Origin of the sequence: Paenibacillus rhizoplanae (assembly GCF_042684125.1) — a bacterium.
Classification (GTDB): Bacteria; Bacillota; Bacilli; order Paenibacillales; family Paenibacillaceae; genus Paenibacillus_AQ; species Paenibacillus_AQ rhizoplanae.
The window spans coordinates 57,672-115,342 of the sequence record NZ_JBHUKY010000007.1 but is presented as its reverse complement, the minus strand read 5'-3'; the positions used below and the strand labels follow the sequence as shown (position 1 = coordinate 115,342).

Below are 57,671 nucleotides of genomic sequence, written 5' to 3'. Positions count from 1 at the left end.
AGCTGAACTTTGAATTCTACGATGAGCGCTGTCACGCCCGCGTGGATTCCGTGATGGAGATTTATGTTCCAGTGCGGGGGCGCGGGTTTCATGAAATTGTCAAATAAGTTATAGTAATATGTGGAAAAATAGAGATGGAGGAGCTAACCATGGTCAAACAACGCAAGATTTTACTAACTGTAACTGTAGTCTATACCATTATTGTGCTTTATTTTATGTTCTTCGCTTTCGGCAGAGGAGAGGCTTCGGATCATACCATCTACACCTTTATCTTCATGCCCGATAACTTCCTTAAGCTGCCGTCTCCATCTGATCTTATGCCTCCAACCCTGATGGATTTGGTGGGGTTCGGGAACACGATTGCGTTTATTCCTTTCGGTATATTGATTCCATGGCTGTACCGGGTCGGCTTCGTCCGGTTCATCACCTTGTTCTTCATCGCGATTCTTGTGCTGGAAACGCTCCAGGCTCTTACCTTCCTGGGCAGCTTCGATATCAACGACGCTCTTCAGAATTCGATTGGCGCAGCTCTCGGTTTTGGGGCGTACAAGCTTGGTTTCCGTTACCGGAGCCTCGGGCGCAATCTGGTGGCAACGGCTTTATCGGGGTTGGTCCTTTTTATAGCTTTATGGGGACTAGGCGCGGCGGTAGACAAAATAATAACAAAAGTAGAGGGTCCGTTTACGGCGATCACTGAATGGAAGGACACCTCGGGCAATTCATCCACAGGAGACAAACCGGGCAGTATTCAAATCAACGGACAGAAGGTGACGCCCGGTTCAAACCTGTATGGAGCGGAAGGCGAGGATTCCAGAACGTTCACGTACAAGTCTGAAGGCCGGACCATTTTCTGCTTCACTTTCGGAAACCCTGAACCAACGGATTATTCCGGTGAGATCAGTATTACCCGGGATGGCCAGGAGATCTTTAATTATACTGGAGATTATCAGCGTACTAATCCTGAACAGTACCCTGTGGTATACGAGATGCCGGCTCTGCCGGGGGATGAGCTGAAGATCACGATTAAAGGCGAATTGAAAATATGGGATGTCGGGTATAAAAAGATGCAGTATATCTGGAACTGAGTTCTTAATATTTCCCGTATGAAGGGGAACAGTCAGATGGTCGCTGGAAATTTATAATAAAAGAAAAGGCAAGCCCGATAAAGGGGCTTGCCTTTCTTGCGATTGTTACTGCCCGGCTGCGGCATCCAATTGAACCGCTACGTAGCTTCCCAGCTCAACCATGCCTGCACTATCCAGCTTAGTGGCATCGTATTGCTTAATGACCTCGGCGGTTTTCTGCATCAGCTCCGAGCTGTCGGTATTGCCCAGAATGCGCAGAACTACCAGAGTCTCGCCTTTCTTCAACTGTTCGGCCAGCTTAGTCTTGTAGGCTTCCAGGGAATCTACCTCAAGTCCTTGCGTCACGTAATAATCGTTAGCATTGCTGGTGGCCTTGAACAGAGACAGCTCATGGTCCAGCCAGTAGGCCTTGTCCATCACATACTCTACATCGGAGGCTGTAGCGTCATTGGAGTTGTAGAGCAGATAAGGCAGTCCAGTATTGGTGGCATTGTTGGTCGGATCGACATTGACCCATTCGTCGCCGATCTTCACCTTGTTCCAGGCGTGATTCACGCCGCTCATGGTTCCTGTGACGACCATCGAAGGGACCTGGACGAGATCAGAGAGCAGCTGGAAGGTATGGGCATAGCTCATGCATACGCCGACTTTTTTAACCAGAATGCCATAGGTATTGAAGGAATCGTTATACTTCGCATCTACTGTCTTGAACTCCTGCTCCTTGGCATTCTCCAGTGCAGCATCGTCATAGGCGGTGTTATCATTCAGATAATCATAGATCGCCATCTGCTTCTCATCTGCGCTCATGCCTTCCTTGATCACAGCAGCGATTACTTTATCTGCCTCGGTAAGAATCTCCTTCTGCTTGGAGCGGATGGTCTCGGCAGAATCATCGTACTTCACATTCAGCGTCAGCTTCTCATAATCGTAGCCATAGCCGCGGAAGCCAAGAATGAGCGGGTTCTGGTAGACTACCTTCTCAATTACATCCACCAGGGTACGGGCATTCTGCGCCTCCGGGAAGGCTTGCAGCGAGATTTCGGTGTCGCCGTTAATCAGGGTCAACGCGAGATACTCCTCCAGCGCAGAGTCTGCATGAATCAGGTCTGCCCGTATCGTGGTGCCCGGAACCGCCTGTTTGTTGCCTTCCTCTACCTTGCTCTTGGTATTTTCTTTTTGCTGGTCGATAATATTATCTCCAGGTTCACTGGCGTTCCCGGTATCTTTGTTGTCAATGATGGTCGGTACATCCGGTGCAGGCACATAATCCGTGTCATTCTGCGGCTCCACATATCCCGGATTCGCCTTGTTGCTCTGGGCAGCTGCAAGACTCTTAAGGTCTGCTTCCGTCAGCTGTGAGACCTGGACATATCCCTTGAGCGCGGTGCCCTGAATCTTATACGGGACATCGGTTGGACCGGAAGACTTAAGGCTGATAGCTGCGGTGTCGTACATCACAGTTACTGAGGCTTTGGAGCCGTCAATGAACTGAACCGGTATGGTTTTGGGCAGCTCTTTGGCATTCTTGAATGATTTCAGGTTGATAGTATCTTCAGAAGCCACGGTTCGCGGCAGCCGTTTGGATAATGCCACGGTGTCCACCGAGCGGCTGAACCTGGATTCTTTGTCTCCCTGAACGGCAGTGACGTAATATTCCCCTTGGACATTGTTATTCTGTACGCTCGTAATCATCTCATCTACTACACCGAGCGCACCGCGTCCGTCTTTCATGAAATCGTTATACGAAGTGCCCTTCACTGTTGCAATCAGCAACGGGCGCTGATCCGCATAGCCCTGCTCCGCACCGCTGAGCGGCTCATTCGTGTTCTCCATCGTGATATGCGAAGCGCTGTATATATTGTAGCTCTCAGCGCCCGGCACCTCATTCCACACCAGAGTCAGTCTGCCGTCAGGGCTGATGTCGGCATCCAGAGTCGGTGTAGGCAGATCCGATTTCACCGTAAACGGAATTATAATCGGCTGCTTCAGCGGAGTAGGCGATTTGGCATCCAGATCATAGTTAAGCCGGATGTAGTACACGGGGGCATTCCCCCAGGAGCTGCCTCCGGCTTCGCGCAGGGAATCGGAAGGGAGTACGCCGAAGCCGAGCGGCTTGATGGAGTATACGCTTTTGCCGCCTACAAGCTGTGAGTCTTCAAGGGTTCCTACCTTGCTCTCCGGCAGTGCCTTGATATCGGTATGTACAGATAACGTCTTGCCAATGGCTTCTGAGCCAAGATCGGTATTGAATCTGAAGATGAATTCCATATCCTGCTCCACATTATACATAGGCATGATGCCTGGGCTGTGAGCTGCTTCGTCCGAATCATACTTCTGCTTCAGATCGTACACGGTCTGTGAAGCCTCCGGCGGAGGGTTCCCCGAATTGTTCTTCGTTTCGGCAGTTGCCGTGGCGGCCGGGCTGGATGAAGGCGCTGGACTTCCTTCTTTGCTGCCCCCCATGCAGCCTGTCAGAATCACACACATGATGAGCAGCAGTATTGCCATTTGTTTCACTTTCACTAACGTCCTCTCCCGTCTGGTTTCTGTATGAGGGTAATTTTAGACCATCCAGAATTACCCATTATAAATCACAGGAGATATTTAACCCATACGGATACTATTAAAACAAAATTGGGATAATTTATATTTAATTATTTTTTGCAGCACTGTTTGACCTCCAAATCTAATACAAATCCACAACAAGCCGCAGCGTAATTGCACATAGCAACTACACTGCGGCTTGTTGTGCGAACCCATACGTTTCTTTACATAAACCGCCGCTGTACCTTTTTGCCGTCATAGGTGAACAGGGCGTTTTTGTCTTCCACGACGGTTTGCAGATGCACGGTACGGCCCCAGAGGGCGTAGATATGCGGGAGCGTGCGCTCCAGGTATTTCAGATCCAGCTCGATACTCTCATAGCGGTGGGCAATCAAGAGTTCGCCGTTCCGCTCATAATCGGCATCCTGGATGACGAGGTACGGGGAGCCGCCGTTCACCCGGGCCAGCACCAGCTGGTCGCGCACATTCTCCCACGCTTTATCGGTAATTTTCCATTCCGGGCCCTTTTTCTCGAATACATAGAGGTCCAGGTCGTTCACCAGTTCCTTCGACAGATAGCTGCGGATGAAGGAGAGGTCGGAATCCAGCTCGCGCACCTCGAACATTTTGTCCCGGTCCCAGCGCTTCTCAATGTCCTCGAAGATCTTCAGCCCCAGGTAATACGGGTTCAGGCTCTGGCGGGAAGGCTGCACCACGGACGAATTCAGCTTTGCGTACTCGACCGTCTCCTCAGACGTCAGGTCCAGCTCGCGCATGATCCGCTGATGCCAGTAGGAGGCCCAGCCCTCATTCATGATCTTGGTCTCCATCTGCGGCCAGAAATAGAGCATTTCATCATGCAGCATAGTCATAATATCGCGCTGCCAGTCCTCCAGGGCAGTGGAATACTGCTGGATGAACCAGACGATATCCTTTTCCGGCTCCGGGGGGAAGGTGCGTTTGCCGGCGGTTTCCGGCACTGGCGGGACGTCAGTACTCTTCTCCAGATCCCACAGCTCACTGTAAGCATTAGCCGGTCCAGGCCCGCCGGGAGGGGAGTCCTTACGCTCCTTCATCTTGGCTTCGAGCAGATGGGTCTTGCCCAGCTTGCGCGGCTGAATCAGGCTGGGATCGATATGCTCCTGGATGGCGAGCACCGAATCTATGAAGCCCTCGACCGTATCGGTGCCGTAGGTGACTGAATAATCATTGATCCGGTCGGCAGTGGCTGCCATGCTCTCGACCATATCCCGGTTGGACATGGAGAAGCGCATATTGTTCTTGAAGAAGTCGCAGTGCGCCAGCACATGCGCGACGATCAGCTTATTCTGTACCAGGGAGTTGCCGTCGAGCAGAAAGGCGTAGCACGGGTTGGAGTTAATGACTAGCTCATAAATTTTGCTCAGGCCGAAATCGTATTGTGACTTCATCTTGTGAAACGTCTTGCCGAAGCTCCAGTGTCCGAACCGGGTGGGCATCCCGTAGGCACCAAAAGTATAAATGATATCCGCAGGACATATCTCATAACGCATCGGATAAAAATCGAGGCCGAAGCCGGTAGCAATCTCCGTAATCTCGGCAATCGACCTCTCCAGCGCTTTAATCTCGTCATCTCCGGGCATGCATCCATCTCTCCTTCCAGCTTGTAAACCGTTCTTCCTATGTATATGGGGGGAGGGGAGGGAGTATGATGGGGGGACATATCACAAGTAAGGGCAAGTTTTGAAGGAAAACTCGCAAGAGACTAATATTTGCTCAAATGATGTTATGGGCAGAGGAGGCCACACTCTAGTAAGCTCATCAGATTTAAGAGTTGGAATTATATTAACTAATAGCTTCCTGAGGGTTTATCGCGCCCGATTAGCAAGGGTAGGCTTAATTGATTAGGCAAAAGAAGGTAGCAAAAAAGTCGCTTCTTCGGTAATGTGTTTGTACCCTACAAACATCCGAAACGAGGCGACCTCATGAAAAAGTCTACTTCAATCTCGAACATTCTGCAATCGGTGATTTTCGAAGAGAAACTCTCTTTGGCGTTCAATATTTGTATGTGATTTTTGGCTTTACGGATAAAAATTTTAACCATAAACTGGTGAGGAAGAGGAGATTTAGGATGTATTATATAGTGTAAGGCTTGGAAGGGAAATGTAATCAATTTGGAATTACAATGCAAGAACTATTTCGTTTTTTAATGTTGTTTTAGTGGAGTAATAGTTGAAGGATTGATAGAATGTAATGAGTAGGCTTGGAAATACTTATAATATGAGGTGTATTGGGGGGATGGATTTGAATCTTGATATTTTTATTGAGCAAGCAGAATATATTGCATCAGAAGAATTTCAAAAATGGAGCGTTGAACATCCAGAGGAAGATAGCATAATTAGAAAATTATCTCATGGTGGAGCAAAACTTTTAGTAGGACCTAGAGGATCAGGAAAAACAACGTTAATGTTAAAGACTTATTATAAGTTATCTGCTAATGGAAGCTCGAAAAACCCTAAATCTTCCTTTCCTATTTATGTTAATTTCAAATCATCTTTAAAAATTGAACCTTTATATAAGTCAAATGCTAATGCTGTGTATTGGTTTAATCAGTGGATGTTATTTAAAGTTTATCTTGGGTTGTATCAATCTTTGGAACTGTTGAATATTGAAAGTTTTGGTTTGTTAAAGTACACAAAGAGTAATATTGAAAAGATTATTAGTAATATTGAGTTTAGGCATGTTGAGTTAGTTCAAGAGGAAGTGCTTATCACTGTTGAACAAATTGAAGAAGAAATTTCTAAAGTGTTAGGTAATTTAAATAAAACGCACTGTGTATTATTGTTAGATGATGCAGCTCATGCGTTTTCGGCTGATCAACAGAGAGACTTCTTTGAGTTTTTTAGAACAATTAAAAGTAGACTTATTTCTCCAAAAGCAGCTGTATACCCAGGAGTTACAGTTTATTCACCAACCTTCCATGTTGGTCATGATGCAGAGGAAATTGACGTTTGGATAAAACCGGATTCTGTTGGATACGTTGAATTTATGATCGGATTATTGGAACGAAGACTCCCTGCAAATGTGCTTAAGGAATTTATAAAAAGGAAGGATTTGCTAGAAATTGTATGCTATGCATCTTTTGGTATGCCAAGGGCTTTGCTTAATATGATTAGAAACTTTTATAAAGTCTCTGATGATGAAGATGATGAATTCAATTATTCATTTAATAGAAGTTCTGTAAATAGTGCTATTAGTAATAGCTTAAAACAAACTATGGCCGTCTACTCATCTTTAAAAGTCAAACTTCCAACATATGCTGAATTCATTTCTAAAGGTGAACAGTTATTTTCGAAAATCACTGAATTAATAAAAGAATATAATAAAGATAAAGAAGCTACGTCTCAAAGTGTCTCCATAGCTATAAGTAAGTCATATCCTGTGGAGTTTGGGAAAGTCTTAGATTTTTATCAGTACGCAGGATTAGTGATGCCTAAAGGGGAAGTTAGTAAAGGTCGTGAAGAAGGTGTATATGAACTTTTTACTATTCATTATGCTTCATTAATTGATAGAAACGCTTTTATAGGTAAAAAGAGTATAAAAAATCAAGACCTTGCTATTTCTTTGAGTAAGAGAAGTTCTCACTTGTTTAAAAAAGTTACGCCTCAAGTTTTACTAGGGACAGAGGATGTGGGCGCTATGTTTCCTCTCTCTCTTCCGCCATGCGATAAATGTAAAACCCCCAGGACAGATGAGAATGCAAAGTTTTGTCCGAATTGCGGGGCTATGTTAAAAAGCATTTCAATATTTGAGTCTTTAATTTCAAATGATATTGATAGATTACCCTTAACGAGCAGAAGGGTAGAGAGTATAAAACTTAACTCAAATATCAAAACAATAAAAGACATACTAATGGATACTGATAACAGTGAATTACGTAAAGTGCCACAGATTGGTCCTGAATGGGCTAAAAAGATATATTCATATGCCGAGGAGTTCATTGTATGAGCAATACGGAGTGGTATAATTCTATCAACCAAGTAACGGGTACACAGAAAGTTGAAGATATAGCTAACTACATGGCTGAAGGGATGAATTCATTAACCTCACCAATTGATAGTTACTATTTTACTCTAAGAGAGCTACTCAGAATTGGGTCAAGAGATTTACTAGACCAGAACAAAGCACTTGGTCCATTGCTTCTTGTAGGTATTATTTCTGCTACTGAGAATTATTTTAGGGATATGCTAGCTAATATCATTCGGATTTGCCCTTCTGCTCAAGAGTGTGCATCAAAGCAAAGTATAAACTTAGGTTCAGTAGTATGGCATGGGGCTATAAATGTTGAACGTGGAGCTTTTGAGAATACATCTTTTGCGGGTATTGACGGAATCACAGCTGCATGTAAAAATTTCATTAAATTTGAAGTGAAGAACAATAGCTTAATTTCGGGAATACTAGAAGAGTATGGGATTATTTGTGAAATGAGACACGGGATAGTACACTCTAATTCTTTTCTGGCAGGAAAAAATGCTATAAAATTAGGGATTCCACGAAATGATGGAATGGTGAAACTAAATGTTGGATATAGGGAGTTCCAAGAGTGTGCGTCTATTTGTACAATACTAGTAGTCAGTTTCAATATAGAGCTATTTAAAGAAATGTGTAAACGATGGGCAGTAGATTGGAGAAGGAAAATAAATGTAGACAGTACAAATGAAACAGAACTGTTCGAACCAATATGGAATTTGTTTCTGTCCCAGGTTGATACTGACGAGAATAATATCTCTGTGAAATTAACTATGAATGAATGCATTGAAGCAATAAAAATACAATTCCAATTACAATGACCGCAATTTAGCGGTCATTTCTTCTATAGACATGCCGCTTCTAAACAAAGAAGTCAACGTGAACTGTATCACAATTAGGGGCAATTTTTTTTAAAAAAAGTTTAATGAATTTATTAAAAGCCTTTGCATTTTCTGGTGAAAGAAAGAGGGGCAGCAATGGAACAGGTAAAAAAAGTTTTTATAAGTTATAGTCATGATTCGGATGAACATAAGAACAAAGTGCTCTTGTTATCAAATCAGTTGCGTGAGGAAGGAATAGATTCTGTAATAGACCAGTATGATGAAAATCCTGCTCAGGGTTGGGCCCAATGGATGATTGAGATGATTAAAGAATCTGATTATATTATTGCTGTTTGTTCAGATAATTATTGTACTCGTTTTGAGGGAAATGAGCAGGAGGGGAGAGGAAAGGGAGGTAAGTGGGAGGGGAAGTATATTCTACAGTTTCTATATGAAGCGGAGAAGAATGAACGAATTTTACCAGTGGTCTTTTGTGAGGAAGATATAAAATATATTCCCTTGGCTTTAAGGCCCTATACCTATTATAATCTCCAAAATGCATATGAAAAATTGTACCGCTTCGTAACTGGGCAACCTAGAGTTATAAAACCTCCACTAGGAAAAATAAAGTCTTTCCCTTTAGAAAAGTATGGTGATGCAATAGTATCTTTGGAAGATCCTAAAGAAATTGAGAACAAAGAGGTAGACAAACTTATTCGCAAGTCAAATGCACGAGTTTTAGTAAGAATGCAGGCAATAGGTATTCCTAGAGAAATAGCCATTAGTTTACTTGAAAATTCAATCATAAAGAGAGAACTCATTGAAATTAGTCCTACTAAGGAATGCCCTCTTATAGTTGCGAGTGGAGAGATGGGAATTGGTAAGTCATACATTACTGAAGAGATTTATCGTCAGGCGTTGATAGCAGTGAAGCAGGATATATCAGCCCCTTTTCCAATTTATTTGAATGCAAATGAGGCTCGAAGTGGAATAGAATCAAAGATTAATGATTTTTTAAGTGTCTTCAATCCTATTAATCGTAAAAAGATTTTCGTGATTATTGATGGTGCCGATGAAGTAGGTACGAGTTATGCCAAAGAACTATTAAATGAAGCAAGATATATAGTTAACTCTTGGGAAGATTCTAAGATCCTTATTACAAGTCGGCCTCAAATAAGTATTAATAATATCCCCGAAATAAGAAGCATAGAGCCTCTTTCAGAGGACGAAGCAATTAAATTGATTATCTTTATAGCTGGGGAGAAATTTCAGCCAAGTAATATTTATAATTGGTCCGAGGAGATAAAAGATGCAGTCAAACGGCCTTTATTCACCCTTTTGGCAGGTGTTTACTATAGAAATAGAACAGATTTTAGTTCGAGTTCTATTTCGAAAATTGAACTGTTGAACTTTTTAATTACTCAATCGATAGAGAAAACCGGAAAAAGAATAAACGAAGCTAGGTTTATGCTTCAAAAATTAGCCATACTAACCATTGAACGTGATAATAGTTTTATCCCTGTTAATGAAATCGGATTCACTAAGGATTTAGAACTCTTAATTGATACTGGGTTTGTGGTATATATAGATACCAAAAGCATAATTTCTTTTTCGCTACCAATAATTTCTCAGTGGTTTGCTGCTGAAGCAATTGCAAACGGACAGAGAAGTGTCTCTGATTTATTGATTAATTCATCTAGAATTGAGAATTGGAAGTATCCATTAGCGATTTTCCTAGCTAACTTTTCAAGCGAGACTGTATCAGGTGTTTTTGGAGAATTAGTACTTAAACATCCTGGCTTCGCTTCAATTATTATTAACGAAGGCTTGTCTACATGGGGTCTCTCTAATGAGGTATTTCCACCACCTGCATTAGAATGTGGTAATCAAATAAGATCCCGTATGGAAGTATGGATACAAGCTATTGGACCTTTGAAATACCTCATTGCTCCCTTGAAAGATGGGAAAGTGAAAAAGTTAGGCGTTAGAACGGAGGGGGCTCATCTTACTACATCATGGTATGAAGGAGAGAGGGATATTACAGATGTTGTAATTCTTCAGGAAGGTATATTCTCAGAAGGTAATATATATGAATGGCCGTCAATGAGAAGTGCGCGTCCAGGTTTTCAGTCAGCATGGGCTTGGAGATGGACACTTGAAGAATTGCAAAGCAAATTAAGTAAACTTCTCAAGGAATATTCTCTTCCAATTGATACTGGACCACTTATGGATGAATATATTTGGAGAAGTGCATTGACGGTACTTAATAAAGGTTCGCTTCATTCCTCGCCGATAGAAATTTCTGAGATAAAGCATCGAAAATCCAAGGTAGGAACTGTAGATAATTATTATATTAATGGAAAAAAACATAATTTAAATTATTTTTACGACTGTATATATAATCTAGAGAGACTAGGACAAAAAGTAATCGTTCCACCCTGGCCTGGTCCTGATATTATTTCAAGGGAAAATTGGGTATGGAGTGATTTTTCTGGTGGGCAGCTATTGTCCAGAACAATAGCTATATATTCAGCGGCGCTATATGCATATGCACAATTAGTAGAAAAGTGGTTTCCTAATTTTAAACTCGTAATGGATATGGGTTCAACTCTCCCGGCAATTTTTCATGGAGAACTGACACTACCTTTTGAGGGCAATGGACCAACACTTTTTTGGTATCTGGAGGCTCTACCATTAGAGGTGAAATCAAGGGTAGATATTCAAATAGCTGATGAGTCCACACATAGTAGGCGGGAGGAATTATGGAATGATGTATCAAACTTTGAAAAGCTTCAATACATGAGACCAAATTCTCGGGGTTTTAATAGATATACTCTTACTGAAGAAGTACTTGACATATTTGGACATTCTCCTGTAACGGAAATTGTGTATTCATGGATTTGGAGAGATTTAAAACATATTTCCTTAGTTAAAGGATCGCTAGGCAGAAGATTTTTTTGATAGGAGTAATTTAGAAAGAATGATAAAATTGACGAGTAAAATGAAATTCAATAAAAGTGATAAGGTCTCTAGATAAGATATCTTATCATTTTTAATGCCGTTCATGGTTTGATTTGTTTTCCCTTTCAGCTATCGCATGATGCAGGCTGCATGAAAGGCAAGAGAGTTATTGTACAAAAAATAGCCTAACCACAGCGAATATGCTGAGAGGTTAGGCTGTTATTCGTTTTGGGTCTTGTCCAGTAACTGGGCGAACTCCTCTTCGCTGTCACTGTAAGTAGAAATTCCATCTCTGTGATCTTTTTGAGCTTGTTGAAGTTGAGAGAGAACACCTTCATCTTTGAAGATAACCGAAGTCATTTGCTTCTTTTGTTCATCTGTAAGTATTCTGGTTATTCGAGCCACTCTCGGTCTACTAAAAACACGAATCTCAACCTTCAATTTTTCATTTCCGGTATGTGACACAATCACGCCGTCCTTAGATTGTAGAAGCTCCATAGTCGCTTCTTGGGGGTCTTGAATAGCACGGATCAGTGCGACTTCATCCACAAACTTAGTGTTGCCTTCGGTATGTGATGCAAGGATTTGCAGCTTGACGTATTGATTGGGATAAATTTTCCGAACCTCTTCCCATTGCATGGCTGGCACCTCGAATTTGGTTTGTCCTTATATTGTATCAGAATATTATCCATAAAAAAGCTCTCCAAAACGATGTACATCGTTCATGGAGAGCCTTTTTGCGTAAGCACCTTGGGAGATTCGAAGCCTATATAAGAAGCACTAAAGAAACTAACAAAAAGCAAAAGAAGCGGAGGGGAAATTTGGAACTGGAGGAGCGGCAGCGACCGCCTTTGTCACCGGATTTCCACCGCGAAGAGCGGAATAAATCAAGAAATCTGGGGACAACAGCGGCCGGAAGTCCAAATGTTCACCGCAGTGACGATGAAGCTTCAAGTTCAAGTCTATTCCGCTTCAGTGTAGAATATTTTAAGCAGCATATTCTGCGGATAATTTCCAAAGTGCTCCCCGAAAATAGTAAGTCCACCTTTGTTCTTAGAGTGATCATCAATACCAATCTTCAACCGGATGAAGGGGGAATCTTCGATCTTTAGTTGGGCAAGGGTAACTGATGATATTTTTTGACCGTCTATTCCTGTATCTTTCTTGGTGACTCTTAAATGCTTCAAAAGGCCGTACTGGCTTAGTTCATTATCCCACCAGGCTGGTGTTAATTTCCCGCGCACATCTGAAAAATTACCCGGAGCCGTCCAGGTGCCTAGAAAAACATCGTTGATATAAAAAGCGATATCACTGGGCCAATTATTGTTGGAACCAGGGAACTCTGAAGAGAGCTCTAAGGATAACTCTAATAATTCTGCAGTGAAATTGTGGTTGAAATCATTCGGAATCATATATTCAACGAAGCCCTCGGCAAACCAAAGTAAGGAAGCCTCAATCCGGTCATTGGAGACGAAGGTCCGTTGATCATCTAACTTTCCGATTACTTTGGCGGGGCTGGCTAATCCGCATGTAGGGGTGACCGAAAAATTAGAATAGTATCCGAGCTTAATTTCATTAGTGATTACATTAAAAGGAAGATGGAGCTTCTTCGGTAAGTTGAGGGCAATATGATCCACAGCAAGAATGAAATTCTTCTTACGGCTATCGGTAACCTCTAAATTGTCCTGGAGCTTGATGATCTTGGCGTCCTCCAGTAAACGGATATGGCGTGATACGATGGCTTTGCTTAAATTTAACTTTTTGGCGAGCTCACTGACCGTAAGCGGTGTATGTAACAATAGTTTGAGAATGGAAGCTCTGGTGTCAGAGGCCAGTGCTTTCAAAACAGAAATACCATTCTCATCGAGTTCTAAGAACATAAGTACCTCCAATTGTTAACTTTTTAGTTTACAATAAACGATCTGGTTAAGCGCTAATTTTATTTAGTATACCACGAAGTTGAAAATAAGGAATTACACTGATATAAGCTTGAAATAGCGCTTTCATCATGATAGTATTTGCTTGCTTGTAAAGATGGTTTACTGTAAAAAACGCAAAAAAGTTAACTATTATTGTTGCAGACTAATAGGGTAGGAGATGAAGCTGGATGACACACAGGATGGAATATCCGCGTCCACAGTTAGTTAGAGACGCATGGCTTAACTTAAATGGAGCATGGCAATTTGAATTTGATGATAAGAATGTTGGAGCTGCTCAGCGCTGGTTTGATCCAAGTGAAAATTTCAGTCAGACCATTCAAGTTCCCTTTGCTTTTCAAACCCCGGCGAGTGGAATACACGATACCTCTTTTCATGACTATGTCTGGTATAAGCGTAATTTCACACTTGAGCCAGGTTGGTATAAACAGCGTGTTGTCTTACATTTTGGAGCGGTAGATTATAGAGCCTGGGTGTATGTGAATGGTCATTATATCGGTATGCATGAGGGAGGACACACCCCATTTTCCTTTGATATTACACATGCCTTAACCGGGCAGGAGGAACAGGTGACTGTTCATGTGGAGGATCCTTCACAGGATGAGACAATACCCCGGGGCAAACAGTTCTGGGTAGAGAAGCCGGACAGCATCTGGTATACCCGCACGACAGGGATATGGCAGACCGTGTGGCTGGAGGCGGTGAACCCTGTTTATATTCATCAGGTGAAGTTTGAGCCCGATGTAGATCGGGGGAGCATTGGAATAGAAGTTGAATCTGAGGGATATGGATCAGAGGAATTAGATGTGGATATTCGGATTTCTTTTCAGGGAGTCCCTGTTATTCAGGATCGAGTACGATTGCTGCAGCCCATAACACGTAGGACGGTAGATCTGTTTGGCTTGAAAATCTTCCGGACAAACTTTCATAACGCCGGCTGGACCTGGACTCCGGAAACTCCTAATTTGTTCGATGTTGAAATGAAGCTGTACGATCATGGGGTTGAGGTGGATGGTATACAATCGTATTTTGGCATGCGGAAGGTTCATACAGAGAACGGTATGGTCTATCTGAATAACAAACCTTATTATCAAAAGCTTGTACTCGACCAAGGTTATTGGCAGGAAGGATTGCTTACTGCGCCCACGGATGAACACCTGAAGCAAGATATTGAATTAGCCAAAGAATTAGGGTTCAACGGTTGCCGTAAGCATCAGAAGGTAGAGGACCCGCGGTTTTTATACTGGGCAGATCGTATAGGGTTCCTTGTATGGGGAGAATGTGCGGCCAGCCCCTCCTACAATAGTGATGCTGTAGCCCGGTTAACCAAAGAATGGATTGAGATTATTGACCGTGACTTCAATCATCCCTCTATTGTTGCCTGGGTTCCGCTTAACGAGAGCTGGGGAATTCCGATGGTGAAATCGAATAAGCAGCAGCAGTATCACAGCTTAGCCATGTATAGTCTTATTCATTCCTTGGATGATACCCGGTTAGTGATCTCGAATGATGGCTGGGAAATGACACAAACTGACATTTGTGCGGTTCATAATTATCAGCATGGCAGAGCAGATGAGCCGGATAAGTATGAAGAATTCAAGCGGATTCTGTCCACGAAGGAAACGATGCTTGCTTCCAAGCCATCCGCCCGCAGTGTATATGCAGATGGTTATGAGCATCGGGGAGAGCCCATCCTGTTAACTGAATTCGGCGGGATAAGCTATAAGGCTGGCGCTGACGATGGCTGGGGATATACCAGCGCACAATCCTCAGAGGATCTTGTTCTGGAATATGCAAGAATCATGAAGGCCATATACGCTTCTAAGATTATTTATGGTTATTGTTATACGCAGTTGACCGATGTGGAGCAAGAAATTAACGGCCTATTGGCCTATGATCGGACACCCAAATGCGATACGGCGTTAATTAAAGAAATTAATAATCAATGGCATCTGCGGACCATTTAACTAGAACATATTGAATGACAAGGAGCTTAGGAATCCATGACAAATGAAATATTGCTTCAAAAAATTGGGCTGGTAGTAGATAAGCTGATGAATCTGGGCGGCAGCGACTATGAAAAGGATAAAACCGTGGTTCAGGCCGATACAAGAGTAGGGATTGTGCAACGGGATTTCGGAATTGAAGAATGGGACTGGCCGCAGGGCGTCGGTCTGTATGGTCTTTACAAGCTGCAGAAGGTTTACGGCGATACGCGTTATATGGAATTCTTTCAGAATTGGTATTTCCGTAATCTGGAGGCGGGACTGCCTTCCAAAAACATTAATACGACAGCTCCTTATTTGCCTTTGGTGCTGCTCCTGGATCAGCTGGAGCCTTCCAGCGAACTGGAAGAGCTATGCCGGGAGCATGCGGATTGGCTCATTCATGAGTTGCCCAAAACCAAAGAAGGCGGCTTTCAGCATACGGTCACTGCCATTGGCAACCGGGATGGAATTCACCTGCACAATGGACAGTTATGGATTGATACGCTCTTCATGGCGGTTCTGTTTCTTAACCAGGCGGGGCGCAAGTTTAACCGGCCGGAGTGGGGGCATGAAGCTGAACACCAGATTTTGCTCCATATCAAGTATTTGTTCGACAAGCATACCGGCCTGTTCTTCCACGGCTGGAGCTTCGAGCGTAATGATAATTTCGGCAGCATCTTCTGGTGCCGCGGCAATTCCTGGTTCACCTATGGGATCGTCGATTACCTGGAAGCCTGCCAGGATTCGATTAGCCCGGGTATCCGGAAGTTTCTGATTGATACGTATACAGCTCAGGTCAATGCCTTGGTATGCCTCCAGGCAGCTTCCGGTCTGTGGCATACAGTCCTGCAGGACCCGTCCAGCTATGAAGAGGTATCCGGGTCGGCCGCTATTGCCGCAGGTATTATCAAAGGCATCAAGGCCGGTATTCTGGATTCTTCCTATCAGGCTGCGGCAGACAAGGCCATTCAATCGGTATGTCAAAATATTAGCGGAGATGGAACCGTGCTGAATGTGTCGGCCGGAACCGGTATGGGAATGGATAAGGAGCATTACAAGAACATTACCCTCATGCCGATGGCATACGGACAGTCCCTGGCTCTTATTGCTTTATATGAAGCGTTAAAATAAACTGAGAAAAGCCTAATCCTTGAGCATGTACGCCAAAGGATTAGGCTTTTTTCCACTTGTCTCCTGGAGCCGGTTACCCGTACACCCGCCCCCCAATGATCTATGTTAAGATTACATTAATTCACACTTGAATATTTAACAATTATTCGACGAACGGGGAGAGATAAGTAATGACCGACTTTACAGCGATTCGAGAGCTGTTCCATATTACGGAACCGTGCGGATTCGATAATGAATCGTTAACACCGTGGCAGTGGACGGAGCAGTAATCCCCGCCCCCCGGCAAAAGTCCCGTATACGCCAAACAAGGGCCTGACCACAGTCAGGCCCTGCTTAACATACATCAAACCGTTTCCATTCTATTTGAACTGGAACCAAGTTAAATTGGCAACTGTGGTTGAATCTGATTTCACAAAAGTAACATATACCGTATGAGTTCCTACCGCTGTCCCGGCATTAAGCGGGATATTCTTGAGGGACCATGTCTGCCATCCGCCTGTGCTTTCTGCCGTCCAAGAACCCAGCATAGGGCCTGTAGGACTGTCCAAGTGGAATTCTATCTTTCCGCCGGAGTTAGCGGATGCAACCTTCATATCAATACTTGTTTTAGCTGTACTGCCAAAGTCTACATTTTTAAATGCTATATAGTCGCCATTACTGCCTCCACCCACATCCAGCCCTCCGTCCGTGCTTGACTCATAGGACATAACACCTGAACTAAGGTTATAGCCTTCCGCTTCAAATTTCAATGTGTTGAATTTTGGCTCTGCAGCATAGCTGTTCGTATCTGTTATTTTCAAATCTGTCAAATTATTTACCGCAACTCCACCGACGCGAACATTGTTTAATGTCACTCCGGAGACCGTAGATGTGTCATTCCAACCCTTCATTATTGAAACTTCACCCAAAGCGCGTAAATTGATATTATTATAGACCACATTTTTGATCGGACCGGTTTTTGCAGAAAGATCAAGCCATCTGGAGTGAACCCCGGATCTTGGCCAGAAGCCTTCTACATCTATATTGTCGAATACGATGTTCTGTGCTGCTGGAGTTCCATAGAGATGACCTACCGCTAAAGCGCGCCAGCACCGGTATACATAAGAGTTTTTAACAACGATGCCATCCTGAAGCTGTTTCACTCCATCTCCGACCTTGAATGCTCCACATCTGCTCCAGGCCAAAGCATCATCGACCACTACATTTGACTGGTTTTCAGGAGTTCCCGGCCAGTTTGCAGCGATATCCGTAGTGGCTACATCCCATGTCTTAAAGGAGTAAGTGTCATCTTCCGATACTGCTACAGTGTGTTTAATGAGTACATTCTGGCTCTCTTGAATGTCTATGGCATCATTCTCATAATCAAGTTCATTGTTGTTGAAGTGCTTGGTATTCTGGAAAGTCACGTTATTAGATCTTGTAACGATTGTAGCCCAGCCACCGCTGTCTCTGATGGTTATGCCGTCAACCGTGAAGTTGCTGCACTGCAAGGGTACAAGAATATTGTTCAAATAATTGTTTGTATTTCTCATATAATGGCCATTGCCGTCAATCGTTCCCCTGCCGTATATCTTAATATTGTTTGCATTGGTTTCGGTATAAATAAACCAGGTTCCATCCTTATTCAGAGAATTCTTATGGAAATGGGTAGTGTAATCGCTTGGATTTCCTGAACCCCTTATTACAGAACTACCCTCCAGATAAACCGAAACATTGCTTTTTAGAACAATGTTACCGCTCTTGTACACGCCGGCTGGAACGTATACTATACCGCCGCCTGCTGCGTTAGCCGCATTAATGGCGTTTTGTATGGCAGTTGTAGCCAAAGTGGCACCGGTACTGTCAGCACCGTACCCGGTTTTAACATTGTATATCCCTGTACCGGATGAAGCCGGAACATTGGTTTCAAGAGCATCTGCCGCAATCACCAGATCCTTCAGGTTATTGATTTTAACGATAAGATAGGTTGGTGATGAAAGTGTAAAGGTAAGTGTATTTCCGCTCTTGGCTGCAGTGATTCCCAAAGCTTTGGGGGAAATATTATAGGTATTGATTGGCTCACTTGCTGTTATTGTGATTGTAGTCGTACCTGAAAAAGAGAAATTACAATAATTATAGTTTACAAATACCTCCGAAGTGTCGATTACCGGTATATTGGTAGAGTCTGCTGTTACCGTGTATTGATTGGTCGTGGTATAGACCGACGGTAACGGATAACTTACAATTGTACCCGCTGCACTTGCTGTCAAAGGAACGACAGCTACAAGACTGGCGAGCATACAAACAATTAAACTTAATAACCTTAACCGTTTTAACATAAATGAACACCTCTTTCATATTTTTTAGAAAATACTATTTATCCCTTCTGTATTCGCTTACAACCTGATTATAGTTTGATAGGCGCATCCGGATAAGGCGGGTAATCCCACATTAAGGGCAGATTTCTGCAGCAGCTTTATGCAGAAAAGGGAGGCAATCTCCGCCCTGCGGAAATCCCTCCCCTAATGATTTTTATTCTTTTCCAAGATAATGCCCGAAAGCGATTTAACCGTACACCCGCACTTCAATAATCTCCGCGTACTCACTGCCGTTGGTCTCCAGGACCACGACCCGCAAGCGGCCGGTGGTCGCAGCTTCGTTCAGCGTGTGTACCCGCTTGCGCTTGTGGTTGGCCTGAGCTTCTGCAACCACCGTCCATTTCCCGCCGCTATGGGCTTCGATCCGGTAATCCTTGACCAATGTAGGCAGGATCTCGGCGTCTGTGATATGGTGATGCAGGTTGATCAGATCCTCGTTGACATCGTCATTGAAGGTGATGTGTACCTGACAGATGGTAACGGGTTCGTTCCAAGTCAGTTCCAGCCACTCCGGCTGGCCGGAGGACATCCGGTCAGAGGACCACTGATGCGGCCCGCCGTAAGGACGGAGGTAGCCATCAATCACTTTGTCTGCGGCGAAGGCGCTCGTAGGAGCAGACAGGCGTAGGCATGGGGCTTTGTGGTCATACTTCTTTTTGTCCCATTGCACTACGGGCTGTGCAGGCGGATTCTCGCCGAAGTCCCGCGAGGCTGCGGGGGTCTCGCTATGCCTGTAGGCGAGTATTCCCGAAGCGGGCTCATCTGCCATATGCAGCGACAGTGAAGGATTGGCCTTGACGATCAGGAATGCGTTGCGCGGTGACTCTGGCTGCCACTGAACCGGGAGCTTCACCCACTGGGCGGCTCCGGCCTGAACGGGAGCTGATACAGACTGGATTAACGAATAAGGAATATAATTCTCGGGCCGTCCGGTCTCCCATAGCTCTACCGTCAGCTCTGCGGCTTCGGCCGCATCGATCAGCAGTTCAATTCCGTCCAGCCCCGGATCGGCCGCAACGGTGATGCCGATGTTTGCTGTGAGCGGGACGCTGAACGCGGATTGCTCCACACAGAACCGGCTCCGCTCGCTGGAAGCGCTGAGCGCGGCCTTCAGCGCCAGATCGGCATCATCCTCGTTGCGTAGCCCGAGGACGGAAGCGTCCTGGCGCAGCATCGTCTGCTGCAGCTCGTTCAGGTGGGCCGCATGCAGTTCGCGCGGCGATATTCCCTTGGCGGCGCAGAGTGCCGCGCCGATACCGGCGGCCTCGCCGATGACCGCGCAGGTAGCCATGACGCGGGTCGTGCCGAACGCGACATGCGAGGCGCTGATGTCGCGGCCGGCCATCAGCAGATTGCTGACGTTCACCGAATACAGCGAACGGAACGGGATGTGATAGCTGCCGTCCGAATACATATGCTTCGAGCCTGACTCTGTAGCGTACACTCCCTGCGGCGGATGCAGGTCAATGGACCAGCCGCCGAACGCCACGCGGTCCGGGAATTCGCGCTGGGCTAGGATGTCGTTCTGATTCAGGACATAATCGCCAATGAACCGGCGGTACTCCCGCTTGCCTGGAGTTGAACCGACCCATTCCAGCGTCATGTTGTCAGCGTCGAATTTGCCGGAGTTCTTAATATAGTCCCAGATCCCGTAGATAACAGACCACAGCTCGTCGCGGATGGCCTCATTGTCATGAACGGTGTCCTGCTCGCCGCCGAATTCGATCCACCAGTAGGCACAGCCGTTGTCGCCGCTGCGGATGATGCGGCGCTCGGCAATAGCGGTTTGTGTAATATCCTTTGCCATGGCTGGAGCGATATATTTGACCGGATGGCCTGCGTCCTTGGTATAGAAGAGCAGTGTGCTGCCGAGCGTAATATCATCTGCGACCAGCGGCGCCCATTCCTCATTATATTCTTCGCGTGCTTCACGGCCCAGCCGGTATGCTGCACCTGCCAGGAAGCCTACCAGGCCATCCCCCGTACAGTCCAGAAAGACCGCGCTCTCAAAAGTAATTCTCCGCTCTGACCCCATCATCCACCCGGTCACGGACCGGATGCTCCGCTGGCCGCTGCCATCCTCGTAAGCATCGACCTCATGTACATCCGTGTTCAGAAACAGCTGAATGTTCGGCTCGGCCTTAACCGCTTCAAGCACAACCATATCCCAGAGATACGGATTGCCGTCTTTGTTGCGGTACTGGTTCTCCACAAATAGCTCCCCCATAATTCCCGTTTCACGGGCATATCGGTGAATGCCGTGCGAGGTTGCGCCGCATACCCATACCCGCACCTCGCTGCTGGAGTTACCGCCGAGTACCGGACGGTTATTAATCAGTGCCACACGCTGGCCCAGCCGGGCTGCTGCAATCGCCGCGCATACTCCTGCCAATCCGCCGCCTACCACTGTTACATCCGTGTTGACCGTTTCACTACGCATTGTTGAATCTCTCCTTTGGTGTATGTTAATATATCCGTAGTTTCATGATAAAATAATCGATAATCAAATGAAATGCATATAATTTCTTGATCTATATACTTTATTTCAAATGATAATGCAACCTAAGGAGAGTCAGACATGCGCATGAATTGGTCGGTTCGTCCGGCAGCCCACATCTATTGGGAGCAGAAAAAACAGTTCCTGCTGGAGCACGACACCTATCCCGTGTGGACCTTATTTGCGGTTGAGCAGGGACAATTCGCTTACCGCTTCGGAGACCACGAAGGGGAGGGCGGGTTCGGGGACATTATTGTATGTCCGCCGGGGGCAACCTTTTACCGGAGAACGCTTAGTCCGTTGACCTTTCATTTCATACAATTCGTATGGGAGGAAGAGGAGGGACCGGAGGACGCCGCAACGCTTGGAGGCCAATGGACTGTCCGGGATGTGGAGCGTTTGAAATCTACCTACCGCTATATGCGGAGTATCGGTAGAGGGATTCAGGAGGAGCCAGGCTATAGCCGGATGAAGCATATGGTGGAGGATCTCTGGAGGTTGCTTGAAATCGAGCGCAGCAGCGCGGCCGAAGAAGTACACTCCGGTGAGACAAATCCGGGTCCGCAGATGCAGCAGGCACGGCAATGGCTGCTGGAGCATGCTTGCACCCCCATGACTCTACAGGAGCTGGCAGGTGTCCTTAACATTACACCGGTACAATTAACGCGGCGTTTCAGAGCGGCCTATGGAACAGCCCCCTCAGACTTCGTAACCGGACTCCGGCTCAGACGGGCCTGCCAGCTCTTGGAGGATTCCAAACTGCCCATTGAACTGATCGCCCAGCAGTGCGGTTACGAGAACGGCTTCTATCTGAGCCGGGTGTTCTCGGCGAAGCTGGGATTAACGCCATCCCGGTACCGTAAGCTGCACCGCGTATAATTAATAACGATTGGCGGAGAAATTAAATTTTGCCGCTCCAGAGACCTATTCGCTCTATGTGAGGAAGTAAGGCAGAATCGTTGTAGTAATATATGGGTATGTAGATGGAATAGGGAGGGGGAATTGCATGCTTAAGCATTGGCATAGGCTGTTCTTGCTGGTTGCAGTATTCTTATTGATTGCTGGCTGCGGCCCTACGAAAGCAGATGTCATTGATCAGCTAGTGTCCAAGGAAGAGAATGTACTCCACTTGCATATGTTCTCCAATTCACGGGATTGGGATGATGAAGTAAATGAGGTGCTTAATTCCGAGCCTGCGCTTGTGGAGCATATCCCGCATGTGACTGTGCATACAGAGGAGAAGAAGCTGAAGTGGCTGGAATTACTGGGACTGGAAGCAAAACGGCCCGTAATTGTGATTTTTGATCATGAACAAATGGTGTATCACACAAGTGAGCCTGAACAGTTAAGAGAGTATGCTAAGACGCTTGATTAAAACAATCTGATTCATTCATTTCAGCGAACTACAACGAGAGTGAATTCTACTTCCATAGTGCAGCGACAGTAAGGGATGTTATCCGTCCCCTGCTGTCGCTGTTTCTGTTTGCAGGACAAGGAAGTATAAAAAACAGGAAAAAGAACATAGAAAGCGCAAGAAAATTAAACTTATACGAACTATAATTGGTTATGCTTACCTATCGGAATGTATGCCAGTGCAGGCGGGGCATCATCCTGCGCCATGCCGCAGGTTGAAGCTGGACCGGATCAGGCTGCAGACGCAGGAGGAGCCGCAGGTACAGATGCATAAGTGCAGTGATGTTGAGCTTCTCCGTTCAGGAGAGCTGGCCATCACAGAGCATTAAGCAGAGGTACGGGGCGGACCGGATACTACCCTCCGGACTCCGGTGCAGGCTGCGCCCCCGCTTCCTTACGGTACTGGAGCGGGGTCAGGCCGGTTGATTTTTTGAAAGTTTTATTGAAATGGGACAGATGCTCGAAGCCGACTGCTCCTGCAATCTCCTGGATTCTGGCGGGGGTTCCGGCCAGCAGACGCCGGGCCTCGCGGACCCGGATATGGACGATATATTCCCGGAAATGAAAGCCGGTCAGGCGATGAAATACCCGGCTCAAATAGGAGGGGCTGATGAAAAAGTCCTTAGCGGTCTCCTCCAGCGTAAGCGCTTCCCGATAATGGGCACGGATATAGGTGGCGACCTCGGTTACCAGATGGTGCAGCGGATGGCGGGTGCCGCCGGCCTGGGCCGTGCTCTCCGAACGCTGGAGCAGAATCATCAGCTCGGTCAATAGCGCGGTGACACAGGCTTCGTAGAAGGGCCGCCGGATGCGGGATTCCTCCTGCATGCGGTTCAGCAGGGACTCCGCTTCATTCTGCTCGCGCAGGGTCAGCCTGAACAAGCGGTAGCGGTGGTTCTGGAACCACTGCTGCTCATCCCTCAGTGCCGGAGGCAGCAGCAGCGGGTCATAGTTGATCAGAATCCGCTCGAACTCGGCCTTCTCGGAGCTTGCTGTGGAATGGAGCTCGCGGCTGGGAATCAGAATCAGTTCGCCTTTATGAACCGTAACCACCCGGTCGTCCACAAAATATACACGCTCCCCGTCCGTCAGATAATACAGCTCAGTCTGTTCATGGCTGTGGGGGCGCGGCATCGCAGTGATGCCTTTGCGCTTCATATGCTGGATGCTGAAGCGCCCGTCTTCAAGATAATATTTGGGATTAGGGCCAGATACGCTGTTCATACATCTCCTCTTCTCCTGCAAGCCGTTACGGTTATTATAGAATACATTCAGGTTGCCTTGAAAGGAGCCGTCCATGTTAATTATAGTCTCGAAGAATGCCGGAGAAGGATTCAGCAGTCTGCAGGGGGCGCTGGATTCCATTCCGCCGGGGGAGATGCAAGCCGTAACCATACAGATTAAGCCCGGGATCTATGAGGAAAAGGTTACGGTCGCCCGCGAAGCCCCGCCCATGTCGCCTTCATCCGCACGGTGATGGACGGCTCGGTGACCGGCGAAGGCTGGCATAACTGGGGGCAGCCGGACCGGGAGCAGACCAGCCGCTATGAAGAGTATGGCAGCAGCGGCCCGGGCGCTTGCCCGGAAGGCCGGGTGGTGTGGTCACGCCAGTTAACTGCGGAGGAAGCCGCACAGTACCGGATTCTGTCTGTGCTGGACGGCTGGCATCCTGAGGGCTATTAATCGCTTGGACCGCGGTTCACCCATACCCATTAACAGGATTGGAGGATTTCCCTGATGGAATCACTTGAACAATATATCAATCAACTGACGGCTGCTGCACCGCGAAGCTCTGCCTTCAGCGCAGAGCTTCCATTCGGACAATGGCGGGCTTCTCTTACCGCCGGGTTCATAGAGCGGCTGGGCAGATTTCCCGCTCAGAGGGCGGCGCTAGAACCGGTACAGCTGGAGCGGACAGTCTGCAGCGGATATATCCGCGAACGGGTCGAGATTACCACCTATGAAGGACTGCGAATGGCTATGTATCTTTTGCTCCCGGAGCAGCCGCTGTCAACGCCCTGCCCGGCTGTGCTGGCTATTCACGGGCATGGCTACGGCAGCCGCGAGATCACCGGCTTGAATTCAGACGGGTCGGAGCGGACGGGGGACCCGGGTCTGCATAAGGATTTTGCCGTCTCCCTGGTGAAGCAAGGCTTCGTTGTTGCGGCTCCCGAGGTACTCGGATTCGGAGACAGGCGTCTGGCTGAGGATCTTGCCAGCGGCGAGCCTGGACAGAATTCCTGCTTCCGCCTGTCCGCGGCGCTGCTGATGACAGGGCAGACGATGGCAGGCTATCGCATCTATGAGACGATGCGGGCGCTGGATTATCTTCAGGAGCGGGAAGAGGTTGACGGGGAGCGGATCGGTATTATGGGCATCTCCGGCGGCGGGCTGGTGGCGGGCTTCACGGCTGCACTGGATGAACGGATCAGCAGTGCGGTGGTCAGCGGCTACGCCAATACGTTCGCAGCCAGCATTCTCACCCGGCATCATTGTCTGGATAATTATATTCCGGGCATTCTGCTGGAAGCAGAGATGCCGGATCTGCTGGGCCTGATTGCTCCGCGCGGGCTGTTCCTGGAGGTAGGGGACGCTGATCCGCTGTTTGGTCCCGCCGCCGCGAGGCAGGCGCTGGACCGGCTGGAGCAAATCTATGCGGCAGAGGGCCATGGCGGGCGGCTTGCGGCGGATTTTTTCACAGGGGGTCATGAGATTCATGGGGAACCGGCGTATGCCTGGCTGCTTAAGCAGCTTGCCGGTCCGCAGGAGTAGGGTAACAGGTAGCGTAGACGACAGGAGGAATAGAGATGTCTATATCAGAAGCAGTAAGCACAGGCTTATCCCGCAGAATTGCGGATACCTTCATCGGTCAATGCAATGAACAAGGGGAGCACGAGTATGTAATGGAGCGCTGGGCGTATGTCCCCGGCATGCTGCTGATGTCAGTGGCCCGGGCCGGGGTGCAGCATAGCGAGCCTGAGTACCTCTCCTTCATGCAGCGGCATATGGACAGCTTCATCGGGGAGGACGGGGTCATCCGCTCCTATTCGCTGGAGGAATATAACCTGGATCAGATCAACCAGGGCAAGAATCTGTTCTGGCTGTACCGTCAGACGGGTGAGCAGCGCTACGCGGAAGCCGCCCATCTGCTGGCAGCGCAGCTCATCGGACAGCCGCGGACCTCCGAAGGCGGCTTCTGGCATAAGAAAATATATCCCTTCCAGATGTGGCTGGACGGATTATACATGGCTTCGCCGTTCCTGGCCGAATACGGGGCGGTCTTCGGGCGTCCGGAGCTGATCGATGAAGCCGCCCGTCAGCTGCTGCTGATTGAGCGCAGAACCCGTGATCCGCGTACCGGCCTGTTCTATCACGGCTGGGATGAATCCGGGGAGCAGGAGTGGGCGGATTCCTCCACCGGATTGTCCGCACATTTCTGGAGCCGGGCTATGGGGTGGTACGCGATGGCCGCTGTGGACTGTCTGGAGCACTTCCCGCTGACCCATCCGAAGCGGGGAACGGTGATGGGGATTTTTCAACGGATGTGCGGTGCGCTGGTTGAGGTGCAGGATCAGGAGAGCGGCCTCTGGTATCAGGTGCTGGATCAGGCGGGACGCAAAGGCAATTACCTCGAAGCGACAGGCTCCTGCATGTTCGTCTATGCGATGGCCAAAGCCCTGCGGCTGCGTTATCTGGAGCCTTCCTTCAAGGCGGCGATGCTTCGAGGCTACGAGGGAATCCTTAAGCATCTGGTTACCGAAGATGAACAAGGCGTTCATCTGCACAAGATCTGCCACGGGGCAGGGCTCAGCAAAGACCGCAACGGCTCCTACGATTACTACATTTCCGAAGCGGTTGTATCGGATGTACCTATGGGTGTAGCGCCGCTGCTGCTGGCTTCTCTTGAAGTGGAGAGGTATGCTGCCGGGCAATAGGCTGTATGACCTCAAAGTATACCTGCATACGGATGGGGAGACCAAGCTTAGGCGCAGGGGAATCAGGGATGTGGCTGAGCGGGGGACGGATATCCGGTACCTAATGAAGTCTCATGAGCAGCGTAGAATTCAGTATGAATTAAGCATCCTTTATATCCAAAAGAATGATAAAAAGCTGCGGCTCCATCTATCCTGATTTCAGTGGACAGACGGGGCCGCAGTTTTATGCTTTAGTGGCCGCAACCGCTGCTGCATACTTCTCTATCTGCTTCTTGTGATGCTTGTCGTGTGAGATGAAATCTCTCAGATACTTGCAGATGCTGAATTTTTTGCCGTCTCCATCCCGATGATTCTGTTCAAGAGCCGTATCGCTTAATGAGGCTGCAACTTCTATAATCTTGGTCCGGTACAGGACGAATAGGCGGATGGCTTCCTGCCGGGTCACTGTCCTGGCGTATAGAACCGCATTGGCATTGAATGCATTGAAGTCCATATGCGCGGCTGTCAGCGGCAGGCCCTCTTTGATTTTGACCAGAGCCTCCACATAAAAGTATTTGTCCCACAGCATGATGTGGCAGAGAACATCCTTCAGGGACCATTTTCCGGCCTCCAGCGGAGCCTCCCAGTCTGCATCTTCCATGCTGTCCAGCGATAGGAGGAACTGGACCACGGCCTGTCAGGTTCATAGAATCCATAGACTGTATGATATGACTAGAACCCGGCACGGACAGAGGGTATAATTTCAAATAGAAGGTAAACATAGATGATTACGGGAGGTTCATTATGCAACAGAGGGTGCTGCTGATCGAGGATGATGAAGCGATCAGCGAAATGGTCCATTCTTATCTGACCAAAGAGGGCTATGAGGTGGAGATCGCATATGACGGGGATGTGGCGGTGAGCAAGTTCATGGGCGGTCATGCTTACGATCTGGTGCTGCTGGATCTGATGCTTCCGAAGCGTAGCGGCACAGATGTGCTGCAGATTATCCGCAGCGGCAGCCTTGTGCCGGTGCTGATCATGTCGGCGAAGGACAGCGATGTGGATAAGGCGCTGGGGCTGGGCTTCGGCGCGGATGATTATATTACCAAGCCATTCTCGATGATTGAGCTGGCGGCCCGGGTGAAGGCAGCGATCCGCCGCGCGGGGTATGCTGCATCTGGAAGCCAGGCTGCTGCCGGGAGCGGAGCGCAGGGCAGCGGGGAGTCGCAGGCAGAGAAGCCGAAGGGTATAGAGCTACGCGGACTGAGTGTGGACCTGGATAATTTCTCCGTGCGGAAGAACGGACAAGAGCTGAAGCTGACCGCCAAGGAGTTCCACATTCTGAAGCTGTTCGTGAGCAGTCCGGGCCGGGTATACACCAAGGCGCAGATCTACAGCCATGTCTGGGATGAGGATTATTTTGGCGATGAGAATGTAATTAATGTACATATGCGCAGATTGCGCGAGAAAATCGAGGATGACCCCTCCCATCCAGAGTATATCAAGACGCTGTGGGGGATCGGCTACAAGCTGGGGGATGTGCTGCTGTGATCATCCTGTTGCTGGTTCTGCTTGTGCTGTTGCTTGTGGTCACTACGCTGCAGTTCCTGAAATCACGGCAGCATGCCCGCCAGTTGGACTACATTCACCATAAACTGGAGAGCATCATAGAAGGCGGATCGCATGAGCGGCTGCTGCTGATGAGCAGCAGTCCGCAGGTGCAGCAGCTCCTGACCGATCTGAACCGGCTGCTGGATGTCAATCATCAGGGAGCGGCCAAGCGGAGCAAGCTGGAGCAATCCATGCGCGGAATGCTGGCGAATGTGTCGCATGATCTGAAGACGCCGCTGACGGTGGTGCTGGGCTATATTGAGACGCTGCTGCATGATGAGATGGTATCCAAGGAAGAGCAGGAACGTATGCTGCGGACGATCCATACCAAGGCCGGTGAGGTCATTGCCCTGATGAACCGGTTCTTCGATCTGGCGAAGCTGGAGTCGGGGGACCGGGATATCCCGCTCTCGCGGGTGGAGCTGGGCGAAATCTGCCGCCGGAATATTCTGGCCTTCTATGATCTGCTTAGTGAGAGCGGCACGGATGTGCAGATCGAGATCCCGGAAGAGCTGCTTCATATCATGGGCAACGATGAGGCGCTGGACCGGATTCTGACGAATCTGCTCTCCAATGCTATTACCTACGGTAATGCAGGGGGAGTGCTGGGGCTGAAGCTCTACCCGGACGACGGACGGGTATGCATAGAAGTGTGGGACCGGGGCAAAGGCATTGCCGAAGGCCACGAGGACCAGGTGTTCGAGCGGCTGTACACCCTGGAGGATTCGCGCAACCGCGACTATCAGGGCAGCGGCCTGGGGCTGACGATTACGAAGCGGCTGACCGAGCAGATGAACGGCACCATTTCCCTGAGCAGCCAGCCGTATGTGCGTACGGCGTTTAGGCTCTCTTTTCCCAGACAGTCCTTCTGAAGCTTCTTAAGAATTAAGTAAGATTTCAGTAAGAAAAAAGCAAATTCCGCCCTGTAGAATAAATACCAGGAAGAACAAGAAGAGGCTAAAGGGGATAACGGAAAATGACAACGATACTCCGGACATGGGAATTGACCAAGGTCTATGAGGATAAGGAAATTGTGAGCAGTGTGAATATGGAGATTAAGCAGGGTGAAATTTACGGATTCCTGGGACCGAACGGCGCCGGCAAAACAACGGTGATGAAAATGATCACGAATCTGGTGAAGCCGACGACGGGCGAGATTGAATTTGCCGGGGAAAAGATGACCCACCGCTCTTACGACATGCTGAAGCGCATGGGCAGCATTATTGAATACCCGGTGTTTTACGACAAGCTGAGTGCCCGCGAGAATCTGGCGCTGCATGGGGAGTATATGGGCTTTTATGATACCAACGCGATAGAGGAAGCACTCGAATTGGTGAAGCTGAGAGGGGTGGACAGCAAGCCGGTGAAGAATTTCTCCCTGGGGATGAAGCAGCGGCTGGGCATTGCCAGAGCGGTCATGACCAAGCCGGAGCTGCTGATCCTCGATGAACCGATCAACGGGCTGGACCCGCTTGGAATCAAGGAGCTGCGCGAGGTATTCCGTATGCTGAGCCGTGATTATGGCATGACCCTGCTGATCTCCAGCCACATTCTGGGTGAAATCGAGCAGATTGCCGACACGATTGGCGTAATTCGTGAAGGGGTGCTGGTGGAGCAGGTGGCAATGGATACCATCCGGAGTCAGCAAACCCAGTATATAGAGCTGGTGACTAGCGAGTGCACGAAGGCTGTCTTCATTCTGGAGGGGAAGCTGGGCCTCCGCAATTACAAGGTGCTTGACCCGCGGACCATTCGTGTCTATGAGGACATCCCGCAGCTTGAGCTGAGCCGGGCCCTGTCCGCAGGAGAGGTGGAGCTGGAGAGTATGAGCAAGAAGCATCATTCGCTGGAGGATCATTTCATGGAACTGATGGGGGGCGTTAACCATGCTTAAGTTAATCCGGCTGGAGCTGCGCAAGAGTAAATTCACTTTTCTTAAGGGTGTGCTGATTGCAAATTTGGCCATTCTGGGCTTCATGATTCTCATTGCTTTTACGGGCATGGATGAAGGAGACTTCGGGACGTATGGCGATTTGTTTCAAGGGGTATCTGTTTTTGTAAAAGCGACCTATATTATCTTCGCCTCCGTTCTAATCAGCAAGCTGGTCATCGACGAGTATAAGAATAATACAATTACAGTGCTGTTCATGTATCCGGTACCGCGTAAAATGCTCATGGCGGCCAAGCTGATTATTGTCTTTCTGTTCACCTTCCTTACTATTTGGCTGTCTAATATAGTGATCAGCGGTATTCTCGCAGGTGTTGGTTATTTCCTGCCTGACCTCATTCAGGGAACGCTGACGATGGATCTGGTCATGACCTACTTTATGCAAGCCGGAATGGATGCGCTCTACGCGGCCGGTATCGGACTGATTCCGTTATACTTCGGGATGCGCCGCAAATCGGTGCCGGCTACAATTGTCTCCGCCGTCCTGATCGTGATGCTGATCTCCTCCGGCTTCGGGAACGGAAGCTTCCGCATGGGTGACCTGCTCGGGATCTCGGTTAGCCTGGCCCTGGCTGGGGCAGCGGTTGCTTACCTCTCCATCCGCAATATCGAGCATAAGGATGTAAGTTGAAGTCGCTGGAATCGAAGCTGATATTCTCTTAGAAATGCAGTGAACAGTGCGGTCCTTCTACAGGACTTGCACTGTTTCTGTCGTTGTGCAGGCAGCCCCATTGCTATGTTTTTCTGGCGACCGCTAACGTTTTTTTTGCTATAATAGTAACTAATTCAGAGAATTCTACATAATCAGAGCGTTTCTGCAGTCTTCGGACGCTAACTATAGCAGGGTTGAAGGAGCAGCGGAGGAGGTGGGCTATGCTTAAAGACTGGGCTTCTATTCTGGACAACGCGCTGTCAGGCGAAAGTGCTTATAGAGCGTTGTTCGATCATCATCCGGACTTCATCATTGTGCTGGACAGGCAGGGCCGGTACAGGGACAGTAACCGGATATTAACTGCTGAGGAGGCAGGCAGACTGAAAGAATGCCGGATGCATCCGCCCGGCGAGGCATATTTCGCATCTGCCCTGGCCGGGATTACATCGAGCTTCGAGCTGGACGCGGAAACAGCGGAAGGACATGAAGGGACGGGCGGCGGTGCTGGCGGGGTTGAGGGTGTGGTAAGTGCTGGTGTTACTGTACGTTATGTGCCGCTTCACACAGACGAAGGCATTGCTGGTTTATTCGCTATCCTCCATGATCCCGGGAACCGTCCGCTTTCTAGTCTGCTGCATAGCTGGGTCAGCATGAGCAGCAGCCATGCGGCAGGCGCTGAGCGGAAGGTGCAGGCAGGAGACGGGAATTCTGCTTATGCGGATGAAGTGGCCGCCACGAAGGATGACGATGAGCTACCGCAGGCTGAATTCGTCTTCGAGATGGCTGAGGACAAACGGCTTAGCCTGATTCTCAATTCGGTCTCTGCCGGAATCTTCGGTCTGGACACGCTGGGCCGGACCATCTTCATTAACCGAGAAGGGGCGGAAATGCTGGGCTATGAACCTTCAGAGCTGAGCGGGCTGCCAATGATGGAGATGATCCATTACATGCATGGAGGCGCGCCCCGCCATTCTCCGCTGGAGTGCCCTATCACGCTTACCCTGCAAGACGGAGTTACCCGCAGTAAGGCGGATGAAGTCTTCTGGCGCAAAGATGGAACCAGCTTCTTCGTGAATTACCGGATCGCGCCGCTGCTGGACAGAGGCATGATCTGCGGTGTGGTCATTTCCTTCAGCGATATTACGAACGAGCGGGAGATTCTCCGCGCCAAGGAATCGGCAGAGCGGGCCGCACAGGCGAAGTCGGATTTCCTGGCGATGATGAGCCATGAGATCCGCACGCCGATGAACGGAATGATTGGTATGGCCGACCTGCTGCTGGAGACCGAGCTTGCGGAGGAGCAGCGCAGTTACGCCGAGATTCTGCGCAGCAGCAGCTACAGCCTGCTGCAGATTCTCAATGACATCCTCGATTTCAGCAAGATGGAGGCCGGCAAGATGCCGCTGCAATCCGAACGCTTCGATCTGCGCGAGATGATTGAGGGCGTCATTGATCTGTTCACTCCGAAGGCGGAGGAGAAGAAGCTCTCCTTGCGTTGGTGGGCAGATACCAGTGTGCCGGACATCGTCACGACCGATCCGAGCAGGCTGCGCCAGATTATCGTCAATCTGGTCGGCAACGCGCTGAAATTCACCGATCGGGGCAGTGTCACCTTGTCCGTCAAAAACATTCCGCTGCCCGCCTCACCGGAATATCTGCTGGAGTTCTCGGTCCGCGATACCGGCGTAGGCATTGCCGACAGCAAGCTGAATCTGCTCTTCCAGTCCTTCTCCCAGCTGCATCCGTCCATTAACCGCAAATATGGCGGGACCGGACTGGGTCTTGCCATCTGCAAGCAGCTCGTAGAGCTGATGGGCGGAACGATCTTCGTGGAGAGCGAGGAGGACCGGGGATCGATCTTCCGGTTCATGCTGCCTTTTATGAAGGAAGAGGCGGAGCTGGAGCCGGAGTTACTCTCCTGAGGGTTAACCGGAGCCGGGGGCGGAAGCTTACTTGTGTTCTCAACTATCGAGCCAGACAACCCGTTCCCAAGATACAGTGGGAACGGGTTATTTCTGTTCGTTGTATCCACTTTATCGCATGGGCTTCGCAAATAATTGGATTTCTGCTTGTTGCATTATAAGCGGAGTATAGTAAATTCAGAAAGTGCCATTTCCAAATTCTTCTTATAAGGGGGAGTAACATGCAAGAGCAGATGTCACGTACGAATAAGGCGGCTTGGGAGACAAAAGCCTATCAGGCTTGGACACAGTACCATGGTTCACCTGAGGAACTTGCAGTACGACTGCAGCAGGACTCCGCACATACGCTGCGGTATTGGCTCAAGTACACGGGCGATCCGTCAGGCTTGAAGGTGCTGAATCTGCTTGGCTCTCACGGCAGGAAGGCTATTTGCTTCGCTTTGCTGGGGGCAGAGGTCACCGTCGTGGATATTTCGGAAGAGAACCGCTTATACGCCTGTGAAGTAGCGGAGGCAGCGGGGGTGAAGCTGAATTACCTCTGTGCAGACGTCATGAATATCCCCGAAGAAGAAGCCTTGGGAACGTTCGATGTGGTGCTGATGGAGTTTGGGATTTTGCATTATTTCACTGATTTGAATGCGGTGTTTGCCTTGGTCCGCAGACGGCTTAAGGCAGGCGGAAGGTTATTACTGACCGACTTCCACCCGTTCGCCAGGGCATGGCTGACCACTGAGACGCTTCAACATCCCACCGGCAATTATTTCGACGATTCGCTTAGAGAAAGTGAAGTTGCATTCGCCAAGCTGCTTCCTGAAGAGGAGCGCTCCGGCCTAGGACAAGTGGTGGTGCGGAGCTGGACGCTGGGGGATATCCTGACCTCTGTCGCTTCTCAAGGGTTATATATTCGTACCTTTGAAGAAATCAAGAGTGCCGAGGACCCGAGATTCCCTGAATTCTACACGCTAGTTGCAGATGCTGCTGAGGCGAAGCTTCGCCCGTTAAATCCCGATACAACAACTTAATACAAACCTATGCAAAAGAAAAACAGCAGGCCCCCGGCAGGAGACTTGCTGTTTCTTGTTGGCACAATGTAATCGAAAAACCGACCACAATGTGCGGCGCGGAGGCACGTGGGCCCACCCACTCTAACGCATATACATGAGACCCACCGTAGCAGGTCCGCAGTGACTCCCGATGACACAGCCGGCATGAATGACGGCGATTTCCTCAACGCCGGTCTGCGCGCGCAGCGCGGTCTCCAGAATCTTGGCATCCTCTTCTGCCAGCGTGTGAGCAATAATGAGCAACTCCTTGTCCATATCGGCAGCATTGGCCAGCGCATGGTGGAGCATCTGCTCTACCGCTTTCTCCTTCTTGCCGCGGATGCGGGCAACGGGGACAATGGCTCCGTCCACCAGACGGAGAACCGGACGGATCTTCAGCAGGCTGCCGATGAAGTTCTGCATCCCTGAGCAGCGGCCGCCCATGTATAAGTAGTCCAGCGTATCGACCACGAATTCCGATTCCACCCGGTTACGGGCTTCGGTAATCATTGCTGCGATGTTGGCAGCGCTCTCGCCTTTGGCTGCGGCACGGGCAGCCTTCATGACCAGCAGCGCGATTCCGCCGCATAAGGTCTCAGAATCTACGACATGCACCCGGCCCTCCGGGAATTCACCCGCTGCCAGCAGTGCATTCTGATATGTAGAAGATAAAGAAGAGGACAGACTGATATAGACAATATCATGGCCGCTGCTGATCGCGGGCTGGAACGCGGCGATGAAATCAGCAGGGGAAGGCGCAGCCGTCTTAGGCAGGGCACCGCCCGCAGCAACCCGGCGGTAGACCTCTTCAGGGGTGATTTCTACCCCGTCCTTGAAGGTACCGTTGTCAAAAACAACATATAATGGCACAATGCCGATATCATATGTGTCCTTCCAGCCTTGCGGCAAATCGGAAGTGCTGTCTGAAAAGATTTTTACGATAGACATGAATATCTCCTTCACCGATCTCGGATGAGAATATACTAGATTAAGAAAACTATAATCTGTTTATTATACCAAGCTTGGGAAGAATCTCAAAACAAAAAAAACAGCTCCACCGTCCATGCAGACAGTGAAGCCGTTCCTAAAGTTCAGCCCTGCTCTTATTTCTTCATCACCGGAATCCATACTTCACAGACATAATCCTCAGCTGACGTATCACCTGGCGGGTATAGCTCGATCTCAGGTCCGCCGGTATGCTCGTAGCCGGTTCCGGGGAACCATTCCTGATAGATCCGCTGCCAAACCCCTTGAATCGCATGCGGCAAAGCACCCTCTGACCGGAAGACCGCCCAGCTGGCGGCCGGCACGATTGCTGTCTCATACCCTTGTGCATCCGTCTCCGGCGTTCCTTCCACTCCGATCCAGTAGGTCAGCATTTCCTTCTCCATATCCATACACATACAGATACCAAGCCATTCGCGGGAAGACGCAAGCTCGATCAGCTTATCGGAAGTGCCGTCCTCATTACATTCGTCCCAGAACTGCGGGATTCTGCGGAAATTCTCCCCGTCACGGGTAGTTACCTCCATTGATTTGCCGATAACGGTAAAAGCTGGTTTATCCACGATTTTGTAGTCCATGTCCTGATCTCCCTTCAATGATAGATGGAACGAGATGCGGGGGAAGGCTTTGAGCTGGACGCCAGACTTACGCGCTGCTGAAGGGGTAATCCCATGGGCTTTGCGGAACGCCTTGGCGAAGGACTCTGGCGAGTCATATCCGTATTTCAGCGCCACATCCAGTACACGGACCTTGGATACGGCCAGTTCCTGGGCGGCCAGCGTCAATCTGCGTTTGCGGATATAGTCGGCCACGGTGAAGCCGGTCAGCATGCTGAACATGCGCTGGAAGTGGAACGGTGAGACAAAGGCCACCTCAGCCACTTCCTCGATGCGCAGCGTTTCAGTCATTTTCAGCTCCATATAGTCCAGTGCATTCTTCATTTGGATCAGCCATTCCAAGATCCCCATCTCCTTCTGAGTTCATCCTAACATGCCACCGCACAGATGTTCCTGTTATTCTCTGCTCATTAATGACAGGTTCCGCCTGCGTTCTATCCACCTATGATGTCACATTTGAAGGGGTTTGTCAGCCTTCGTAACGCTAACCGATCCGGCAGACTCTGGCCTCGTAAGGGCGGAGGGTACTGCGGTCCATGGCTGCAGGCTCCTCTGAATAATTGCCGATGATCGTTCCGGTGACCGCATTCAGCTCGTCCGGCAGATCAACGGTCTGCGGTGCATCACTGAAGTTCAGCAGGATCAGCCACTTCTCGCCTTCCAGGGTGCGGGTATAGGCATAGATATATTCATGCTCCGGCAGCAGCAGCTCATAATCGCCGTAGACCATAATCGGATGCTGCTTGCGCAGTCGAATCAATTCCTGATAATAGTAAAATACCGAGTCCGCATCAGCCAGCGCCTGCTCCACATTGATCTCCGTATAGCGTGGATTGAGCTTCAGCCACGGGGTTCCGGTGGTAAATCCGGCATTCGCTGAAGCGTCCCACTGCATCGGGGTACGGGCATTATCGCGGCCTTTGGTATGAATCGCCTGCAGAATGGTATCGTGATCCGCGCCGCCTTCGGTCACCTTTTCCCGGTACATATTGAGGATCTCGATGTCCTTGTAGTCTTCCAGCACAGGGAATTTCACGTTGGTCATGCCGATTTCCTCACCCTGATAGATGTAGGGCGTGCCTTTGAGCGTGTGCAGCAGGGTAGCCAGCATTTTGGCCGATTGTACGCGGTACTTGCCGTCATCCCCGAACCGGGATACCATCCGCGGCTGATCGTGATTGTTAAGATAGAGGCTGTTCCAGCCTTTGTCTGCCAGACCGACCTGCCATTTATGCAAAATATCGCGCAGACCCTTCAGCGTCCACGGAACCACATTCCACTTGCCGCCCTGGCCGGAATCTACGTCCATATGCTCGAACTGGAACACCATCTGCAGCTCATGGCGGTCTTCGTCTGTATAGAGAATGGCATCCTCTACCGTGGCTCCCGGCGTCTCTCCGACGGTCATTACGTCATATTTGGAGAGAACCTCACGGTTCATCTCCTGCAGATACTCATGGACCCGGGGGCCGTTCATATAGTATTCGCCACCGCCAGCAAGCTCACCCAGGGCCAGGTCCTCATGCTGGACGGAAGGCAGGCCTTCCACCTTGGAAATCAGGTTAATGACATCCATCCGCAGTCCGTCCACGCCTTTATCCAGCCAGAAGGCCATCATCTTGTAGAGCGCCTCCCGCAGCTGCGGGTTCTCCCAGTTCAGATCCGGCTGCTTGCGCGAGAACAGGTGCAGATAATATTCGCCGGTGGCCTCATCCTGCTCCCAGGCCGGGCCGCTGAAGATGGAGCTCCAGTTGTTCGGCAGCGCGCCCTCCGGTCCGCCCGGACGCCAGATGTAATAATCGCGGTAGGGATTATCCTTGGAGGAACGGGATTCTGCGAACCAGGCGTGCTCGTCCGAGGAATGGTTGATCACAAGGTCCATCATCAGCTTCATGCCGCGTTCATGCAGACCGGCGAGCAACTCCTCCCAGTCCTTCAGTGTGCCGAATTCGTCCATGATATCTTCATAGTCGCTGATGTCATACCCGTTGTCATCGTTCGGCGATTTGTAGACCGGCGACAGCCAGACGACATCGACGCCCAGCTTCTGCAGATAATCCAGCCGGGAGATGATCCCTTGCAGGTCTCCGACCCCGTCTCCGTTGCTGTCCTGGAAGCTGCGAGGGTAGATCTGGTAGACTACAGCTTCTTTCCAAAAGGTTCTTTTCATTGGGGGGGCTCCTTTGAGTGATATTTGAAATATTTGACCGGAAAATGGGATCAGCGGCAGTCTCAGCTCCGAGAAAATTTGGAGTTCCGGCCGCTGTTGTCCCCAGATTTCCTGATTAAACCGCTGATCGCGGTAGAAATCCGGCGACAAAGGCGGGCGCTATCGCTCCTACACTTCCGAATTTCCTCTCCGCTTTTTCCTGCTGATTCGATTTTCAATAATAAATTTCAAAAAAGCCCCGAAGAAGCCATATATCTTCGGGGCTGATAAGCTTAGACCGTGACGGAAGCGCCCCCGGCACTGACAGTGCCTAGTCCGTTCACCGTATACTCCTTGCCGTGAATGGTGAGGGAGGCTGGAACCTCGGTTTCGTTGCTGACGGTAACCTGTGCATCGGTTACGGTGACCTTCAGCCGCGAGCCGCGGAACATGATTTTGAAGGAATAAGAGGTCCAGTGTCCTGGGTTAGACGGGTTTAGAACCAGCCGGTCATTCAGCACGCGAAGTCCGCCGAAGCCATGAACAACGGACATCCATGTACCCGCCATGCTGGTTGTATGGCAGCCGTCCTCCGTATCGTTATTGTAATTGTCGAGATCCAGGCGTGAGGTCCGCAGGTACATCTCATACGCCTTCTCCGTGTAGCCCAGCTCACTGGCCAGAATGGAATGGATGCAAGGGGAGAGGGAGGACTCATGCACGGTGATCGGCTCGTAAAAGTCGAAGTTGCGCTTCTTGGTCTCCAGATCATAGCGGTCGCCGAGGAAGTAGAGTCCCTGAAGCACATCTGCCTGCTTGATGAAGCAGGAGCGCAGAATCCGGTCCCATGACCATTTCTGGTTCAGTGGCAGGTTCTCCGGCAGCACATCCTTGACCTGAATGATCTCCTTGTCGAGGAAGCCGTCCTGCTGGAGGAAGATCCCGCGTTCCTCGTCAGCCGGATAGTACATTTTGGCGATAATCTCACTCCACTTGGCCGTTTCGCTCTCCAGCAGCTCTAACTTGTCGGCCAGCTCAGCGTAACGCGAACCCTCATTCTCCTGCACATAGGCCAGAGCCTCAAGCGTGTATTCCATCGTCCAGGCGGCCATCCGGTTCGTGTACCAGTTGTTATTGACGTTATTCTCGTATTCATTCGGGCCGGTGACGCCCAGCATCACGTATTTGTCCTTATGCGCCACATAGTTCACACGCTCCTCCCAGAAGCGCGCAATCTCCACCAGCACCTCCAGGCCGTATTGGCCCAGATAAGCCTTGTCGCCGGTATAATTCACATAGTTATAGATGGCATAGGCAATCGCGCCGTTGCGGTGAATCTCCTCGAACGTAATCTCCCACTCGTTGTGACACTCCTCACCGTTCATCGTGACCATCGGGTAGAGCGCGCCTTTGCGGTAGCCGAGCTTGCGGGCGTTCTCCTTGGCCTTCTCCAGGTGCTTGTAGCGGTAGATCAGCAGATTGCGGGCAATCGCGGAGTCGGCGGTACTGAGATAGAACGGCACACAATAAGCTTCCGTATCCCAGTAGGTGCTGCCGCCGTATTTTTCCCCGGTGAAGCCCTTCGGTCCGATGTTGAGCCGGTCATCCTCGCCCGTATACGTCTGATTCAGCTGGAAAATATTGAACCGGATCGCCTGCTGCGCCGACACATCGCCCTCAATAATAATGTCGCTCTCTTTCCACTTGTCGCCCCAAGCCGCAGCCTGTTCGGTCAAAAGCGCCACAAACCCCGCCTCCCGCGCACTTTGCAGTGCCGACCCGGCGGCATCCACGAGCTGTCCCAGCCCGTAATTGCGGGAGGTAACATTCGCAGCATACTTATAAATAACCAGCTGATCGCCGGATTGTACCGGAACATTCACTGTACTGCCCACATATTTGTCCTGCTCCAGCACCTCTGGTTCGGCCGCAACCGGCTCCCCATTCAGCAGAATGTCGAAGACGAAGGCGGAGGTGACATGGAAATCAAGCTTTTTGGTCTTCAGGGTCAAATGTCCGCCTTCTGGTCCGGCCTTCTTCTCCACCTCGTTCCAGAACTTCTCGTCATAGTTGGAATCCTTGTTCTTGATATCGCCGTCCAGGTAGGGGGTTACGGTAATATTCCCTGCGAAATTGAGCGGAGTGAGCGAATAGCGGATCGCCCCGATCTCATGACGGACCATGCTGACGATCCGGATGCTCTCTACCTTGACTTCTTTGCCGTCCTGGGTGGTTGCGGTGAAGCTGCGGGAGAGGGTGCCTTCCTTCATATTGAGTACCCGGCGGAACTCTGTAACTGTGCAGGCAGCCAGATCCAGCGGGGTTCCGTCCAGCTCGATGTTAATTCCGATCCAGTTGGTGCTGTTGAGCACTTTGGCAAAATACTCCGGGTACCCGTTCTTCCACCAGCCGACCCGTGTCTTGTCAGGATAATAGACTCCGGCCATGTAGCTGCCTTGCAGGCTGGGTCCGCTGTATTGCTCCTCGAAGTTGGCTCTGCCGCCCATGTATCCGTTCCCGATACTAAATACGCTTTCGGAAATCTCCTGGGTCTGCGGATCAAAGGACTCTTCGATAATGGACCATTCATCAATTTTTAGGTATTGTTTCATTGTTTTGGCTCCTTTTAGGTGGGGGATGATGATATAAAATGAACTATCAGTTCAGGCGTTATGCTACGTGCAGGCCGCTGCGAATGCGAAAGGATGTTACGATCGCTGTTGTCCCCGGATGCCCGAAATTGAAGCTGCAAGGTAAGCATCCGGGGACAAAGGCGACCGCTGACGCTTCTTCACATTCCTTTCGCTTTCTCCGCTGATCACGTATCTTTCACTTTTCACATACAGTTCTTTTATAAAGAGTAGGGCAGAAGAGAAGGACTCCTATTACACAGCAGATGTTAATATTCGTTAAACAACGGAAAAAGATTCCCGGAGCGCCGCAACGCTGATCTGCTGCAACGAAGGGATGACGAGGGTTGCGGCACCCAGTGTCTCGGGTGAGCCGATGCCTACGCTGCGCATACCGGCACGGGAAGCGGCCAGGATACCGGCTGCGGCATCCTCGAAGACGACGCATTGTGCGGGATCGGTGTCCAGAGCCTTTGCACCCAGCAGGAAGACCTCCGGGTCCGGCTTGGCGGCGCTGGTATGCGTGCCGTCGATGATAGCATCGAAGTATGGGGTCAGGCCGGTATTGTTCAGGATGGTCATCGCGTTCTTACTGGCGGAGCCGAGAGCTACCTTGATACCGGCTGTCCGGCATTCCTGCAGGAATGCCAGGGCGCCGGGCAGAATCTCCGAGCTGTCCATCTTGGCGATATACTCGACATAGCGGTTATTCTTCTGCTCGGCGAGCCGGGCTTTCTCGGCTTCTCCAAGCTCAATGCCGCCGACCTCCAGCAGGATATTCAGGGACGCGGCCCGGCTGACACCTTTGAGCCGTTCATTATCCTGCTCGGTGAAGACGAATCCGAGTTCCTCGGCCAGCTCCCTCCAAGCAATATAATGGTACCGGGCCGTATCTACGAGAACGCCGTCCAGATCGAACAGGCAGGCTTTGATTTCTGACATGTTGAACCTCCTACAATGATTAGTGAACAATTAGATGTGGTTATCGCGCCATGTGGGCAAGAATCCTGCAAAATATGCAACATCTCTCTGTGAATCGTGCCCTGCAGGCGGAAATCCTGCACAAAATGCAACAATCGGTGAAAGCTGTGTGCCAAAGGGGCAAGAATCCTGCAAAATATGCAACATTTCTCTGCGAATCGTGCCCTGCTGGTGGAATTCCTGCAAAATGTGCAACATTTCCTATGCACCCGAGGGCCGAACAGTGAAAACTAAAAAAGTGTGTATCAGCCCCAGCCTCACCGCCAGCAGTCGCAGGCGGGAATCCCCCTACCAGCAACATTCTAAACTTTAGCGCAAACGTTTGTACAAAGCTCCAAAAAATAAATGAAGCGTAAGTCTGCTCCATTCATTTTCTTGTACATGCCTTAATTTCCCGGAGTATGCATAGAGGACTCCCGTACGATTAGACGGTGGGGAATAACAAAACGGTTCGTATACCCGTCCTGATTATCCGGCTTCTGGATGTTCTGGATCAGAACCTGTGAGGCCGTATAGCCAAGATGATAAATTCCGATATCAATACTGCTGATCGGAGGACTGGACAGCTCGGAGAGCGGGATATTGTTGAAGCTGACAATCGCCAGGTCCTCGGGGACCTTGTACTTCAGCTCGTTCAATCCGCGGAGTACGCCGAAAGAGACCATATCATCCACTGCGACAAGCGCTGTCGGACGGTTCGGAAGATTCATGAAGAAGGACATCGCCCTATAGCCGCTATCCTGCAGGAACTCGCCTTCGACGATCCATTCATCCTTCATCGCAAGACCCTTGCCCTGCATGGCTTTGCGGTAACCCTCCAGCCGGTCGCACGAGACGATGAGGTTCGGCGGGCCGCTGACGAAGCCGATGCGTTCATGTCCCATGGAGATGAGATGATTCGTCGCATCATAGGCGGCCATGATATTATCATTGTCCACTGACAGAATATCTTCGTAGCGGTCACTCCGTCCTACCAGGACAAAGGGATAACCGCCTGACTGCAGAAAATCGATCACCGCATCGTCTTTACGGGAATATAGCAGAATAACACCGTCCACGCGGCGTCCCTTGAGCAATCGGGAGACAGCTTCAAGCTCTTCCTTCTCATTCGCCCCGGAGCTGATTAGCACATCATAGCCGGAACGGCTGGACTGAGTGACGATCCCGCGGATTAATTCCATAAAAAACAAATTGGAGAACAGCTCTTCGGCCGGTTTAGGAAGAATGATGCAGATACTGTTAGTGGTCTTGGATACTAAGCTTTTGGCCATCATATTCGGGGTGTAGCCCATTTCTTCCATAATCACTTTGACCTTGCGGGAAGTTTCTAAGCTGATTCTGGGATGGCCTGACAACACCCGGGACACCGTGGAGGGAGAGACCCCCGCTTTCTTGGCAACGTCCTTAATGGTAACTGTCATAGAAACCTCCTAATGGAACCGTTTGCTTTACACTGTAATATTAATCGAAGTGGGGATGATTGTAAATAGTGAAACCTCGCATAGGGCGCAATCCCCGTGGGTTACACGTTCTGAGCATCACGCGGCGATACGGCTTAAGCTATTGTGCATCTGGAAGTGGAGCAGAGGTGTATGCAAATCTGTGCAATTAACAAGGGGATTTTGTGCGAATTTAGTGCAAATAGAGTAGAGTGTGGCTGATCAATCTTTAAAAAGTAAGCAGTTGAACATTACTCTTCCGGAAGATTAGCAAGTTCAAAAAAATCAACAGACCCTATAAATACTCATTATATTAAGGACACAACAGAATTGGTTCTATTGTGTCCAGTACTAAGTAGTAGCTCTGCTTCAAAATACAAACGTTTGCGCCAAAATTTTCTGAATCAGCTTATAAGAGAGCGGGCAGAGTTTAGGACATGCTGGCCTGAAGCACGGCGAAACCGTATGCCGGCAGCCGCAGTGACAGCTTGCCTCGTTCGGCGCGGAGCGCTTCGCCGGTCCACAGATTCTCCCAATTACGTTCCTGGACGTCCAGCCGGAAGGTCTGCACCGTCTCCTCCGTATTGATCAGCACGATGATCAGATCATCGCCCTGACTGCGCTCGTATGCCAGCTTACTGCCTCCGGCTCCGGCTTCTAGGAAGGTGAAGCGTCCGGTACGCAGCGCCGGGTGGCTGCCGCGGATCTCAATCAGCTTACGGTAAAAGTTGAACAAATCGCGGTCCTGCCGCTCCGGGTCCCACTCCATGCATTTCCGGCAGTCGGGGTCGCCTCCGCCATCCATTCCGATCTCGTCCCCGTAGTAAATGCAGGGCGTGCCCATGAAGGTGAACTGGAACAGCGCAGCCAGCTTCATGACATTCTTATCGCCCTCTGCCACTGTCAGCAGACGCGCCGTATCATGGCTGTCGAGCAGATTGAAGGCAACCTCGCTGGCCTGGAGCGGATACCGGGACAGCTGTCTGCCGATCGAATGGGCGAAGCCCTCGGCATCCAGTGTGCCGTAGACGAAGAAGTCGAGCACCGCGTCCGTGAACGGATAGTTCATGACGGCATCGAATTTGTCGCCTTCCAGCCAAGGGGCCGATTCATGCCAGATCTCGCCCAGAATGTAAGCCTCAGGATTGGCACGCTTCACTACTTTGCGGAAATCACGCCAGAATTCATGATCCACCTCGTTGGCCACATCCAGACGCCAGCCGTCAATGCCAACTTCCTTGATCCAGTATTCGGCGACCTTCAGCAGGTATTCCTTGACCTCAGGATGCTCCGTGTTCAGCTTCGGCATTAGCGGCTCGAAGGCGAAGGCGTCATAGGTCGGGATATTGTTCACGACCTGGAGCGGATATTCGCGGATATGGAACCAGTTCTTATATTCCGAATCCTCGCCCTTCTCCAGCACATCCACGAATGGGGCGAAGGTACGTCCCGCATGGTTGAAGACCGCGTCCAGCAGCACGCGGATGCCGCGCTCATGACAAGCATCGACCAATCTTTTCAGCGTGTCCACATCACCGAAATGCGGATCGACCTGCATATAGTCCTCTGTGTCATATTTGTGATTGGTGGTGGCAGTGAAGACCGGTGTGAAATAAATGCCCGTAATGCCCAGCTCCGTCAGATGGTCGAGATGATCTATGACACCCTGCAGATCTCCGCCGAAGAAATTATCCGGCCGGGGGGTTCCGCCCCAAGGCTCTACATTATCAGGACTTATGTCAGGATTGCCGTTAGCGAACCGTTCCGGGAAAATCTGATAAAACACCGCATCCTTGACCCAAGCCGGAGGCGTGAAGACATCACCGCGGCTTATGTAGGGGAATTCAAACAGCCGGTTAGGATTCGCGGGACGCTCCTTCTGGAAATCACTCTCTGTCATCCAGATCCGTTCTTGGCCCTGCTGCAGCAGGAAGCCGTATTTCAGCCTGCGGTAGAGCGGAACCGATTCGCATTCCCAGTAATCGAACATCGCATCGGAAGTGAACAGGGTCATCGGAATCAATTCCTTGGTGGTGTCCCAGGCATATTTATCGCCCGCCCAGGCGAAGACCTCAGTCAGATCCCCCTTCTTGGCCCGCAGACGCAGGTGGATGGTGTTGTGATCATAGGCGTACGACCAGTTCAGACGGGGACGATGATACACGGCTTCTAATAACATATTAATTCCTCCTAGATTTAGTTTGGCTATATAGATTGAACTTAGAAATTTAAATTAAGGGAAAAGTGGCGGAGGGGAATTTTGGAACTGGAGGAGCGGTAGCGACCGCCTTTGTCTGCGGATTTCGACCGCGAACAGCGGTATAAATTATGAAATCTGCAGACAACAGCGGCCGGAAGTCCAAAACTTCTCTGGAGTCACGGCTAATCCCAAAACATAAAACCAGTAGTTCAATTTATATAGATTACGCACCCGATTCAGCACATGGCAAAAAGGCACAACCCCCGGATAATTATGCCGAGGTTGTACCTGAGAAGGAACAGTGCCTTTAGATTGGTGAAGAATGAGGTGTTTCATGATGGTTTGGATTATAGCACGGAACAAAATGAGGTTCAAGAGTTTTGTACAAACAGTTGCACAAAGTTTTAGGAGCGGGAAACCGATTTCCAAAGTCTGTAAATTGATAATATTTAGCAATCATACAACATTATTCGTCTAAATACGACAAAATATGCAGAATTGAATTTTGAAATCGAAGTATATCAAAGTTATTTAAAGAAATCATGCGATAAAGAGAGTGAAGGTAACATTATCCATATATAATGGCGAAATATTAGCGAATATTCTATGTGCAAACGTTTTTACAACTGCAAGTCTGCTGATGTATTATGAATTCAGGAATGAAGCGCTTTCTGAACTGGGCATAACGTATTCGGAAGAGACAATGGGAGGAAATAGAATTATTTTTGAATCCTCTGAAATCGTTTGCGCAAAGAAGGGAGCATTATCGTCAAGTTAAAAGAAGCATCATCGTCAAATTAAGTGATATACACACACAGGAGGGGTTAAAGGAATGGATCTCAAAAAACTTATGGTTCTCACCGCAGCGTGCTCCATGGCAATCTCAATTACGGCGTGCGGCTCAAACAACAATGGGGGAAATGCAGCAGCGACGAATGCTCCTGCGGATAATGCAGCGGCTACAGACAACGCTGGTGCCGGCGGCGCAAACACACCGGCAACCGATGAGATCGTTCCTGAAGAGGGCGCTTCACTGGTCATTTGGGAGAGTAAAGAAGAAAGACAGTTCGCCGAAGAGATCGCCAAGCAGTTCACTGCCAAGTATAACGTCCCTATCAAAATCGAAGAGGTGGCCCCGCCCGATCAAGTCGGTAAGCTTACCCAAGATGGTCCTTCGGGTCTGGCCGCTGACGTTGTCGTCATTCCTCATGATAACCTAGGCAAGGCGGCAAGCGCGAGTCTGGTGCTCCCTAATGATCTTTTCGCGGAGCAGACCAAGGCTGAGAACACGGAGGCTTCCATCGTAGGCTCCTCTTATGATGGTGAATTGTACGGGTATCCGAGAGCGGCAGAGACCTATGCACTGTTCTACAATAAATCTCTGCTGAAGGAAGCTCCTAAATCCTTCGACGACGTCATTGCCTTCAGCAAAACGTTCACCGATAAAGCCAAGAACAGATACGGCATTATGTGGGAAGTCGGCAACATGTACTTCAACTATCCGTTCATCGCCACCACCGGCGGTTACCTGTTCGGCAAAGACGGTACCGACAAGGACGATATTGGTCTGAACAATGAAGGCGCGATCAAAGGCCTGACGGAATTTGCCAAGCTGAAGGAAGTATTGCCGATCAAGAGCGGTGATATTAATCCGGACATCAAGCGCAGCTTGTTCAACTCAGGCGATGTAGCAATGGACATTACAGGACCATGGGAGCTTGCCGGTTACAAAGAAGCGCTGGGCGACAACCTCGGCATCGAGCCGGTTCCTACCATTGACGGTAAAACCGCGATCACCTTCTCCGGAATCAAAATCTTTACAGTCAACGCGTATACGCAATATCCGAATGCCGCTAAACTGTATGCCCGCTTTGCTTCCGGCAAAGATTCGCAGCTTACGCTCAATAAGCTGATCGGTTCTGTGCCGACGAACAATGAAGCGCTGCAGGATGCGCAAATTACTGGTGATCCGTTCGTATCCGCTTTTGCTGAGCAAGCCAAGAATTCACAGCCGATGCCTTCGATTCCTGAAATGGGGAACGTCTGGAGCCCGGTGAACGCAGCACTTCCGGCAATCTGGGATAACAACACTGATCCTAAGACTGCGATGGACAAAGCTGTAGAACAAATCAAGGACCTGAACAACGGGGCTACTGCCCAGTAATTACACAACCATGAGCTTACAGTGGAATTCAAGCCGCCCGCCGCAAAGCCTTGCAGCGGGCAGTTTCCTTGAATTCGGCACGGAGAGGAGAACGGAAGGGAAATGCAGCGACACAAAGCGAAAGCTGGGATACTGTCGGCCATTTTTATGGGACTGGGACAAATATATAACCGCCAATTCATCAAAGGGCTAATGTTCATAGCTGTAGAAGCTGTAGCACTTATTTATTTCATTAGCAATTTGGGAAGAGCCTTCTGGGGAATGACCACACTCGGTGAATCTCCAAGCCGTCTGGAGAAGGTAAAAGGGATTGCCAAGATGGTTCCCGGAGACCATTCCATCGTCATTCTGATTGAAAGCCTGATTACCCTGCTGTTCTTTGTGTTATTCCTGATCGTCTGGTACATGAATATTAGGGATGCCTATAAAATCGGAGCAGAACGCGAAAACGGCCGTCCATCGCATACATTTAAGCAATCCGTACGTTATATACTCGATTACAAATTCGCCCAGAGCTTCTTGCTGCTCCCGGGTATGGGCATTCTGTTCTTCACTATTATGCCGATCTTCTTTATGATCATGCTGGCTTTTACCAACTATGCCGCACCGAATCACATTCCTCCGGCCAAGCTGGTGGATTGGGTGGGCTTTGAGACCTTCCGCAATCTGCTGGTGCTAAAAACCTGGAGCCATACCTTTTACGGTGTACTTACCTGGACCATTATCTGGGCGGTTCTGTCAACCATAACTACTTATTTCGGCGGGATGCTGGTCGCCCTGCTGATCAACCAAAAAGGTATCCGCTTCAAGGGTATGTGGAGAATGCTACTGATCATTCCTTATGCCATTCCGCAGATGATCTCCCTCCTCTTGATGCGCAACCTGTTCAACGGGCAATTCGGCCCGATCAACCAGTATCTTGGCTTTTTCGGACTGGATGGATTGCCTTGGCTGACCGATCCGTTCTGGGCCAAGGTTACAGTAATCGTCGTGAACATGTGGGTAGGTATTCCGGTGTCCATGCTGCTGATTATGGGGGTGCTGACCACGATTCCCCGCGATATGTATGAGGCGGCTGAAGTCGATGGGGCAACGAATTATCAGAAATTCCGGATTGTCACTCTGCCGATGATCCTGTTCTCTACCGCCCCTACGCTGATTATGCAGTTCGCCGGCAATATCAATAACTTCAATGCCATCTTCCTGCTGACGGGAGGGAACCCGGTGAACGGGAACTATCAATACGCCGGTTCGACGGACCTGCTTGTCACCTGGCTGTATAAGCTGACGCTGGATCAGAACAAGAATAATATGGCGTCTGCGATAGGGATCATCCTGTTCATTATTGTTGCCGGGTTCTCCCTGTACAACTACCGCCGGACCAAATCATTCCAAGAGGAGGACATGATTCAATGATCATCGGACGCAAAGCTGTCAACTTTATTCGTCTGGGCTTAAGCTACATTGTTCTGGTTGCACTGGCGATTGCTGCCATCTATCCGGCACTCTGGATTCTGCTTGCCTCCTTCCGGCCGGGTAAATCCTTGTACAGCAAGACGCTGATTCCTGAGCAGTTCACACTTGCACACTATAAGGAGCTATTCACCTCACCGGTGTATATGTTTGGAACCTGGTATGCCAATACGCTCAAAATAGCGGTATTCTCAATGCTGATCGGCGTGGTGCTGACGCTTTTGACCAGCTATGCCTTATCCCGGTTCCGGTTCAAAAGCCGCAAGACAACGATGTCCACGCTGCTGATTCTCGGGATGTTCCCGGGCTTCATGAGCATGATTGCCATCTATCTGCTGCTGAAGGAGTTCAACCTGCTGGATACCCATCTGGCCCTGATTATCGTGTATGCGGCCGGAGCGCCTCTCGGAGGGACACTGATCGCCAAAGGCTTCCTGGACACGATTCCGCGTTCGCTGGATGAAGCGGCACGGATTGACGGGGCGAGCAACTTCGGGATTTTCACCCGGATTATCCTGCCGTTGTCCCGTCCGATGATCACGTATATAGCGCTGACCCTGTTTGTCGGACCGTGGGTGGACTTTATCTTCGCCAAGCTGATCCTGCGGACCAAGGAGAACTGGACGGTCGCGGTGGGCATGTGGGATATGGTCAATACGATGCAGAATTCTAATTTTACGCTGTTTGCGGCGGGTGCAGTGCTGATCTCTGTACCGATTATGATTCTGTTCGGCTTCCTGCAGCGTCTGCTGGTTGACGGTTTGACGGCGGGAGCCAGCAAGGGATAGGAAATAGTATTAGACAATGTATGTACGAATAACGGGTGCGGCCTTGAAGCAGTTCTGAGGGGCTGCACCTTTCTTTTGTGGAGAAATCGTGATCTGGATGATAAGGGGAGAATGTAATGCAACGGCGGCGTTTTATTAATTTCAGCTCGGTTGGCGTCAAGTTATTCGTAATTCTGTTCTGTACTATTGTCCTGTTGTCCTCAGTTCTGGGCTTAACCTCCTATTATGCGGCAAAAGGGATCATTACCGATGAGGTGGCAGCTGCCTCCTCACAATCCATTGTCCAGGCGGCGGACAAGCTGGATTTCCTGTTCGCTGAATATGAAGCGCTCTCCAGGCAATTTGCTGTAGATCCGGCGCTAAAGGCTGACATGGAGACGGTTAATCTTCCAACCGCCGGTACGGTTGCGCGGGCAGCAGCAGAGGATCGGATACGCCGCAAGCTGGACTCCGTCAGAGGATCGGATGAGCGGCTGCTTGGTGTCCGGCTGGTCTCCAGAAGCATGGTAGACGCCGAATCCTATAAATCGACGGGGATTAGCGGCGTGCGGAGTGATGAAGGTATCCTTGCCCGGATGAAAGAGATTGATAACGGCAAAGGTGAGCCTGTCTGGTTCCCTGTACGTGCCAAGGGTTTTTTTGACGCGTACAGCCAGTCCTCTCTGACAATGGGCCGTCTGCTGCGGAATATTCAGAATCCGGCCGCCGAGTATTATATGCTGATTGAGATGAAGGGAAGCGCGCTGACGGGTGTGTTGTCTAATCTGCATATCGGGCTTGCCGGGGATATCCGCATCCTTGATCCTTCGGGCCGGGTGGCATACGGTGCTGACGATGCGCTGCTCGGGCAGCCTTCTTATATACATACCGCAGAGAGGAAGACCGGGGTACAGGAGCAAGAGCAGCCCGGGGCGTTAAAGGAAGGAGGAAGGAAGCATTCGTTCACTGCCGGGGATGAGCAGGGCAATCCTCAACTGGTGGTCTATCAGCCGCTGGCTACAGCGGACTGGACGCTGCTGGGATATGCGCCGGTGAGCGACTTCACCAAATCTGCCGACAGGCTGCTCTATATTACCTTCCTGGTAGTATTGGCAGCAGCGCTTATTGCTCTGGTCATCGGCTATGTTCTGGTGCGGCTCATCGGGCGTCCGCTCGGCAAGCTGGCCCGTCTGATGGAGGAGGGCGAGCAAGGCAACCTGCAGGTGCGGACGGACTTCAAGGGCCGGGATGAGATCGGGCGGCTGGGCCACAGCTTCAACCGGATGATGGAGCAGATCTCCCTGCTGGCGGGCCGGAGCAGCAGCTCGGCTGCTGAAGTGCTGACCACCTCGGAGCAGCTTGTCGCAGCTTCGGGAGCGATCAGCGGCCAGGCCAGCGAGGTAGCCGCTGCGACCGGTGAAATCGCAGGCGGAGCTGCCAGTCTGGCGGCTGAAGCGGAGAGCAGCAACGCCAAGGTGGAGCTAATGAGGGACAAGGCGAACGAAGTGGCCGGGACGAATGCGGTCATGGCCGCTTCGGCAGGGAAGGTCATGGAGGCCAGCGACCAGGGAGCGGAGCGGATGAAGAAGCTGGTTGCACAAAGTGAGAGCGTCCTGAAGATGATGGACTTGATTCAGGAGAATTCAGCCATGCTGCGGGACAGCACAGTGCTGATCCGCAGCATCCTCTCCCCGATGATTGCCATGAACAAGCAGACGAATATCCTGGCACTGAATGCATCCATTGAAGCTGCACGTGCAGGAGCCGCCGGCAGAGGGTTCATTGTCATTGCCGATGAGATCCGGGGGCTGGCCAATCAATCCAGCCAGTCGATTGCCTCCGTCTCCAGAATTACGGAGGAGATCAGCAGCCATATTGAGAACACCGTCCAGGTTGTCAGTGAAGCTGCACCGATGTTTGACAGCCAGCTGGCTTCGGTCCGGGAATCCTCTCTCATCTTCGGGAGTGTAAGGGCCGAGATGGAGGTGTTCAGCGGAGTTCTGAACCAGTCCTCGGCGGCTGTCTCCGAGCTGGCCGAATACCAGCAGCAGCTGGGACAATCCATGGCCAGTGTGATCTCGGTGGTGCAGCAGACCAGCGCCTCTACAGAAGAGGTAGCGTCCATGTCCTCACAGCAATTTACGGTCAGCAGAGAGCTGGTCGAACTGTCGGGCAAGCTGGAGACGCTGGCAGAGAATCTGAAGCAGTCGATGATTTCTTTTCAGGGCTAAAGGGATAACAGGATGAAGGGGGAGCCGGTGAGGAAGCGTATTGCGGGAACCTGCGCTTTTTTATAAGATGGATGAGGTTAGATTGCAGGATATCCTGAATATTGAAGGTGATGTCGTGGACAAGCATTTATTTCTGAACGGCGGAGGTCCGCCATTTACCCGTGGACTGGCACGGAGGTTCGTAAGCACGATGGCAGCAGCCACACAACCTGTCGCTGTGTTATTTGAAGAAGGAGAAGACTGGCCGGACTATATGGCTGCTTGCATGCAGCCGCTGGCTGACGCGGGGATAGCCGAATTCTGTTATTTGCCGCTGAAGTCTACTGAGGTGAATACGGCTATAGAGTGCCTCCGGGCCTGCGGCGGGATCATCATCGGGGGCGGGGATACGGATCTGTATGCCGACCTCATTGTGGATACCCCTATCGGTGAGGTAATCCGGCAGCGTTATGAGTCGGGAATACCGGTTGCGGGATTCTCGGCAGGAGCCTTGATTAGCCCGGAGCGTTGCGTAATTTCCGCCAAGGATAATGAGAGCAGACAATTCAAACACCGCAAGGGCCTCAATCTGATTCCTGACCTGCTGCTATCCGTCCATTTCACCCAGTGGGATGAGGAGGAGCATTTACGGACGGCGGTCCGTACCCTCGGCGAGCTGCCGAATTACGGAATTGACGAAGAGACCGGCATCTACCTGCTGAATGGCCAGCCCGAAGAGATAGAGGGCGGCGGGGTGTATAGTCTGGTGAATGGAATATTGACAACAATCCACCCAGGATGATGAACGGGAGCAGAGGGCGCGAGCCTTCTGCTCTTGTTTTCTGCGCCGGGAAGTCTGGGCCGAATGTATGCGAAAAACCGAACATATTTTGCTGGCGCGTAGGCTAGTGGACAGGGAGGGGGTTAACCCGCTGCTTGTCCTGCCTGCGCTCACGCGATACACTTGTGCTATCAATACTCAATACTGGCAGAGGGGAGGCGGGCGGAATGCCGGAGATGACCGGGAGTCTTTTTGAGCAGGGATTGCTGGAGCGGGATTATAGCCCGCACTTTCTGGCTTACTATTATAAGCAGTGGAGCAATTATACGATGGCCTATCATCACCATAACTCCACGGAAATTATGTATCTGATCTCAGGCAGCTGTGTGGTGGAGGTGCGGGATGAAGCGGGCGGCGACACGCCCTTCCAGCTGAAGCGGGGAGAGATGATTCTGCTGGATGCGGAGGTGCAGCACCGGCTGATCGTAGAAGAGGGCTCCTCGTGCCGGATGCTGAATGTGGAATTTGCTTTTACCGAATATGGGGGCGTAGTTCCTTCCATCGGCAGCTTGGCCCGGGAGGAGGAGGTGCTGGCAGAGCTGCTGCGGCATCCGTTCGACAGTCTGGTGTTGTCCGATCAGGAGGAGGTCTTCCATGTACTGAAGGCGCTGGTGCTGGAGCTGGATCAACGCGGGCGGAAGGGGAGCAGCATGGTACATCTGCTTTTCGCGGAGCTGCTGCTGCGTCTGGCCCGGCTGCGCATAGAGTCGCTCCCGTCCAGCCAGCAGCCCTCACAGCTCTATGTGCGGCGGGCCATCGAGTTCCTGCATCAGAATTATGACCGGAGCATTCAGGTTAAGGAGGTTGCGCTCTCCGTGAATGTCCATCCGGGTTATCTGCACCGCATCTTCAGGACGCACACAGGGCAGACCCTGACTGACTACTTGAACCAGCTGCGTATGGAGAAGGCCCGCATGCTCCTGGGACAGGGCGAAATTCCGGTAGCGGAGATTGCCGACTATGTGGGGATCAGCAGCAGGCAGTATTTTCATCTGCTATTCAAGAAATATTCCGGCTGTACTCCTATCGAATACCGCAACTCTGTTGATCGCCATTACTGGAGTGAAGAATAGCTTCATGTTCAATCCGGGATGGGGATGGTGTGCACAAAGTTAGGATTGTTGACACTATAGCGGCAAAATGGTCATGATATTGGTTACGCTTCCGGCAGCCTCCTTGTTACAATGGACAGGAATCAACAATTCATTGCCGGAGGATGATAACGATGTCTTTTAAAGTAACCTTTATCGGGGCGGGCAGTATCGGGTTCACCCGCGGACTGCTGCGCGACCTGCTGACTGTGCCGGAATTCCGTAATATCGAAGTTTCGTTCATGGATATAAACAGCCATAACCTGGACATGGTCACCGAGCTATGCCAGCGGGATATTAAGGAGAATGGTCTGAATATCACCATCTCTTCCACCACGGACCGCAGGGAAGCGCTCGAAGATGCCAAGTACGTATTTTGTACTATCCGTATGGGGGGCCTGGAGGCCTTCGCTACCGATGTGGATATTCCGCTGAAGTATGGCGTGGATCAGTGTGTGGGAGATACGCTGTGCGCAGGCGGGATTATGTACGGGCAGCGCGGGATCGCGGAGATGCTGGAGATCTGCCGTGATATCCGTGAGACAGCTGCACCGGATGTATTGCTGCTGAATTACTCGAATCCGATGGCTATGCTGACCTGGGCCTGCAATAAATACGGCGGTGTGCGGACGATCGGACTCTGTCATGGCGTACAGCATGGTCATCAGCAGATCGCCCAGGTGTACGGTCTGGAGAAGTCGCAGGTGGACATTATCTGTGCCGGGATCAATCACCAGACCTGGTACATTTCTGCGAAGCATGAAGGCAAGGATCTGACGGCGGGTCTGCTGGAGGCCTTCGAGCAGCATCCCGAATACAGCCGCACCGAGAAGGTACGGATCGATATGCTCCGCCGCTTCGGCTATTACAGCACGGAATCGAATGGTCACCTGAGCGAATATGTACCTTGGTACCGCAAGCGCCCGAGCGAGATCATGGATTGGATCGATCTGGGCGTGTGGATTAATGGGGAGACGGGCGGCTACCTGCGGGTCTGCACGGAAGGCCGCAACTGGTTCGAGACGGACTTCCCGAACTGGATGAAGGACCCGGCGCTGGAGTACATCCCGGAGAAGCGGGGCGAGGAGCATGGCTCGTTTATCATCGAAGGGCTGGAGACAGGACGCGTGTACAGAGGCCACTTCAACATGGTGAATAACGGCGTGATCTCCAATCTGCCGGATGATGCCATTATTGAAGCGCCGGGCTACGTAGACCGCAACGGCATCTCGATGCCGCTGGTCGGCGACCTGCCGCTCGGCCTGGCGGCAGTCTGCAACGTTAGCATCTCCGTGCAGCGCCTGGCGGTGGAAGCGGCTGTGCATGGCGACGACAAGCTGCTGCGCCAGGCATTCATGATGGACCCGCTGGTCGGCGCCGTCTGCAATCCGAAGGAGATCTGGCAGATGGTTGACGAGATGCTGGTGGCTGGGGAACAGTGGCTGCCGCAGTACAGCGCAGCGATTGCTGAAGCGAAGGAACGGCTCGCCTCCGGTGATCTGATCCCGACGAATGCCGGCAACGAAGGCGCCGCCCGTCTCAAGGTGAAGTCAGTAGACGAGATGATGCAGGACCGCGAGGCCGCGAACAAGAACGCCGGGGAGTCTGATAAGGGTAAGGATCGTGAGAAGGTGCAGTAAGCGGAGCCTAGCATAAGCCTAACGAAGCAAAATAATCATGCCATGAGCCTCTCCCGGAAGGGAGGGGCTTAATTTTTGTATAGTTTGTATAGGTGTAGGTTTGGCGTGAGTACACGTGGACCGGGTGTAAGCGAAAAACCGAATACAATATGCTGGGGAGCAGGCGTGTGGACCGGATGTACGCGAAAAACCGCTCTTCTTGCCATGATCGGGGAAATAGGTGGATTTTAGGCACTTGCTAACGAACGAATGGACGATATTCCGACAAGAGTTGGAAAAACAACACTTAAATGTTTACATATCTCCCGGTAGCAGCAAAATCGGCGATAGCAGATGCTGATTTTCCACTTAATTCCCTATAATCGTTAGATAGATATATAAAATCATCTGTCGAAGGGGAATAAGGAATTTGAAGAAGAAAATACATATGGCAAATGTGCTGTACCTCCTGCTGATTACTCTGCTGGGCGTTGCGATGACCGCTAATACAGTATCCGCAGCAACAGCAAGTGAGACTGCAAAGGGAATTCGTGTATATGTGCAAAATAAGGAAATCCATCCTCGTGCGGCTTCGGTGATTCAAGGAGGAAGTGTGTATGTTGAATTCCGCAGTGTGGTGCAGGCTTTGGGCTTTAAATTCAAGTATGATGCTGCGGGCAAGCAGATTACAGCTACCTCAGAGGATGCTTCCTTTAAAGTTGATCTCAAAACGGAAAAAACAATCGTAAATGGTTCTCTGTACACCTATGATTCGAACATTCCGATGGTTATTGGTTCGGGCGCGGATGCCCTGGTTGCGCTCTCGTTGTATAGTGAGACTGACTATATTAGTGCTGACTATGATAAGACGAACAAAATAGTTAAAGTATACAAGGATCTGCAAGGCAAGCCTAAAAAGGTGGACCTGAAAAAAATGCAGGCACTAATTAAAGCCCATTATCAGACTCTGGATGGCTTTAAGTCGATCGACATGCTTGAAATGAAATCGTGGGGAGAGTATACAGTAATGCTTGCTGATGTCTCCTTTCGTAAGACAGAAACTGAACTTCTGGACCGTGTTGAGCATGTAACATTGGAAATGGAGCATAAGCCCGATGCCAGTTGGATGATACATAATATAGAAATCAATAATACAGAATATCTAAACTATACTTCATTGATAAATAAAGAGGTAAGCGTTCCGGCCGCAGATAAAATGGCCATTCGTGAGTTGCTCGCTGCTTATTCTAAAGCTATAAATGATAAAGATGTGGATGCGGAACTGGCGCTGCAAGACCCTGCCAACCTAACGGCCGACTACGAGCAGGGTCTCAGGGATCTCCGGGAATGGTCTACTCGAAAGTTTGATCTGGAATATACTGAAGAACAGGCTGTCATTGTCTCTTATTCGGCAAATCAAGCAGTTGTTTATTGGGTCTGTACACTTCAAGCTAACAACGATCCATCGAAGTTTAAGGAGCGGCTCTACTCACTTACTTCTGTAGTTAAAAATGAGGATAGATGGTATTTTGATTCAAATGAAGAAGTTGCACTCGGTAGGGAGGTTATCAAGTAGTTATTCTGCGCATCCTCTCACTCCCGAATCAGCTTCTCCTGCTGCAGCCGGAGGATCTTGCGGCGGACCGGCAGGCTGAGCCACACGAAGAACAGGCCCAGAATCACAACGGACACTCCCACGGTAAGGTTGATTTTGTAGATGTTAGAGGAAGTATTGAGCATAATCAGCATGATATTTAAGGAGCCGATGATCAGCTCAAGGAATGCGAGGGACAGATAGACTTTGTAGATTCGCTGATAGTGTTTGATTTTGGAATCTGCATCGGAATAGATCTGGAAGGGGCCTTCCGAGGCCTTCCTTCTAAAGATCACCCAGCGCTGGTTGATCAATGTACGCTTGGCCTTTGCAGGGGCTCCGGCAGGCACACGCTCCGCTCCGGTCTCCTCCATAAATTGCAGATAGTCGGACTCCTCCTTCGGGTCCTTCTCAAGCAGCTCAAGCCGGTAAATATACTCCCCCTTGGCACTCTCCTCGAACACATAACGGGCCCAAGAATATTCAACGAGTGCGAGCCCCTTGGCCGACATCTCATTCAGCCATGCCTCTTCCTTCTCGAAATCAATAAAATATTTGCGCACCACCTGACTCATTACTCTTCGCCTCCCAGTAGCTTTCTTCCATTTGTGAGCAGCTCGTCAAGCCTTGTCATTTCACTCTGGACTATCAATTTGCCTAGCTCTGTAATCTGGTATTCCTTCTTGCGGGAATCTACTCCGCCTGCCAGCAGCTCGATCCAGCCCCGTTCCACAAGCGTACTTAACGCCCCATATAACGTGCCTGCCCCCAGCTCCACACGCTGATTGCTCAGCAGCTTCACATTCTGCATAATGCCGTAGCCGTGCATCGGGGTGAGCAGAGACAAGAGGATATAATAGACGCCTTCGGTCAGCGCCCCGTATTCATTGTTGCCGGACAATGCCATCACCTTCCTTATCGCGCATCTTTGTGTCTCGTCGTTATACCATCTGACGTTATACCATCTATCGTTATATCGTCAACCGATACATTTATTATATCGGCTGACGATATAAGAGTCAACAGGCTTTTGCAGCCATATCTGATTCCGCGCAC

45 protein-coding genes and 1 pseudogene (1 of these 46 only partly in view) are annotated in these 57,671 nt (G+C 50.2%); 29 read left to right on the top strand and 17 right to left on the bottom strand.

All coding sequences use genetic code 11. From position 1 onward, the window contains the following. Both ACFSX3_RS02180 and ACFSX3_RS02175 read left to right on the top strand, forming a co-directional pair. Positions 1-107, top strand: the end of a protein-coding gene (locus tag ACFSX3_RS02180) for an AraC family transcriptional regulator (protein ID WP_339223467.1). It extends 826 nt beyond the left edge of the window; only the last 107 of its 933 coding nucleotides appear in the window; its start codon lies off the left edge, out of view; it ends in the stop codon at positions 105-107. 42 nt (positions 108-149) lie between these two features. Then, the gene (locus ACFSX3_RS02175) at positions 150-1,085 is read left to right on the top strand and encodes a VanZ family protein (RefSeq protein WP_209991402.1); all 936 of its coding nucleotides are present in this window, start codon (positions 150-152) and stop codon (positions 1,083-1,085) included. 105 nt (positions 1,086-1,190) lie between these two features. On the opposite strand, the gene ACFSX3_RS02170 is transcribed toward ACFSX3_RS02175, so the two are convergent. Beyond that, on the bottom strand, positions 1,191-3,608 hold the full coding sequence (locus ACFSX3_RS02170; protein WP_209991400.1) for a transglutaminase domain-containing protein: 2,418 nt from the start codon (positions 3,606-3,608) through the stop codon (positions 1,191-1,193). A 245-nt stretch (positions 3,609-3,853) separates the two neighbouring features. Beyond that, positions 3,854-5,251: a SpoVR family protein gene (locus ACFSX3_RS02165; RefSeq protein WP_209991398.1), complete on the bottom strand. Its 1,398-nt coding sequence runs from the start codon at positions 5,249-5,251 to the stop codon at positions 3,854-3,856. 661 nt (positions 5,252-5,912) lie between these two features. Between ACFSX3_RS02165 and ACFSX3_RS02160 the strand changes: the two genes are divergently transcribed. The 3 genes from ACFSX3_RS02160 (at position 5,913) to ACFSX3_RS02150 (ending at position 11,419) form a co-directional block, all read left to right on the top strand. Continuing rightward, positions 5,913-7,616 (top strand): ORC-CDC6 family AAA ATPase, encoded by a 1,704-nt coding sequence (locus tag ACFSX3_RS02160; RefSeq protein WP_209991396.1) that lies wholly within the window; start codon positions 5,913-5,915, stop codon positions 7,614-7,616. Beyond that, positions 7,613-8,458: a hypothetical protein gene (locus ACFSX3_RS02155; RefSeq protein WP_209991392.1), complete on the top strand. Its 846-nt coding sequence runs from the start codon at positions 7,613-7,615 to the stop codon at positions 8,456-8,458. Before ACFSX3_RS02160 ends, ACFSX3_RS02155 begins: the two co-directional genes overlap by 4 nt. 156 nt (positions 8,459-8,614) lie before the next feature. Then, a complete protein-coding gene (locus ACFSX3_RS02150) occupies positions 8,615-11,419 on the top strand; it encodes an SEFIR domain-containing protein (protein ID WP_209991391.1) in 2,805 nt (934 codons plus the stop codon). A 219-nt stretch (positions 11,420-11,638) separates the two neighbouring features. Here ACFSX3_RS02150 and ACFSX3_RS02145 read toward each other — a convergent pair whose 3' ends face one another. Continuing rightward, entirely contained in the window at positions 11,639-12,058 is a 420-nt protein-coding gene (locus tag ACFSX3_RS02145; RefSeq protein ID WP_209991389.1) for a hypothetical protein, read from the bottom strand. 323 nt (positions 12,059-12,381) lie between these two features. Beyond that, positions 12,382-13,299, bottom strand: coding sequence for an ArsR/SmtB family transcription factor (locus tag ACFSX3_RS02140; protein WP_209991387.1), 918 nt, complete (start codon positions 13,297-13,299; stop codon positions 12,382-12,384). A gap of 227 nt (positions 13,300-13,526) precedes the next feature. Between ACFSX3_RS02140 and ACFSX3_RS02135 the strand changes: the two genes are divergently transcribed. Beyond that, positions 13,527-15,323: a glycoside hydrolase family 2 protein gene (locus tag ACFSX3_RS02135; RefSeq protein WP_209991385.1), complete on the top strand. Its 1,797-nt coding sequence runs from the start codon at positions 13,527-13,529 to the stop codon at positions 15,321-15,323. A 36-nt stretch (positions 15,324-15,359) separates the two neighbouring features. Further along, on the top strand, positions 15,360-16,475 hold the full coding sequence (locus tag ACFSX3_RS02130; RefSeq protein WP_209991383.1) for a glycoside hydrolase family 88/105 protein: 1,116 nt from the start codon (positions 15,360-15,362) through the stop codon (positions 16,473-16,475). 359 nt (positions 16,476-16,834) lie between these two features. Here ACFSX3_RS02130 and ACFSX3_RS02125 read toward each other — a convergent pair whose 3' ends face one another. Beyond that, positions 16,835-18,793: a carbohydrate-binding protein gene (locus ACFSX3_RS02125; RefSeq protein ID WP_209991381.1), complete on the bottom strand. Its 1,959-nt coding sequence runs from the start codon at positions 18,791-18,793 to the stop codon at positions 16,835-16,837. Positions 18,794-19,019: 226 nt separating this feature from the next. Next, a complete protein-coding gene (locus ACFSX3_RS02120; RefSeq protein WP_209991380.1) occupies positions 19,020-21,272 on the bottom strand; it encodes an FAD-dependent oxidoreductase in 2,253 nt (750 codons plus the stop codon). 138 nt (positions 21,273-21,410) lie between these two features. Between ACFSX3_RS02120 and ACFSX3_RS02115 the strand changes: the two genes are divergently transcribed. The 3 genes from ACFSX3_RS02115 to ACFSX3_RS02105 all read left to right on the top strand — a co-directional run bounded on the left by ACFSX3_RS02115 (position 21,411) and on the right by ACFSX3_RS02105 (position 23,071). Then, positions 21,411-22,208, top strand: a complete 798-nt coding sequence (locus ACFSX3_RS02115) for an AraC family transcriptional regulator (protein ID WP_209991378.1) — start codon at positions 21,411-21,413, stop codon at positions 22,206-22,208. 127 nt (positions 22,209-22,335) lie between these two features. Further along, positions 22,336-22,704 carry a hypothetical protein gene (locus tag ACFSX3_RS02110; protein ID WP_209991376.1) on the top strand — a complete coding sequence of 123 codons (369 nt, stop codon included), beginning with the start codon at positions 22,336-22,338 and terminating at the stop codon, positions 22,702-22,704. Between the two features lie 211 nt (positions 22,705-22,915). Beyond that, on the top strand, positions 22,916-23,071 hold the full coding sequence (locus ACFSX3_RS02105; RefSeq protein WP_339223499.1) for a hypothetical protein: 156 nt from the start codon (positions 22,916-22,918) through the stop codon (positions 23,069-23,071). A gap of 25 nt (positions 23,072-23,096) precedes the next feature. On the opposite strand, the gene ACFSX3_RS02100 is transcribed toward ACFSX3_RS02105, so the two are convergent. After that, entirely contained in the window at positions 23,097-23,966 is an 870-nt protein-coding gene (locus ACFSX3_RS02100; protein WP_209991373.1) for a helix-turn-helix domain-containing protein, read from the bottom strand. A gap of 73 nt (positions 23,967-24,039) precedes the next feature. Here ACFSX3_RS02100 and ACFSX3_RS02095 point away from each other — a divergent pair, with 73 nt between their 5' ends. The 5 genes and pseudogenes from ACFSX3_RS02095 to ACFSX3_RS02075 form a co-directional block, all read left to right on the top strand. Beyond that, positions 24,040-24,219 carry a pectinesterase family protein gene (locus tag ACFSX3_RS02095; protein WP_209991371.1) on the top strand — a complete coding sequence of 60 codons (180 nt, stop codon included), beginning with the start codon at positions 24,040-24,042 and terminating at the stop codon, positions 24,217-24,219. A gap of 11 nt (positions 24,220-24,230) precedes the next feature. Beyond that, positions 24,231-24,425, top strand: a complete 195-nt coding sequence (locus ACFSX3_RS02090; protein ID WP_379312551.1) for a hypothetical protein — start codon at positions 24,231-24,233, stop codon at positions 24,423-24,425. A 54-nt stretch (positions 24,426-24,479) separates the two neighbouring features. Then, entirely contained in the window at positions 24,480-25,514 is a 1,035-nt protein-coding gene (locus tag ACFSX3_RS02085; RefSeq protein WP_209991369.1) for a dienelactone hydrolase family protein, read from the top strand. A 35-nt stretch (positions 25,515-25,549) separates the two neighbouring features. Next, a complete protein-coding gene (locus tag ACFSX3_RS02080) occupies positions 25,550-26,677 on the top strand; it encodes a glycoside hydrolase family 88/105 protein (RefSeq protein ID WP_209991367.1) in 1,128 nt (375 codons plus the stop codon). 1 nt (position 26,678) lies between these two features. After that, positions 26,679-26,873 (top strand): annotated as a pseudogene (locus tag ACFSX3_RS02075) (hypothetical protein); the annotation flags it as partial. A 27-nt stretch (positions 26,874-26,900) separates the two neighbouring features. On the opposite strand, the gene ACFSX3_RS02070 reads toward ACFSX3_RS02075, so the two are convergent. After that, positions 26,901-27,317 (bottom strand): DinB family protein, encoded by a 417-nt coding sequence (locus ACFSX3_RS02070; protein ID WP_209991364.1) that lies wholly within the window; start codon positions 27,315-27,317, stop codon positions 26,901-26,903. 143 nt (positions 27,318-27,460) lie between these two features. On the opposite strand from ACFSX3_RS02070, the gene ACFSX3_RS02065 reads away from it, so the two are divergent. The 6 genes from ACFSX3_RS02065 to ACFSX3_RS02040 all read left to right on the top strand — a co-directional run bounded on the left by ACFSX3_RS02065 (position 27,461) and on the right by ACFSX3_RS02040 (position 33,814). Then, the gene (locus ACFSX3_RS02065) at positions 27,461-28,210 is read left to right on the top strand and encodes a response regulator transcription factor (RefSeq protein WP_339223504.1); all 750 of its coding nucleotides are present in this window, start codon (positions 27,461-27,463) and stop codon (positions 28,208-28,210) included. Then, positions 28,207-29,142, top strand: coding sequence for a sensor histidine kinase (locus ACFSX3_RS02060; protein WP_209991362.1), 936 nt, complete (start codon positions 28,207-28,209; stop codon positions 29,140-29,142). The genes ACFSX3_RS02065 and ACFSX3_RS02060 overlap by 4 nt, the downstream gene beginning before the upstream one ends. Before the next feature lie 104 nt (positions 29,143-29,246). Further along, the gene (locus ACFSX3_RS02055; RefSeq protein WP_209991361.1) at positions 29,247-30,164 is read left to right on the top strand and encodes an ABC transporter ATP-binding protein; all 918 of its coding nucleotides are present in this window, start codon (positions 29,247-29,249) and stop codon (positions 30,162-30,164) included. Then, complete coding sequence (locus ACFSX3_RS02050; protein ID WP_209991359.1) at positions 30,157-30,849, top strand: ABC transporter permease; 693 nt, start codon at positions 30,157-30,159, stop codon at positions 30,847-30,849. Before ACFSX3_RS02055 ends, ACFSX3_RS02050 begins: the two co-directional genes overlap by 8 nt. Positions 30,850-31,091: 242 nt before the next feature. Continuing rightward, positions 31,092-32,792 (top strand): PAS domain-containing sensor histidine kinase, encoded by a 1,701-nt coding sequence (locus ACFSX3_RS02045; RefSeq protein WP_209991357.1) that lies wholly within the window; start codon positions 31,092-31,094, stop codon positions 32,790-32,792. A 221-nt stretch (positions 32,793-33,013) separates the two neighbouring features. Next, entirely contained in the window at positions 33,014-33,814 is an 801-nt protein-coding gene (locus ACFSX3_RS02040; protein WP_209991355.1) for a class I SAM-dependent methyltransferase, read from the top strand. Between the two features lie 123 nt (positions 33,815-33,937). Here ACFSX3_RS02040 and ACFSX3_RS02035 read toward each other — a convergent pair whose 3' ends face one another. From ACFSX3_RS02035 to ACFSX3_RS02005, 7 genes are all read right to left on the bottom strand, one after another. Next, the gene (locus ACFSX3_RS02035; RefSeq protein WP_209991353.1) at positions 33,938-34,783 is read right to left on the bottom strand and encodes a DegV family protein; all 846 of its coding nucleotides are present in this window, start codon (positions 34,781-34,783) and stop codon (positions 33,938-33,940) included. A 155-nt stretch (positions 34,784-34,938) separates the two neighbouring features. After that, positions 34,939-35,799 (bottom strand): AraC family transcriptional regulator, encoded by an 861-nt coding sequence (locus ACFSX3_RS02030; RefSeq protein WP_209991350.1) that lies wholly within the window; start codon positions 35,797-35,799, stop codon positions 34,939-34,941. A gap of 142 nt (positions 35,800-35,941) precedes the next feature. Continuing rightward, positions 35,942-37,627, bottom strand: coding sequence for a glycoside hydrolase family 13 protein (locus ACFSX3_RS02025; protein WP_209991349.1), 1,686 nt, complete (start codon positions 37,625-37,627; stop codon positions 35,942-35,944). A 272-nt stretch (positions 37,628-37,899) separates the two neighbouring features. After that, the gene (locus tag ACFSX3_RS02020) at positions 37,900-40,218 is read right to left on the bottom strand and encodes a glycoside hydrolase family 65 protein (RefSeq protein ID WP_209991346.1); all 2,319 of its coding nucleotides are present in this window, start codon (positions 40,216-40,218) and stop codon (positions 37,900-37,902) included. Between the two features lie 297 nt (positions 40,219-40,515). Continuing rightward, positions 40,516-41,178, bottom strand: a complete 663-nt coding sequence (gene pgmB / locus ACFSX3_RS02015) for a beta-phosphoglucomutase (RefSeq protein WP_209991344.1) — start codon at positions 41,176-41,178, stop codon at positions 40,516-40,518. A 425-nt stretch (positions 41,179-41,603) separates the two neighbouring features. Continuing rightward, positions 41,604-42,638 carry a LacI family DNA-binding transcriptional regulator gene (locus tag ACFSX3_RS02010; RefSeq protein WP_209991342.1) on the bottom strand — a complete coding sequence of 345 codons (1,035 nt, stop codon included), beginning with the start codon at positions 42,636-42,638 and terminating at the stop codon, positions 41,604-41,606. A gap of 448 nt (positions 42,639-43,086) precedes the next feature. Beyond that, entirely contained in the window at positions 43,087-44,835 is a 1,749-nt protein-coding gene (locus tag ACFSX3_RS02005) for an alpha amylase N-terminal ig-like domain-containing protein (RefSeq protein ID WP_209991340.1), read from the bottom strand. An 853-nt stretch (positions 44,836-45,688) separates the two neighbouring features. On the opposite strand from ACFSX3_RS02005, the gene ACFSX3_RS02000 reads away from it, so the two are divergent. The 8 genes from ACFSX3_RS02000 (at position 45,689) to ACFSX3_RS01965 (ending at position 56,597) form a co-directional block, all read left to right on the top strand. Continuing rightward, positions 45,689-47,020, top strand: a complete 1,332-nt coding sequence (locus ACFSX3_RS02000; protein ID WP_209991338.1) for a sugar ABC transporter substrate-binding protein — start codon at positions 45,689-45,691, stop codon at positions 47,018-47,020. A gap of 102 nt (positions 47,021-47,122) precedes the next feature. Continuing rightward, positions 47,123-48,436, top strand: a complete 1,314-nt coding sequence (locus tag ACFSX3_RS01995; RefSeq protein WP_209991336.1) for a sugar ABC transporter permease — start codon at positions 47,123-47,125, stop codon at positions 48,434-48,436. Continuing rightward, on the top strand, positions 48,433-49,281 hold the full coding sequence (locus ACFSX3_RS01990) for a sugar ABC transporter permease (RefSeq protein ID WP_173138663.1): 849 nt from the start codon (positions 48,433-48,435) through the stop codon (positions 49,279-49,281). Before ACFSX3_RS01995 ends, ACFSX3_RS01990 begins: the two co-directional genes overlap by 4 nt. A 116-nt stretch (positions 49,282-49,397) precedes the next feature. Next, positions 49,398-51,491 (top strand): methyl-accepting chemotaxis protein, encoded by a 2,094-nt coding sequence (locus ACFSX3_RS01985; RefSeq protein ID WP_209991335.1) that lies wholly within the window; start codon positions 49,398-49,400, stop codon positions 51,489-51,491. A gap of 40 nt (positions 51,492-51,531) precedes the next feature. Then, positions 51,532-52,272: a Type 1 glutamine amidotransferase-like domain-containing protein gene (locus ACFSX3_RS01980; RefSeq protein WP_379257063.1), complete on the top strand. Its 741-nt coding sequence runs from the start codon at positions 51,532-51,534 to the stop codon at positions 52,270-52,272. Positions 52,273-52,487: 215 nt separating this feature from the next. Beyond that, positions 52,488-53,384: an AraC family transcriptional regulator gene (locus ACFSX3_RS01975; protein WP_209991507.1), complete on the top strand. Its 897-nt coding sequence runs from the start codon at positions 52,488-52,490 to the stop codon at positions 53,382-53,384. A 152-nt stretch (positions 53,385-53,536) separates the two neighbouring features. Beyond that, positions 53,537-55,042, top strand: a complete 1,506-nt coding sequence (gene melA / locus ACFSX3_RS01970) for an alpha-glucosidase/alpha-galactosidase (protein ID WP_209991331.1) — start codon at positions 53,537-53,539, stop codon at positions 55,040-55,042. Between the two features lie 409 nt (positions 55,043-55,451). After that, positions 55,452-56,597: a stalk domain-containing protein gene (locus ACFSX3_RS01965; RefSeq protein ID WP_209991329.1), complete on the top strand. Its 1,146-nt coding sequence runs from the start codon at positions 55,452-55,454 to the stop codon at positions 56,595-56,597. 17 nt (positions 56,598-56,614) lie between these two features. On the opposite strand, the gene ACFSX3_RS01960 is transcribed toward ACFSX3_RS01965, so the two are convergent. Next, positions 56,615-57,190, bottom strand: coding sequence for a DUF2812 domain-containing protein (locus ACFSX3_RS01960; RefSeq protein WP_209991327.1), 576 nt, complete (start codon positions 57,188-57,190; stop codon positions 56,615-56,617). Then, positions 57,190-57,522 carry a PadR family transcriptional regulator gene (locus tag ACFSX3_RS01955; RefSeq protein ID WP_209991506.1) on the bottom strand — a complete coding sequence of 111 codons (333 nt, stop codon included), beginning with the start codon at positions 57,520-57,522 and terminating at the stop codon, positions 57,190-57,192. The genes ACFSX3_RS01960 and ACFSX3_RS01955 overlap by 1 nt, the downstream gene beginning before the upstream one ends. Positions 57,523-57,671 lie beyond the last annotated feature (149 nt).

What these genes read in the sequence shown, in the direction of transcription:
- ACFSX3_RS02175 (WP_209991402.1), top strand. Translation starts at nt 150, where the DNA reads ATGGTCAAACAACGCAAGATTTTACTAACTGTAACTGTAGTCTATACC.
- ACFSX3_RS02165 (WP_209991398.1), bottom strand. Translation starts at nt 5,251, where the DNA reads ATGCCCGGAGATGACGAGATTAAAGCGCTGGAGAGGTCGATTGCCGAG.
- ACFSX3_RS02155 (WP_209991392.1), top strand. Translation starts at nt 7,613, where the DNA reads ATGAGCAATACGGAGTGGTATAATTCTATCAACCAAGTAACGGGTACA.
- ACFSX3_RS02150 (WP_209991391.1), top strand. Translation starts at nt 8,615, where the DNA reads ATGGAACAGGTAAAAAAAGTTTTTATAAGTTATAGTCATGATTCGGAT.
- ACFSX3_RS02145 (WP_209991389.1), bottom strand. Translation starts at nt 12,058, where the DNA reads ATGCAATGGGAAGAGGTTCGGAAAATTTATCCCAATCAATACGTCAAG.
- ACFSX3_RS02140 (WP_209991387.1), bottom strand. Translation starts at nt 13,299, where the DNA reads ATGTTCTTAGAACTCGATGAGAATGGTATTTCTGTTTTGAAAGCACTG.
- ACFSX3_RS02135 (WP_209991385.1), top strand. Translation starts at nt 13,527, where the DNA reads ATGACACACAGGATGGAATATCCGCGTCCACAGTTAGTTAGAGACGCA.
- ACFSX3_RS02130 (WP_209991383.1), top strand. Translation starts at nt 15,360, where the DNA reads ATGACAAATGAAATATTGCTTCAAAAAATTGGGCTGGTAGTAGATAAG.
- ACFSX3_RS02125 (WP_209991381.1), bottom strand. Translation starts at nt 18,793, where the DNA reads ATGTTAAAACGGTTAAGGTTATTAAGTTTAATTGTTTGTATGCTCGCC.
- ACFSX3_RS02120 (WP_209991380.1), bottom strand. Translation starts at nt 21,272, where the DNA reads ATGCGTAGTGAAACGGTCAACACGGATGTAACAGTGGTAGGCGGCGGA.
- ACFSX3_RS02115 (WP_209991378.1), top strand. Translation starts at nt 21,411, where the DNA reads ATGCGCATGAATTGGTCGGTTCGTCCGGCAGCCCACATCTATTGGGAG.
- ACFSX3_RS02110 (WP_209991376.1), top strand. Translation starts at nt 22,336, where the DNA reads ATGCTTAAGCATTGGCATAGGCTGTTCTTGCTGGTTGCAGTATTCTTA.
- ACFSX3_RS02105 (WP_339223499.1), top strand. Translation starts at nt 22,916, where the DNA reads ATGCCAGTGCAGGCGGGGCATCATCCTGCGCCATGCCGCAGGTTGAAG.
- ACFSX3_RS02100 (WP_209991373.1), bottom strand. Translation starts at nt 23,966, where the DNA reads ATGAACAGCGTATCTGGCCCTAATCCCAAATATTATCTTGAAGACGGG.
- ACFSX3_RS02095 (WP_209991371.1), top strand. Translation starts at nt 24,040, where the DNA reads ATGTTAATTATAGTCTCGAAGAATGCCGGAGAAGGATTCAGCAGTCTG.
- ACFSX3_RS02085 (WP_209991369.1), top strand. Translation starts at nt 24,480, where the DNA reads ATGGAATCACTTGAACAATATATCAATCAACTGACGGCTGCTGCACCG.
- ACFSX3_RS02080 (WP_209991367.1), top strand. Translation starts at nt 25,550, where the DNA reads ATGTCTATATCAGAAGCAGTAAGCACAGGCTTATCCCGCAGAATTGCG.
- ACFSX3_RS02070 (WP_209991364.1), bottom strand. Translation starts at nt 27,317, where the DNA reads ATGGAAGATGCAGACTGGGAGGCTCCGCTGGAGGCCGGAAAATGGTCC.
- ACFSX3_RS02065 (WP_339223504.1), top strand. Translation starts at nt 27,461, where the DNA reads ATGCAACAGAGGGTGCTGCTGATCGAGGATGATGAAGCGATCAGCGAA.
- ACFSX3_RS02055 (WP_209991361.1), top strand. Translation starts at nt 29,247, where the DNA reads ATGACAACGATACTCCGGACATGGGAATTGACCAAGGTCTATGAGGAT.
- ACFSX3_RS02050 (WP_209991359.1), top strand. Translation starts at nt 30,157, where the DNA reads ATGCTTAAGTTAATCCGGCTGGAGCTGCGCAAGAGTAAATTCACTTTT.
- ACFSX3_RS02045 (WP_209991357.1), top strand. Translation starts at nt 31,092, where the DNA reads ATGCTTAAAGACTGGGCTTCTATTCTGGACAACGCGCTGTCAGGCGAA.
- ACFSX3_RS02040 (WP_209991355.1), top strand. Translation starts at nt 33,014, where the DNA reads ATGCAAGAGCAGATGTCACGTACGAATAAGGCGGCTTGGGAGACAAAA.
- ACFSX3_RS02035 (WP_209991353.1), bottom strand. Translation starts at nt 34,783, where the DNA reads ATGTCTATCGTAAAAATCTTTTCAGACAGCACTTCCGATTTGCCGCAA.
- ACFSX3_RS02025 (WP_209991349.1), bottom strand. Translation starts at nt 37,627, where the DNA reads ATGAAAAGAACCTTTTGGAAAGAAGCTGTAGTCTACCAGATCTACCCT.
- ACFSX3_RS02020 (WP_209991346.1), bottom strand. Translation starts at nt 40,218, where the DNA reads ATGAAACAATACCTAAAAATTGATGAATGGTCCATTATCGAAGAGTCC.
- pgmB (WP_209991344.1), bottom strand. Translation starts at nt 41,178, where the DNA reads ATGTCAGAAATCAAAGCCTGCCTGTTCGATCTGGACGGCGTTCTCGTA.
- ACFSX3_RS02010 (WP_209991342.1), bottom strand. Translation starts at nt 42,638, where the DNA reads ATGACAGTTACCATTAAGGACGTTGCCAAGAAAGCGGGGGTCTCTCCC.
- ACFSX3_RS02005 (WP_209991340.1), bottom strand. Translation starts at nt 44,835, where the DNA reads ATGTTATTAGAAGCCGTGTATCATCGTCCCCGTCTGAACTGGTCGTAC.
- ACFSX3_RS02000 (WP_209991338.1), top strand. Translation starts at nt 45,689, where the DNA reads ATGGATCTCAAAAAACTTATGGTTCTCACCGCAGCGTGCTCCATGGCA.
- ACFSX3_RS01995 (WP_209991336.1), top strand. Translation starts at nt 47,123, where the DNA reads ATGCAGCGACACAAAGCGAAAGCTGGGATACTGTCGGCCATTTTTATG.
- ACFSX3_RS01990 (WP_173138663.1), top strand. Translation starts at nt 48,433, where the DNA reads ATGATCATCGGACGCAAAGCTGTCAACTTTATTCGTCTGGGCTTAAGC.
- ACFSX3_RS01985 (WP_209991335.1), top strand. Translation starts at nt 49,398, where the DNA reads ATGCAACGGCGGCGTTTTATTAATTTCAGCTCGGTTGGCGTCAAGTTA.
- ACFSX3_RS01975 (WP_209991507.1), top strand. Translation starts at nt 52,488, where the DNA reads ATGACCGGGAGTCTTTTTGAGCAGGGATTGCTGGAGCGGGATTATAGC.
- melA (WP_209991331.1), top strand. Translation starts at nt 53,537, where the DNA reads ATGTCTTTTAAAGTAACCTTTATCGGGGCGGGCAGTATCGGGTTCACC.
- ACFSX3_RS01960 (WP_209991327.1), bottom strand. Translation starts at nt 57,190, where the DNA reads ATGAGTCAGGTGGTGCGCAAATATTTTATTGATTTCGAGAAGGAAGAG.
- ACFSX3_RS01955 (WP_209991506.1), bottom strand. Translation starts at nt 57,522, where the DNA reads ATGGCATTGTCCGGCAACAATGAATACGGGGCGCTGACCGAAGGCGTC.